Source organism: Candidatus Binataceae bacterium (genome assembly GCA_035508495.1).
Lineage (GTDB): Bacteria > Desulfobacterota > Binatia > Binatales > Binataceae > JASHPB01.
This window is the reverse complement of record DATJMX010000046.1, coordinates 1-53,159: the sequence shown is the minus strand read 5'-3', so window position 1 is coordinate 53,159 and position 53,159 is coordinate 1. Positions and strand designations below refer to the sequence as shown.

General features: G+C 61.6%; 49 protein-coding genes. 17 read left to right on the top strand and 32 right to left on the bottom strand.

Going from position 1 to position 53,159, the window contains the following annotated elements; all coding sequences use genetic code 11:
* Nucleotides 1-921: 921 nt before the first annotated feature.
* The 5 genes from VMA09_15265 to VMA09_15245 all read right to left on the bottom strand — a co-directional run bounded on the left by VMA09_15265 (nucleotide 922) and on the right by VMA09_15245 (nucleotide 4,777).
* Entirely contained in the window at nucleotides 922-1,593 is a 672-nt protein-coding gene (locus VMA09_15265; protein HUA34967.1) for a DUF1329 domain-containing protein, read from the bottom strand.
* Nucleotides 1,594-1,709: 116 nt separating this feature from the next.
* Nucleotides 1,710-2,057, bottom strand: a complete 348-nt coding sequence (locus tag VMA09_15260) for a DUF1329 domain-containing protein (GenBank protein HUA34966.1) — start codon at nucleotides 2,055-2,057, stop codon at nucleotides 1,710-1,712.
* Between the two features lie 155 nt (nucleotides 2,058-2,212).
* A complete protein-coding gene (locus VMA09_15255) occupies nucleotides 2,213-3,523 on the bottom strand; it encodes a DUF1329 domain-containing protein (GenBank protein ID HUA34965.1) in 1,311 nt (436 codons plus the stop codon).
* A gap of 506 nt (nucleotides 3,524-4,029) precedes the next feature.
* Nucleotides 4,030-4,566, bottom strand: coding sequence for a TspO/MBR family protein (locus tag VMA09_15250; protein ID HUA34964.1), 537 nt, complete (start codon nucleotides 4,564-4,566; stop codon nucleotides 4,030-4,032).
* Nucleotides 4,511-4,777 carry a hypothetical protein gene (locus VMA09_15245; GenBank protein ID HUA34963.1) on the bottom strand — a complete coding sequence of 89 codons (267 nt, stop codon included), beginning with the start codon at nucleotides 4,775-4,777 and terminating at the stop codon, nucleotides 4,511-4,513. The genes VMA09_15250 and VMA09_15245 overlap by 56 nt, the downstream gene beginning before the upstream one ends.
* Before the next feature lie 12 nt (nucleotides 4,778-4,789).
* Between VMA09_15245 and VMA09_15240 the strand changes: the two genes are divergently transcribed.
* From VMA09_15240 to VMA09_15230, 3 genes are read left to right on the top strand one after another with little or no spacing between them, the layout of a single operon-like run.
* Nucleotides 4,790-5,491: a hypothetical protein gene (locus VMA09_15240; GenBank protein ID HUA34962.1), complete on the top strand. Its 702-nt coding sequence runs from the start codon at nucleotides 4,790-4,792 to the stop codon at nucleotides 5,489-5,491.
* A 58-nt stretch (nucleotides 5,492-5,549) separates the two neighbouring features.
* A complete protein-coding gene (locus tag VMA09_15235; protein HUA34961.1) occupies nucleotides 5,550-6,551 on the top strand; it encodes an ATP-binding cassette domain-containing protein in 1,002 nt (333 codons plus the stop codon).
* A gap of 4 nt (nucleotides 6,552-6,555) precedes the next feature.
* Entirely contained in the window at nucleotides 6,556-7,341 is a 786-nt protein-coding gene (locus VMA09_15230; protein ID HUA34960.1) for an ABC transporter permease, read from the top strand.
* 505 nt (nucleotides 7,342-7,846) lie between these two features.
* On the opposite strand, the gene VMA09_15225 is transcribed toward VMA09_15230, so the two are convergent.
* Complete coding sequence (locus tag VMA09_15225) at nucleotides 7,847-8,503, bottom strand: NUDIX hydrolase N-terminal domain-containing protein (GenBank protein HUA34959.1); 657 nt, start codon at nucleotides 8,501-8,503, stop codon at nucleotides 7,847-7,849.
* A gap of 63 nt (nucleotides 8,504-8,566) precedes the next feature.
* Between VMA09_15225 and VMA09_15220 the strand changes: the two genes are divergently transcribed.
* Nucleotides 8,567-9,421, top strand: a complete 855-nt coding sequence (locus VMA09_15220) for a hypothetical protein (GenBank protein HUA34958.1) — start codon at nucleotides 8,567-8,569, stop codon at nucleotides 9,419-9,421.
* Nucleotides 9,422-9,432: 11 nt separating this feature from the next.
* Here VMA09_15220 and VMA09_15215 read toward each other — a convergent pair whose 3' ends face one another.
* Entirely contained in the window at nucleotides 9,433-10,266 is an 834-nt protein-coding gene (locus VMA09_15215) for an enoyl-CoA hydratase-related protein (protein ID HUA34957.1), read from the bottom strand.
* A 235-nt stretch (nucleotides 10,267-10,501) separates the two neighbouring features.
* On the bottom strand, nucleotides 10,502-11,563 hold the full coding sequence (locus VMA09_15210; protein HUA34956.1) for a phosphotransferase family protein: 1,062 nt from the start codon (nucleotides 11,561-11,563) through the stop codon (nucleotides 10,502-10,504).
* Between the two features lie 108 nt (nucleotides 11,564-11,671).
* On the opposite strand from VMA09_15210, the gene VMA09_15205 reads away from it, so the two are divergent.
* Entirely contained in the window at nucleotides 11,672-12,574 is a 903-nt protein-coding gene (locus VMA09_15205; GenBank protein ID HUA34955.1) for a decaprenyl-phosphate phosphoribosyltransferase, read from the top strand.
* A gap of 15 nt (nucleotides 12,575-12,589) precedes the next feature.
* On the opposite strand, the gene lptD is transcribed toward VMA09_15205, so the two are convergent.
* The 13 genes from lptD to VMA09_15140 all read right to left on the bottom strand — a co-directional run bounded on the left by lptD (nucleotide 12,590) and on the right by VMA09_15140 (nucleotide 27,170).
* Nucleotides 12,590-15,061, bottom strand: coding sequence for an LPS assembly protein LptD (gene lptD, locus VMA09_15200; protein ID HUA34954.1), 2,472 nt, complete (start codon nucleotides 15,059-15,061; stop codon nucleotides 12,590-12,592).
* 22 nt (nucleotides 15,062-15,083) lie between these two features.
* Nucleotides 15,084-16,394 carry a folylpolyglutamate synthase/dihydrofolate synthase family protein gene (locus tag VMA09_15195; GenBank protein HUA34953.1) on the bottom strand — a complete coding sequence of 437 codons (1,311 nt, stop codon included), beginning with the start codon at nucleotides 16,392-16,394 and terminating at the stop codon, nucleotides 15,084-15,086.
* Nucleotides 16,395-16,565: 171 nt separating this feature from the next.
* On the bottom strand, nucleotides 16,566-17,429 hold the full coding sequence (accD, locus tag VMA09_15190; protein HUA34952.1) for an acetyl-CoA carboxylase, carboxyltransferase subunit beta: 864 nt from the start codon (nucleotides 17,427-17,429) through the stop codon (nucleotides 16,566-16,568).
* The gene (gene trpA, locus VMA09_15185) at nucleotides 17,422-18,270 is read right to left on the bottom strand and encodes a tryptophan synthase subunit alpha (GenBank protein ID HUA34951.1); all 849 of its coding nucleotides are present in this window, start codon (nucleotides 18,268-18,270) and stop codon (nucleotides 17,422-17,424) included. The genes accD and trpA overlap by 8 nt, the downstream gene beginning before the upstream one ends.
* Nucleotides 18,270-19,463: a tryptophan synthase subunit beta gene (gene trpB, locus VMA09_15180; GenBank protein ID HUA34950.1), complete on the bottom strand. Its 1,194-nt coding sequence runs from the start codon at nucleotides 19,461-19,463 to the stop codon at nucleotides 18,270-18,272. Before trpB ends, trpA begins: the two co-directional genes overlap by 1 nt.
* The gene (locus VMA09_15175; GenBank protein HUA34949.1) at nucleotides 19,444-20,049 is read right to left on the bottom strand and encodes a phosphoribosylanthranilate isomerase; all 606 of its coding nucleotides are present in this window, start codon (nucleotides 20,047-20,049) and stop codon (nucleotides 19,444-19,446) included. The genes trpB and VMA09_15175 overlap by 20 nt, the downstream gene beginning before the upstream one ends.
* 1 nt (nucleotide 20,050) lies before the next feature.
* Nucleotides 20,051-20,851 carry an indole-3-glycerol phosphate synthase TrpC gene (gene trpC / locus VMA09_15170; protein ID HUA34948.1) on the bottom strand — a complete coding sequence of 267 codons (801 nt, stop codon included), beginning with the start codon at nucleotides 20,849-20,851 and terminating at the stop codon, nucleotides 20,051-20,053.
* On the bottom strand, nucleotides 20,848-21,876 hold the full coding sequence (gene trpD / locus VMA09_15165; GenBank protein ID HUA34947.1) for an anthranilate phosphoribosyltransferase: 1,029 nt from the start codon (nucleotides 21,874-21,876) through the stop codon (nucleotides 20,848-20,850). The genes trpC and trpD overlap by 4 nt, the downstream gene beginning before the upstream one ends.
* Nucleotides 21,873-22,463 carry an aminodeoxychorismate/anthranilate synthase component II gene (locus tag VMA09_15160; protein HUA34946.1) on the bottom strand — a complete coding sequence of 197 codons (591 nt, stop codon included), beginning with the start codon at nucleotides 22,461-22,463 and terminating at the stop codon, nucleotides 21,873-21,875. The genes trpD and VMA09_15160 overlap by 4 nt, the downstream gene beginning before the upstream one ends.
* 4 nt (nucleotides 22,464-22,467) lie before the next feature.
* The gene (gene trpE, locus VMA09_15155) at nucleotides 22,468-23,973 is read right to left on the bottom strand and encodes an anthranilate synthase component I (protein ID HUA34945.1); all 1,506 of its coding nucleotides are present in this window, start codon (nucleotides 23,971-23,973) and stop codon (nucleotides 22,468-22,470) included.
* Nucleotides 23,974-24,227: 254 nt separating this feature from the next.
* Nucleotides 24,228-24,941, bottom strand: a complete 714-nt coding sequence (locus VMA09_15150; protein HUA34944.1) for an SPOR domain-containing protein — start codon at nucleotides 24,939-24,941, stop codon at nucleotides 24,228-24,230.
* Nucleotides 24,942-24,948: 7 nt separating this feature from the next.
* A complete protein-coding gene (gene argS, locus VMA09_15145) occupies nucleotides 24,949-26,625 on the bottom strand; it encodes an arginine--tRNA ligase (protein ID HUA34943.1) in 1,677 nt (558 codons plus the stop codon).
* A gap of 95 nt (nucleotides 26,626-26,720) precedes the next feature.
* Nucleotides 26,721-27,170 carry a VOC family protein gene (locus VMA09_15140; protein HUA34942.1) on the bottom strand — a complete coding sequence of 150 codons (450 nt, stop codon included), beginning with the start codon at nucleotides 27,168-27,170 and terminating at the stop codon, nucleotides 26,721-26,723.
* A 102-nt stretch (nucleotides 27,171-27,272) separates the two neighbouring features.
* Between VMA09_15140 and VMA09_15135 the strand changes: the two genes are divergently transcribed.
* Complete coding sequence (locus VMA09_15135; GenBank protein HUA34941.1) at nucleotides 27,273-27,773, top strand: hypothetical protein; 501 nt, start codon at nucleotides 27,273-27,275, stop codon at nucleotides 27,771-27,773.
* Between the two features lie 22 nt (nucleotides 27,774-27,795).
* Entirely contained in the window at nucleotides 27,796-28,872 is a 1,077-nt protein-coding gene (locus VMA09_15130; GenBank protein ID HUA34940.1) for a C45 family peptidase, read from the top strand.
* Nucleotides 28,873-28,893: 21 nt separating this feature from the next.
* Here VMA09_15130 and VMA09_15125 read toward each other — a convergent pair whose 3' ends face one another.
* Nucleotides 28,894-29,292, bottom strand: a complete 399-nt coding sequence (locus VMA09_15125; GenBank protein ID HUA34939.1) for a cupin domain-containing protein — start codon at nucleotides 29,290-29,292, stop codon at nucleotides 28,894-28,896.
* Nucleotides 29,293-29,444: 152 nt separating this feature from the next.
* Between VMA09_15125 and VMA09_15120 the strand changes: the two genes are divergently transcribed.
* A complete protein-coding gene (locus VMA09_15120) occupies nucleotides 29,445-30,089 on the top strand; it encodes a YIP1 family protein (protein ID HUA34938.1) in 645 nt (214 codons plus the stop codon).
* A gap of 8 nt (nucleotides 30,090-30,097) precedes the next feature.
* On the opposite strand, the gene VMA09_15115 is transcribed toward VMA09_15120, so the two are convergent.
* The 4 genes from VMA09_15115 to VMA09_15100 all read right to left on the bottom strand — a co-directional run bounded on the left by VMA09_15115 (nucleotide 30,098) and on the right by VMA09_15100 (nucleotide 36,843).
* On the bottom strand, nucleotides 30,098-32,269 hold the full coding sequence (locus VMA09_15115; GenBank protein ID HUA34937.1) for an ATP-dependent RecD-like DNA helicase: 2,172 nt from the start codon (nucleotides 32,267-32,269) through the stop codon (nucleotides 30,098-30,100).
* 79 nt (nucleotides 32,270-32,348) lie between these two features.
* A complete protein-coding gene (locus VMA09_15110) occupies nucleotides 32,349-33,740 on the bottom strand; it encodes an MATE family efflux transporter (GenBank protein HUA34936.1) in 1,392 nt (463 codons plus the stop codon).
* A gap of 78 nt (nucleotides 33,741-33,818) precedes the next feature.
* A complete protein-coding gene (locus tag VMA09_15105) occupies nucleotides 33,819-35,864 on the bottom strand; it encodes an APC family permease (GenBank protein HUA34935.1) in 2,046 nt (681 codons plus the stop codon).
* A gap of 76 nt (nucleotides 35,865-35,940) precedes the next feature.
* Entirely contained in the window at nucleotides 35,941-36,843 is a 903-nt protein-coding gene (locus VMA09_15100; GenBank protein ID HUA34934.1) for a bifunctional 5,10-methylenetetrahydrofolate dehydrogenase/5,10-methenyltetrahydrofolate cyclohydrolase, read from the bottom strand.
* Between the two features lie 133 nt (nucleotides 36,844-36,976).
* Between VMA09_15100 and gcvT the strand changes: the two genes are divergently transcribed.
* The 3 genes from gcvT to gcvPB are packed head-to-tail and all read left to right on the top strand — an operon-like array spanning nucleotide 36,977 to nucleotide 41,031.
* A complete protein-coding gene (gcvT, locus tag VMA09_15095) occupies nucleotides 36,977-38,101 on the top strand; it encodes a glycine cleavage system aminomethyltransferase GcvT (GenBank protein ID HUA34933.1) in 1,125 nt (374 codons plus the stop codon).
* A 51-nt stretch (nucleotides 38,102-38,152) separates the two neighbouring features.
* The gene (gcvPA, locus tag VMA09_15090; protein ID HUA34932.1) at nucleotides 38,153-39,502 is read left to right on the top strand and encodes an aminomethyl-transferring glycine dehydrogenase subunit GcvPA; all 1,350 of its coding nucleotides are present in this window, start codon (nucleotides 38,153-38,155) and stop codon (nucleotides 39,500-39,502) included.
* Nucleotides 39,502-41,031: an aminomethyl-transferring glycine dehydrogenase subunit GcvPB gene (gene gcvPB / locus VMA09_15085; GenBank protein ID HUA34931.1), complete on the top strand. Its 1,530-nt coding sequence runs from the start codon at nucleotides 39,502-39,504 to the stop codon at nucleotides 41,029-41,031. Before gcvPA ends, gcvPB begins: the two co-directional genes overlap by 1 nt.
* Before the next feature lie 25 nt (nucleotides 41,032-41,056).
* Here the strand turns inward: gcvPB and VMA09_15080 are convergent, their stop codons facing one another.
* Nucleotides 41,057-41,656, bottom strand: a complete 600-nt coding sequence (locus VMA09_15080) for a molybdenum cofactor guanylyltransferase (GenBank protein ID HUA34930.1) — start codon at nucleotides 41,654-41,656, stop codon at nucleotides 41,057-41,059.
* 9 nt (nucleotides 41,657-41,665) lie between these two features.
* Nucleotides 41,666-42,289 (bottom strand): alpha/beta fold hydrolase, encoded by a 624-nt coding sequence (locus VMA09_15075; GenBank protein HUA34929.1) that lies wholly within the window; start codon nucleotides 42,287-42,289, stop codon nucleotides 41,666-41,668.
* A 141-nt stretch (nucleotides 42,290-42,430) separates the two neighbouring features.
* On the opposite strand from VMA09_15075, the gene VMA09_15070 reads away from it, so the two are divergent.
* Nucleotides 42,431-43,303 (top strand): SDR family oxidoreductase, encoded by an 873-nt coding sequence (locus VMA09_15070; protein ID HUA34928.1) that lies wholly within the window; start codon nucleotides 42,431-42,433, stop codon nucleotides 43,301-43,303.
* Between the two features lie 421 nt (nucleotides 43,304-43,724).
* Here the strand turns inward: VMA09_15070 and VMA09_15065 are convergent, their stop codons facing one another.
* The gene (locus VMA09_15065; protein HUA34927.1) at nucleotides 43,725-44,897 is read right to left on the bottom strand and encodes a hypothetical protein; all 1,173 of its coding nucleotides are present in this window, start codon (nucleotides 44,895-44,897) and stop codon (nucleotides 43,725-43,727) included.
* 433 nt (nucleotides 44,898-45,330) lie between these two features.
* Between VMA09_15065 and VMA09_15060 the strand changes: the two genes are divergently transcribed.
* The gene (locus VMA09_15060; protein HUA34926.1) at nucleotides 45,331-45,744 is read left to right on the top strand and encodes a VOC family protein; all 414 of its coding nucleotides are present in this window, start codon (nucleotides 45,331-45,333) and stop codon (nucleotides 45,742-45,744) included.
* A 267-nt stretch (nucleotides 45,745-46,011) separates the two neighbouring features.
* Here the strand turns inward: VMA09_15060 and VMA09_15055 are convergent, their stop codons facing one another.
* The 3 genes from VMA09_15055 to VMA09_15045 all read right to left on the bottom strand — a co-directional run bounded on the left by VMA09_15055 (nucleotide 46,012) and on the right by VMA09_15045 (nucleotide 49,110).
* Entirely contained in the window at nucleotides 46,012-47,343 is a 1,332-nt protein-coding gene (locus VMA09_15055) for a radical SAM protein (GenBank protein HUA34925.1), read from the bottom strand.
* Nucleotides 47,340-48,440 (bottom strand): CDP-alcohol phosphatidyltransferase family protein, encoded by a 1,101-nt coding sequence (locus VMA09_15050; GenBank protein HUA34924.1) that lies wholly within the window; start codon nucleotides 48,438-48,440, stop codon nucleotides 47,340-47,342. Before VMA09_15050 ends, VMA09_15055 begins: the two co-directional genes overlap by 4 nt.
* 181 nt (nucleotides 48,441-48,621) lie before the next feature.
* Nucleotides 48,622-49,110 (bottom strand): ABC transporter substrate-binding protein, encoded by a 489-nt coding sequence (locus tag VMA09_15045; protein ID HUA34923.1) that lies wholly within the window; start codon nucleotides 49,108-49,110, stop codon nucleotides 48,622-48,624.
* A gap of 296 nt (nucleotides 49,111-49,406) precedes the next feature.
* On the opposite strand from VMA09_15045, the gene VMA09_15040 reads away from it, so the two are divergent.
* From VMA09_15040 to VMA09_15025, 4 genes are read left to right on the top strand one after another with little or no spacing between them, the layout of a single operon-like run.
* Entirely contained in the window at nucleotides 49,407-50,132 is a 726-nt protein-coding gene (locus VMA09_15040) for an HAD family hydrolase (GenBank protein HUA34922.1), read from the top strand.
* 7 nt (nucleotides 50,133-50,139) lie between these two features.
* On the top strand, nucleotides 50,140-50,856 hold the full coding sequence (locus tag VMA09_15035; GenBank protein ID HUA34921.1) for an NTP transferase domain-containing protein: 717 nt from the start codon (nucleotides 50,140-50,142) through the stop codon (nucleotides 50,854-50,856).
* Nucleotides 50,853-51,674, top strand: coding sequence for a hypothetical protein (locus VMA09_15030; protein ID HUA34920.1), 822 nt, complete (start codon nucleotides 50,853-50,855; stop codon nucleotides 51,672-51,674). The genes VMA09_15035 and VMA09_15030 overlap by 4 nt, the downstream gene beginning before the upstream one ends.
* A gap of 41 nt (nucleotides 51,675-51,715) precedes the next feature.
* The gene (locus VMA09_15025; protein ID HUA34919.1) at nucleotides 51,716-53,071 is read left to right on the top strand and encodes an aspartate aminotransferase family protein; all 1,356 of its coding nucleotides are present in this window, start codon (nucleotides 51,716-51,718) and stop codon (nucleotides 53,069-53,071) included.
* Nucleotides 53,072-53,159 lie beyond the last annotated feature (88 nt).

The following is a 53,159-nucleotide window of genomic DNA, read 5'->3' as shown; positions in this document are numbered from 1 at the left end:
AGAGGCGCCCGCGAGCTGCGTACCGCTCGTGGATTTTAGTCTGAATCGTCAGGCTATCTTGATGCCCGCTCGCAAAACAGTCGCCATATAGGCCTTACAAACTCTCTAGCGAACCACTCCAATCACATTGACAGTAGCCATGTAACAGAGAGTGGAGTCCACCCTTCGCGCTGAGGGTGCAGGCTTTGAGCGGAACCCGCTGCAAACCACCCAATTCCAGGAATGGACCAAGGTGCGAAACGTCTTGGCGCACCGCACCGCGCCGCCCAGGAACTATACTGTTTATGCGGGCATCGGGGGACCTCCCGGCACGAAACCCACAGAGACATCCTCTCGCCTTCCGGAGATCGGGACGATTGATGCCCTCACCACACGAACGAGATGGACTTGGCTTATCGAGGAATTGATTGTGTTGCTCGAAGCCGCGGAGAAATTCGCAACTCGGATGATTCCGTAGTGAATTCATCGCTCGCCACTGTGCCCGATTTTGTGCCCCCTCTCGATGTCAATCAGTAGCTGTCAGTAGCACAACGCCCTGCCTTTCGCGGCCATCAAACCCCTTCCGGCAGAGCGTTGAACGCATCTCGCCTGATACTAGTTGATATTGGTAATTTAGCCCTGTCTACAATTAGGAATCCTGTGCTCTATCCATCTGAGCTAAGGGGGCGGCCGGCTGGACTCTGATCGTCTAACGCAACTTGGCCGGCGCCGCAATCCGGCGCCGCTCACCGATCAGTTGCCAAGCATCCTCATCCGGTCGGGATCGAGGAGTACCTTGGTTACGACTCCCATGTTGATGTACCAGCACTCCTGGTCAGTGCCTTCGTGGCCCGGAGTGTACGCTACCGTTGAGTAACCGCTCTGCAGGTCTTCATCGACGAGCGCGGTCTGGAACGAGCGCTTAAAGGGGAAGATCGCAACTCACGCGTCCGGGATCGGATGACCGCGATACGTGCTGAAGGTGGCGATCGTCTTCCAGAGCGTCGTATCGCGATCGTATTGGTCTGAGCCGGTAATGAACCACCCTTCCGAATCCAAATATATGATGCGCTTGGGAATAGTTAGTCCGTCGTTTCCGATTTTCTGCGTCCACGATGCCGGTTTGGCTGTCGCTTCGATGACGTAGAGCTGACGCATCTCCCAGTTCTCGGGGCAGATCGTTCGACTGTTGTCGAACTGGCATGGTTTTGCAGGAATATTCTCGGCGTGCACCGATGCGAGCATCGGCTTGATGCCAAGCAGCCGAGAATTGAAGTCCTCGATTTTCGCGGCGAAACCAAACGTCGAGTCGGCATCGAGATTATTGATGAAGGGTGCAGGTGCAGAGCCCCCTTGACCCGAACCTGAAATTTTCGAAGTGGGAGGTAGAACGTAGGAGAGAACGTTCGCCGCCACGCGATGCACTCTTCGGAGACCCGGCAGATAATCCCATGTATCGTATTCCATCCTCGGGTCGATATAGCGATAGCGAATGAAGCCGAATCCTTCGATCTCGGGCCGGTTCCTCGAACGGATATGCGGCGAAGCGGTAGCGGATCCCGGGGCCAGTTCCCTCGGGATCGGTAGGAATTGGTTTCCTCTCTTCGATCCCAACGTTCCTCAGGCAGCGACGAAGGTGATGTGGAATTTCAGCTACCGACCGGAATACACCGACGACGCTGATCTGCGCGAAGTTGAGATCGCCAGCTTTTCAGCCGCCAGCAACGGGCCTATCGAGCACTTTCGAATCGGCCACGTGTCTTTCTATTTCGATATCGAACGTACCGAGGGCCTGCGACGTAGTTCTGCAATTCGCCATTCCCGGTGAGGCCGACCTGCGGCGAATACTTCTCGGTCGCCTGCTTGTATGGCGGCGGCCATTCGAGGCGTCCCGTCGGCACGATCTTCATCCGCATCCCTTGCTTGACGAGCACATAGTCGCCAGGACTGACGAGATCAGCCACTTGCGATGCGTTGTCAGGAGTGATCACGTCGCCTGGCTTGATGCCGCTCGCTTGTGCAAGGCCGGTAGAGGAGAGACACGAGAAGATTACCAGCAGACCCCACGAGAATCGCACGACGAACTCCCGCCAATTGCACCGATTGTATGTTGTTTATATACAAGCAACGCGATTCAAAGGCAGGCGCCTCTGGCAGTCTGTCGATGGTCTGAATGCGCGGCGGATCCGATAGCCCGATCGGATCCGCCGCAACACTATTTGAGGAATTTTCGTTACGGGGCCGCTCTCACCATCGAGTCGGTCGTGAAGAAGCTCTTATCGACCGCGCCCATGTTGATGTACCAGCATTCGCGCTCCGGCGTGCCGAGGCCCGGCAGATAGCACATTGTCGCGAAGCCCGATTCCACGTCGGTCGAAACCGCGGCGACTTCGAATTCGCGCTTGAATGGATATATAGCAACGCGCGCATCGGCGACCGGACGATCGCGGAATGCCATCCACCAGATGTGGTTGTACCAGAGTTGGCCGCGCTTGTCGTATTCGTCGATGTACGGCTCGTACCATGATTCCGAGTCCATATAGACCACGGTCTTCGATTGTAGTGCGCCGGATATCTTGTCGGGCCGGGGAGTCGCTTCAACGATGTACATGTGGCGCGGCTCCCACACTTCGGGACATGCGCTGGCACCGCCGTCGGTCGCGCATCTGACTTCCGGCGAATGTTCAGCATGGGCAACTCCGAGCATGTCCTTCTCGCCGATGAACTTGTAGTCATATTCCTCGGTCTTGGCGTTGAACCCTGAGTAGTGATCCGGATTCCACGCCGTCGGACCACTCGCAGTGCTGAGGATCGATTCGTTCAGGCGGCGCACGCGGCGCGTGCCCGGCGTCCACGACCAGTCATCGTCACCGCGATTCGGATCGGAGTAGCGAAAGCGGATGAACCCGTCGCCGCGATCGTTTTCCGGAGCGAGCACAGGATACAAACCGAATAGCCAGAGGCGGCCTGTCGTCTTGTAGTCAGGATCGGTCGGCATCGGCTCGACCTCGACGCGTCCTACCAGATCGTAACCGGCATAGTGCCCGATTTGGTAATACTGAATGGGACTGAATGACTTGTTGAGGCCGCCATAGACGCTGTCGCAATCATAGAACCTCAAATCGTAATCATCGGTAAGCAGCGGGCGGAACACGTTGTTCCACATGATCTTGGTCGCGACCTCGGGATCGTTGGGATCGACCAATGGAAACGGCTGCCCGGCCACGTAACCGACGAGACTGCGATTATCCTTGCTGAGGCGGACCTGCGACGAATACTTCTCGGTGGCGTCGCGGTATGGCGGCGGCCAGTCTATTTGTGAAGTCGGCACGATCTTCATCGACATGCCCTGGAGCACTTTGTAGTAAACTCCGGGTGAAACGAGATCACGCACCTTGGCCGCGTTGTCGGCCGTGATCACATCTCCCGGTTTGACCTGCGCACGCACCGTGGATGCAATCGCAAACACGAGCACCGCGGCGAGGAGCGTCGCCGATCGCCTGAAACCGCTGCGAATTTTCGGGACCGTTTCTCGCGATACCATAAGAATCCCTCCGGCGTGAAAAACGCTGCCGGAAAGCAACGCCGATGCCATTCGGCGCACGGCGAGATTCGCCAACGCACACTCAGCGTTTGCGTTCGGCAAGCCGATCGAAAGATTCGCAGGACGCGGACGCTCGCGCCGCGTGCGACTGCAATCGCATTAGCTCCCCTCGAACGCAGACGAAGAAATCGTACTAAATCAAAGGATGCTGCCGAATTTGGAGCATCGCAGAGCGGCGCAGTATTTGTGCTCGCAATTCGCTCATCAGTTGCATTTTGCAACTGAGCAATTGCTCTTAGTAGTAGAGGTCGGGGAATATCAGCGGAGTGCGAGATGCTCGCTGCAAAGCGAGGCGGTGTACCTCTCCCTTGCCCTCTTCTTGGACAAGGAGAAGGGTTCAGAAGATAAGGAATTGGGATCGGGTCTGAGGGACTTTCCTTACCGACGATCTTTGCTTACTCGTCGGTAATGGACGAAGCAATCGCCGGATTGATTTTGTCTGGAACTCAGCCGTTGAGGCGCCAAATCGCGATATTGAGGAAACCCGCGAACGTCGCCCACAACAGATACGGCGTCATCAGCAGGGCCGCGATTCGCGAGGCGCCGAAGAACACCACAGTCGTCGCGAGGATCGAAAGCCACAGGAGCCCGAGCTCGACTGCCGCCGCGCCCGGCATCCGCATCGTGAAGAACACCAGCGGCCACGCGACGTTGAGCCCAAGCTGTACCAGGAACAGGACCAGGGCCGCGCGGCGCGCCTTCGCCTGGCGCGCCACCCATACGCGCCACGCCGCGATCCCCATCATAAGGTAGAGCGCCATCCAGACCGGCCCGAAGATGGCGTTGGGCGGCGCCCACACGGGCTTGTTCAGCGAGGCGTACCATTGATGAAGCCCGGGCGCTGCGAACGAGCCGCCGATCGCGCCCGCGACGAGGCATAGCAGGATGAACCCCGCGAGCCCGAGCCAATAAATTTCAGGGGTGGATTTAGGCGGCCGCTTCGCCGCGGGCCGCTTCGATACCGATATCTGACGCCGGTCCATCGTAGTGCACGCTCACCAACTGATGCCTGACAACCGGGCTTTCGCCGCTTGAGATTCCGAGGCGGCCCGAGCCGCTAATTAATTGTACCCAGCCGCCAAGTTCTCGCCACGGATCGCGAGGCGCAATCGCGATTGCGCTCGTATCGCGGCCTCTTTTCTCGCGGCCGCATCCGTTGGACGATCGTGATATGCGGCCGAGCGCCAGCCGCATCAAGGGGGACTCGTGAACTATCGCATCGGGCGTAAGATCTTCGCCGCCGTCATTTTTATCGCGGCGGCCACTGGACCGATCGCGGCTCAGAACGACTGGCATATCGTCGAGCGTCATACGACGACGCGAAACGACTCCTCAACTACTCCATCTACCGCCATCGGTGCCGAGGGGCTGGTATGCGGCGAGCGCGCTCGCGCCGCGGGGGAGCCCTACGTCTCGATCGTCCAACAAATCAACGAGGCCAGCGGTTCCGGCTTTCCCGTGTACGAAACCATCGGCGAAGCTGGACCGCATGCGGCGACCGGAGGATGCATCTTCTACAATCGCGCCTATCTCGACATGCTGTTGGGGCGATGGATGAATCTCCAGGACGCCGACGCGATTCGCCCGATGCTTTATGCGATCTTCGCGCATGAGATCGGCCATCAGATGCATGGCGACACGACGCCGGGATCCAAGCCCGCGCGCGAGCGCGAGCTTGCAGCCGACCGTTTCTCGGGCTTTACCCTCGAGCGCCTCGGGATTCGACGGCTCGATCCGACCGAAGTGACGCAGTATTACCAGCTCACGGGCGACGACTTCACCGGTGGCGACGGCACGCATGGCAGCGGCGCCGATCGCGCTGCCGCGTTCCAGGACGGATGGCATCGCGCGGAGATGGGACTGCGCGAGCAGGACGCGGAACCTGCGGGCGGCCTCGGCGAGCCGTAAGCGGCGCGCGATTGCGAGGCTTCCGCGCAGGGACGATAATCAGCTCTAATTTCAGACGATGAGTAGTTCACCGATCACTAATATCGAGCGGATGGTGGAAACGCCGGCCGCCACTCGTCCCGCGATTTCGTGCGCTAGCCTGGGCTTTCGTTACGGCGAGCGCGAAGCGCTGCGCGACGTATCGTTCACGATCGCGCAAGGCGAAATCTTCGGCTTCCTCGGACCCAACGGCGGCGGCAAGACCACGCTCTTCAAGATTCTTTCGACGCTCGTGCCGGTGCAGTCGGGCAAGGCTGTGATGCTCGGGCGCGATCTCGCGGGTGAGACGCTCGCGGTGCGGCGATCGCTGGGCGTCGTTTTCCAGCATCCGAGCCTCGACGGCAAGCTGACCGTCGCCGAGAACCTGCGCCATCATGGTCATCTATACGGAATCTCCGGGCAGCGCCTGAAGGATCGCAGCGCGGCGATGCTCGAGCAGTTAGGTCTCACTGGCCGCGCCGGCGATCTGGTCGAGACGCTCTCCGGCGGTTTGCAGCGGCGCGTCGAACTCGCGAAGGCGCTCCTGCACGAGCCGCAGCTGCTGTTGCTCGACGAGCCGAGCACGGGACTCGATCCGGCCGCGCGCCGCGAATTTTCCAACTACTTGGCGCATCTGCGCGAAACGCACGGCGTCACGGTCGTGCTGACGACGCATTACATGGAAGAAGCCGAGCGATGCGATCGGATCGCGATCCTGCACCAGGGCAATCTGGTCGCGATCGACAAGCCGTCGGAGTTGAAGCACCAAGTGGGCGGCGACGTGGTCGTGATTCACGCCGACGCGCCCGATGCGCTCGAGCGCAAGATCGAGCAACGCTTCAAGGTGAAGGGGCAAATCGTCGATGGGACGATTCGCGTCGAGCGGCCGCGCGGACACGAGTTCGTGCGCGATGTCGTCGACAGTTTCAGCAGCGAAATCGAATCGGTGTCGTTCGGCAAGCCGACGCTCGAGGACGTATTCGTTCATCTGACAGGGCATCAGTTTTTCGCAAGTGCCGCGCCCGAAGCGGCGAAGGAGTAACGCGATGCCCGCGATTGCGATGCAGGCCGGCACGCTCTGGATGCGCGAGATCACGCGCTTCGTGCGCCAGCGCAGCCGCCTCTTCGGCGCGCTGCTGCAGCCTTTGGTGTTCTGGGCGCTGCTCGGTGCGGGACTGAACGCATCGTTTCGCCCGAGCGGGATGCCGTCGGGCATGAACTACGCCGAATATTTTTATCCCGGCGTGATCGTCCTCGTGCTGCTGTTCACCGCGATCTTCGCGACAATTTCAACCGTCGAGGATCGCCGCGAAGGATTTCTGCAAGGCGTGCTGGTGGCGCCGATCTCGCGATCGACAGTCGTGCTTGGTCAGGCGCTGGGCGGGACTACGCTGGCGCTGGTGCAAGGAATCATCTTCCTCATTCTCGCGCCGCTCGCGGGTATTCATCTGAGCGTCGGCGCCGTCGTCACGGCTTCATTGATGATGGCGGTGATCGCATTCGCGCTCACGAGCATCGGCCTTGTCATCGCATGGCGCATCGAATCGACGCAGGGCTTTCATGCGATCATGAACCTGATCCTGATTCCGATCTGGCTGCTCTCGGGCGCATTCTTCCCGGTGAGCGGCGCTCCGGGATGGCTCGCATGGACGATGCGCCTGAACCCACTCACCTACGCGATGACCGCGCTGCGCAGCGGCCTCTACATGGCAGATCCCGCCGCGCTCGGCACTGTAGCACCGATGGCAGGTCCGGTGACGATCGCGATCGCATTCGCGCTGTTCGCATTTCTATTGGCCACGCGCACCGCCAATCGCGCATCGACGATCTAGTGCCGAACTGGCAATGCCTGCCGACGATAATGAATTTGATGCCTGGTGCGTGGATCAGGCGGTAGCCTTGCGGGGGCGGCGTGCGCGCAACCCTCGATTGGGAAAACCTGGCAGAGGAACTGGAAGGGATAGCTCGCAAAGAGCGGCAGGAGCTAACGAGTCACCTGAGAAATCTCTTTGAGCACTGCCTGAAATGGCAGTACGCAGATCAGAATCGCGGGCATCGAGAACGAAGCTGGAAGGTCTCGATCGTCGCGTCACGACAAGAGGCTCGCAACCGTTTGGAAACCAGTCCGAGCCGCAGCAATCCCGACACCTTCAAGCAATACGTCGAAAAATCCTATCGCGACGCACGCGTTCGGGCAGGCGCTGCGCTTGCCTTGGCACTCGCGAATCAGAAACCGAGTTCCCCGCAGGCTGTCCCTGCCAGCGAACGGAATTCCTCGACGACGACAAGTTCCCGCTTGGAATAGATGACGCCTGCTGACTGCAACGGGCCGAACACTCATAGCGGATCGAAGTACGGTTTTGTTCTGCCGTTGAAGTGGAACTCGCGCGCGATTTCTACCCACTTTTGATTAGGCCAGTGGAGCGGCTCGGGCAAGTGATCAAGCGGGAAAAAGCCGATGTCGAGGACTTCGAGCGGGGCCGGTTTCAATTCGCCGCCGATGATTTGCGCGTAGAAGAGCAGCGAATAGATGTGGCGGCCGGGGGAGCCGTTCTTGTGGCTGTCGATCAGGGCCATCAGGCGGTCGGGGCGCACGATGAGGCCGGTTTCCTCGCGCGCTTCCTTCGCGACGTTTTCAGCCGGCGAAATTCCTACGTCGCAGAAGCCGGTCGGATACCACCATTTGCCGGTTGGCCGCTGGATCATGAGAATCTCGTCGCGCTCGTTGAAGGCGATGATGCCGACGCCGACCGCGGCTGTGACGTAGCCGTGATAACCATCGACTACCTCGCTGCGCCATCTGGCGCGCAGCATTTCGGCATCGTCGCGGGAGGCGCCTTCGAGCAGCGAATGCATGTGCGCCGCTTCGTGGAGCAACTGCTCATAGCGCTCGGCGTCGAAGCCCTCGGACTTGAACGCCAGGCCGGTGCGAGCGATCGCGGTTATGCGTTCAATGAAGCGCGCAAGCTCGAGCAACAACTCAGATGATTCCATCGCTGAATGCGCGCGCTTCCCGGAACGCGCGGGGTCCCTATACCATATCGCGTCGGCGCACCGATGAAACTGATCTTGAGCCGAAAGGGATTCGACGCGAAATGGGGCGGATGCGCGAGCCCAATTTTCGAGGACGGCTCGATGCTGGCGCTGCCAATTCCCGATCGCAAGTCGTCGATCGCCTATCGCGACGTCCGCGGCATCGATAGCGGCTCGATCGCACCACTTGTTACGCAGTTAACACGGGGCAGAATTCGCACGCGGCACGGCGCGCATCTCGATCCCGATCTGCGGCGCGATTCCCTTCCGCGCGCCTCGGGATGGCGTCCGCTCTTCGGCCAGGCCGGCGCCGCGCAGGCGCATCTCGCTCGTCATTGCGTCGATGCGGGAGATGTCTTTCTGTATTTCGGATGGTTTCGGCGGATTGAAGGAAGCGGGCGAGAGATACGTTTCGTTCCGCGGGCGCCGAATCTTCATGTCATTTTCGGCTGGATGCAGGTCGGCGAAGTTGTAGAAGTTTCGCCCGCGACCGCATCGCAGATGCCGTGGGCCGCGTATCATCCGCACCTCGGCCCGAAACAGAAATACGCGCGCAACACGCTTTACGTGGCGAGCGAGTGGCTCGGCGGCGAATCGGGAATTCCTGGTGCGGGAATCTTTCCGCGATTCGCGGCTGAGCTTTGCCTTACTGATTTGAATCCGTACGCGGGACGATCGTCGTGGCGATTGCCGCGATGGTTCGCGCCGCAAGATCGCACCGCACTGTCGCGGCACGGCGACGCGCGGCGCTGGCGCATCGACGAGGACTGCGCGCGCCTTCGCACTGTGCCGATCGGCCAGGAATTCGTGCTCGATCTCGATCACTATCCGCAAGCGCACGAGTGGCTGTGCTCGCTGTTCAGCCTCGCGCGGAGCTGATCGGCACGACGCTACTTCTTTTTCGCGGTGCGGTAGTCGTTGAACTTCGAGTCGCGTTCGTCGAGCGCCTTGGTCACGCCCTCGCGCATCTTCTTCATGTACTCGCGCGATGAGGGCTGGTGAAAACACAGCGCCTGGATTTCCGTCGCCGAGCGAATCGCGGCGCGCGCGCCCATCACTTCCATCGCGCGATGCACGACGCGCTTGTTGAGCGCCTGGAGGTCGCGCGGAATCTTCGATACGCGGCGCGCAACCGACAGCACTTCTTCCTCGAGGCGATCGGCCGGAAACGCGCGATTCGCAAAGCCAAACTCCGCGGCTTCGATCCCGGTGATTGAGTCGCCCGTCAGCATCATCTCCATCGCGCGCCGCATCCCCATCAGCCACGGATGATATGCGCAGTCGGGCGTGGACATCGCGCGCACGGGAGGATAGCCGATCTGCGCGTCCTCGGCGCAGTAAACCAGATCGCAAGCCGTCGCGAGCTCGGTGCCGCCCGCGAGGCAGTAACCGTGAACTTGCGCGATGACAGGAGTCGCCATGTCCCACATCTCGAACCATCCATCGACCAGATGACGCGGCCAGACGCCTTCACCCGGCGAGACATGGCGCGGCAGCGGCTCTCCGGGCGCCTGCGAGAGATCGTAGCCCGCGCTGAAGCATTTGCCGTTGCCCTTGAGGATGATCGCGCCGATTGCCGGGTCGATATCGGCCTTGCGGAGCGCATCGAAGAGCTCTGCGCGGAGGCCGTTGGAGAGCGCGTTACGCTTCTCCGGCCGGTTGAGCGCAATACGCCGAATGCCGGCTTCAGGATCTTCAACGACGATGAACTTGTAGTCGCTCATAGTAGATTTTCCTCCGGATTGATCGAGCATTCGACGCGCAACATTCCTCATAACCTGAAATCAAGCCGCCCAGCGCAACTTCTCTTCCCGATGCGGGAAGGGAAAGATGGTTAAGTCGTTTGTCTGAGTTTTTCGAGCTCCGAAATCCAGACACTGACCTAACCCCTAACCCCTTCCCGCACGGGACGGGGGATCAGAATTCGAAAACGCGTAGCTAACTCACTGTCGACCTGACCTAACGCTTGGCTGATTGGCAGACGGCCCAAGCTGCGTCGGCTAGCGCGGGAACGCGCTCGGTGAAGCCGGCGAAGAGAGGATCGTCGGCCTGTCCGCGCAGGTAGCGTGAGTAGCTGCCTTCGAGGATGATCGCGAGCTTGAAAATCGCGAACGCCTGGTAGAAGGCGAAGTCGCGCATCGCGCGCCCGGTCCGCTGCTCATAGCGCTCAATCAGCTCGCGCCGCGACATCCAGCCCTGTTCGTTGGCCATACTAGAAACGATGCCGCTCTGCGACGAGGCGTCTTCGGGATCGCTCCAGTACGTGAGCATCCAGCCGAGATCGGCGAGCGGGTCGCCGAGCGTCGACATCTCCCAATCGAACACGGCGATGATCTTCACCGTGGCCGGATCGAACATGACGTTGTCGAGCTTGTAATCGCCATGAACGATGGTCGGCGCGGGCGATTCGGGCAGCCGCGCGCGGAGCCATTCCTTGACCTTGTCCATGACAGGAAGTGGACGCGTGTACGGCAGAGTGCGTTCAAGCTGATCGGTCCAGCGGCGCAGCTGGCGCTCGAGGTAGCCGTCGGGACGGCCAAAGCCCTCGAGCCCCGCGGCTTTCCAATCGACCGCTTGCAGTTTGATCAGCACCTCGAGGATCTCTTCGCTCGCGCGGCGCCGCAGCTGCGGCGTTTTCGCAAAGTGCTTGCCGTCGGCGCGGATAACCTCGCCCTTCACATACTCCATCAAATAGAAAGGCGCGCCGATGTACGCCGGATCTTCGCAGGCCGCATAAACACGCGGCACCGGCACGGGAGTGTTCTGCAACGCGTTAAGGACTTTGTACTCGCGCATCATGTCGTGCGCGGTCGGCAGCAGCGGCCCGCGCGGCGGACGCCGGAGCGCCCACGATTTGCCCTCGAAATGGACGAGATGGACCTCGTTGGAGTGGCCGAACGAGATGTTCTCGCTGCGAAGCTCGCGCGTGTCACCGAGCTTGCGCTCTTCGAAAAAGCGCTTCAGCCCGTTCAGATCGATTGTCGCGGAAGGTCCAGTTTTTTCGTGTGATTCGTTACTCATCGGATCGTACAATTTGCGGGTTTCAGCATGATGGTCAAGAGCGCCAAGCAGGGCATGCCCACGCCCCACCTTGCGGTCCGCCGTATCGCATCGGTACAACGTTGAGCCATGGCTTCGGCCGCGATAGTTGAGGCGCGCGACAACCGCTCCGCGATGCTGCGCCTGATGCGGCCGCATCAGTGGGTCAAGAACGCGCTGGTGCTGGCGGCACTGGTGTTTGCAAAGCGGATGTTCGTGCCGCACGACCTGGCGCTGGGCATCCTCGGCTTCATCGCGTTCTGTGCGCTCTCGAGCACGGCCTACGTGATCAATGACATCGTCGATCGCGAGGCTGATCGGCTGAACCCCGAAAAGCGCGACCGCCCGATCGCGCGCGGCGACGTAAGCGTCGAGGCGGGCCGGCGGCTGGCGCTTGCGCTGGGCGCCTTCGCGGTAATTCTCAGCGCGTTCATCGGCCGCGACTTCGTTGGGATTGTGCTCCTCTATGCGATCCTGCAAGTGACGTATTCGCTATGGGCCAAGCGCGTGATGATCGTCGATATAATCGCGGTCGCGCTGGGCTTCGTGATTCGGGCATTCGCCGGCGGCGCGGCGATCGGCGCCGAAGTGTCGCCGTGGCTCGCATTCATCACCTTCGTGCTGGCGCTATTGCTGGTGCTGGGACGCCGGCGCCATGAGCTGATCGCGCTCGGCGATGCGGCAACCGCGCATCGCGGCGCGCTCGAATTCTACAGCGTGCGGCTGATCGATCAGATGATCTCGATTGTCGCCGGCGCGACCCTTGTCGGCTACATGATCTACACGGCATCGGTTGAGGTCGAAACCAAGCTCGGCACCAAACATCTGTACTTGACGGTGCCGTTCGTCGCGTTCGGAATCCTGCGCTACCTGTATCTCATCGACGAGCGCAACGAAGGCGGCGATCCCGCGCGGCTGCTACTTAGCGACGCGCCGCTAATGCTGTCGGTCATTCTCTGGATCCTGACCGACCTGGCCTTGCTCTATCTTTAGGAATCGCGCGCTGGGTCAGTACGACGGCAGTATACTGCTCCGTGCGCGGCTCTGGAACGGATTCTGGCCGAATGGGCTTCGGCCCAGCGAACCAAGTCCACCAAGAGTCAGCTGGAACTGGAATTGGACTTCGTTCGGATTGTACGACTGAATCAAGGCCATATCCGCCGCCCAGCAATCGCATGACGATTTGAGCCGCGCACCGTACTCAGCGTCGAGCAGCCGGCCGGCAGAGAAGTCGTAGCTCGGGCCGAAATACGCCCCCAGATATTTGAAGATATCGGTATAAGCGCGCGCGCTTCCGTACTGAGTGCCACTGCGGCTCGTGCTCTGGATGACCGTGTTTTGCGAATTGACGTAGTTGTACGAGAACTGCAGGAACGAGCCCTCGAGCGAGCGACCCATGTATACCTTCGGTCGATTTTCCGCGCTGGCGCTCCAAGGCGGCTGCAAATTCACGAACACGCTGCTGTAGGTGATTCCGGCATGGCCGCGCGGGTTGTAGTCGACCTCAGAACCCCCAGACGCGATCGAAGTCGGATAGACTGACATGATTCCCTGCAGGTCCGAGATATGCGACGAGTCGACGGAGATATCATGCGACGGATCGTACGCCTGCTGGATCGTCAACTCGCCCAGCTCGTCAACATGCTCGCCATCGCGGATGCTCTGGCCGGTCCCCTGCGGTATCAGATTGAAATCGTTGCCCTGCTGATTGTATGGGCCAACGATCGGCCCGTTCTCCGAAGGCATCAAGTCAGGTGCCTGGTCGGTGTCCTCGGTGCTCGGCTTGTTCTTGACCTTGGCGAACAGGCGAGTAGTGAAGCCGTAGGTCACAAGGCTCCGCGACTCCATACGATCGTTCTGATCCCACAAAGGCGTGTTGCTCTGGTTAATGCGCGGCACGTAGCTGTAGTCGACGAACGGTTCGATAGTGTTTTTGAGCTTCTCGACCGAGGTCCCGTTGATATTGAAGACGCGGTCCAGGACGGTCGAGATTCCCGTCGACATAAACGGGATGGCGCGCGCTTGCCATTGAGTCGTGAGCGGAGCGCCGAGTGATACGCCGTTGTTATAAACGAGCCCGTCGCTACCGACCGGTGTGATATTGAGCAGATTCCCGCGCGATTCCCATACGTTCGCGAGCACGCCCGCCGAACCATAGAGGGTCGCATAGTCGCCCAAACGCACGGGCAGCGTGTATTGCGGCGTCGCGTTGAAGCGCCAGCCGCTCTGTCCTTCGTTGCGATAGAAATTCGTGACGTCGGCGTCGTAGTCGAAAAAGCCGAAACCGGTCGGCATCTGCTCCCTGCCGATCAGCGTCGCGGCCGGCAGACGCTGAAGCGCAAACGTCTGCGGCTGGATCAAGTCCTGATTGAAGGTACCTTCGATGTTGGCGTAGCCGTCCTCGTACGAGTCGAGGACGCCGAAGTGCGACGTCGCGTCGCGCAACGAAGCGAAGTTGTTGCCGAAGCCGCGCGACAGTGTCCACGTGTTCATTTCGCGCAGTTCGAGCGCGTCGCTGACCGTGATCGCGTCTCCGTAAAGGGTCAGGTCGTCGGTAAGATGCTGCCGCGCCATCGCGATTCCGTCCCAGCGATTCTGCGGGATGGTGGGATTTGCGATCTGGTTATCGACAATGTCTTCCTGGCGATTGCCATTGGTGCGCATCGCCTCGTTGTAGTAAGCAGCATCGCCCCAGAAATAATCGTCGGCGCCGTTGGTGAGGCGATATTCACCGAGGCCGCCAACGCGCTGCGAAGTCTCGAGGTCGAACGCGACCGTCGCATCGGAGCTCTTGTTGATCGCCAAATAATAAGGCTGGAAATACTGGAAACCGCGCAATCCCGACTCGCCTTCGCGGCTCGATAGCAGACCACTGTGACGGGTCGTATCGGCCGGGAACGTTGCGTACGGCATCTTCATGATCGGCACGCCCAACACGTCGAAACCCGCCCCGTGCGCGGTGCCGCTGCCGCCGACACCAACGTCCATCTGGTCGGCCGTGATCGACCAATCGGGGGTGTCCTTGCGGCATCCGCAGGTCGTGAAGAATCCCTTGGTAATTGCGTAGTTCTGGCCTTCGAGTTTCTCAACCTTCTGCCCGGCCAGATGATAGGTATTCTGTTTGGCAAAGACCTTCGCGTCGTACAGCACCAGCGTCTCGCGATTGAGGTCGATACTCGCCTTGGTTGCCCACAGCTCGACCTCGGGATCGACAAGATGAACGTTGCCAGTGGCTACGGCCTGACGCTGGCGGCGATAGACCTGGATTTGATCGGCCTTCAGGATACTGCCGCCCTGCGTCATGACGGCGTCGCCCTTGACCGTGAATACGTCGTTTCTGGAATCGAAGATCGTTTCCTGGCCGGTGACGTTAACCGGTTCTTCATGTTCGGCGCTAACTGAACCAGGAAGGGCAGCGCCGCCCGTGTTGCTGCCGAGTTGGGCCGCGGCGAGCGATGGCCTCCACGCGAGAGTGGCCAAAATCGCGACTAGCCAGAGTTTTTTATACGCCCGCCTCAGGAAACAACCCGCTTCGGCCCTCACGGGCCAGGAAGTACGGATAAACTTCGCCGATAAGATACACGGAACCTGTTACAAGCGCCACTTCGTCGGGCTCCAATTGAGAGAGCAGCGTCGCGACGGCCTCGAGCGGCTCGCGAATAACGCGCGTCGGCACCTGATGCGCGAAATGCGGCGCGAGATTTTCAGGATCGAGCGGCCGCTTGGGCTTCACTTTGGTCAGGGTTACATCGCGCACGCGCGGCGCGAGCATCGCGGCCATCCGCTGCCATTCCTTGTCCGCGAGGCAGCCGAAAATCAGCCGCGGCTTGATCGTCGGACCGAGCTCGACGGCCAGCGTCTCGAGCAGCGCCGCAATACTCATCTCATTGTGCGCGCAATCGAGAATCACCAACGGGCGGCGCGACACGACGTCGAAGCGCCCCGGCCAATACATCTCGCGCAGCCCCTGGCGGATATGCGGCTCGTCGATCTTCCAGCCGAGCGCGCGCAGGGCCTCGACGGCCGCGATCGCGATCGCCGCGTTCTCGTGCTGAAACGGCCCGGCAAGAGCGAGCTCGACCCCGTTGAGGTTCAGTCCGAGGCCCTGGTAGTCGATCCGATGCGCCGGGGCATGCGAGGTGAAGCTGAAGTCGCGATCGATGAGACGCACCGCCGAGCGCCGCTGACCGGCGATCGAAGTCAGCGTCGTGCGCGCTTCCGGATCGCGCGCGCCAATCACGACAGGCACATCATTCTTGATGATCCCGCCCTTCTCCGACGCGATCGCGGGAATCGTATGCCCCAGGTACTCCATGTGATCGAAGCCAATCGGCGTGATCACGCTCAGGATCGGCATTACGACGTTGGTCGAGTCGAGGCGTCCGCCGAGCCCCGTTTCGATCACAGCGATATCGACGTTCTCCTCGGCGAAATAAAGAAACATCAGCGCGACGGTGAACTCGAAAAACGTCAGCGCCATGTTGGCGCCATCGAAGATCGCGCGCAGGCGTTCGATGTAATCGAGCATCCGCGCGGCCGGAACCTCCGCGCCGTTGATCCGCGTGCGTTCGGAAAGATTCACCAGGTGCGGCTTGGTATAGAGCCCGACACGCAAACCCGCGGCGCGCAGCACGCTGTCGAGCATCGCAGCGACGGAGCCTTTGCCCTTGGTGCCCGCGATATGTACCGCGCGCAGCCGTTTGTGCGGATTCCCGATGAGAGCGAGAGCATTCTCCATCCGCTCGAGCTTGTAGATTTCGCCACGCGCCTCGAGCGAGTAGAGCCAATCAAGAGTCTTAGTTAGCCGTTCCATCCGGCCCGAATTTTACCGGCCCCATCGGACGCAAGGAAGGCAGCGGGGGGACGCCCAAACCGTTTTCCACTGGCCGCTTCAAATATCTCTGACTTAGTGCCGTTCGTGCCTTCGTGGTGAGTCTTCTTTCTGTCTCCGTATTTAGAGCGCCGGACGCCCCTTCACGCTCCCCTACTTCCTCTTCGCTTCCGATGCTTTCGCGACACTGCGTTTGCGGGTCAGCATCGAGAGCAGGCGGGCGAGCGTGAATCTCATCTGATGTCGCGGCACGATCGCGTCGAGCATCCCGTGCGCAAGCAGGAACTCGGCGCGCTGGAAGTCGTCGGGCAGTTGCTGATTCGTCGTCTGCTGGATAACGCGGCGGCCGGCGAATCCGATCAGCGCGCCCGGCTCGGAAATGTTGAGATCGCCGAGCATCGCATACGATGCGGCCACGCCGCCGGTCGTCGGATCGCATAGCACGGCGATATACGGCAGGCGCGCGTCGCGCAGCCGCGCGATCGCCGCGGATACCTTCGCCATCTGCATCAAGGAGAGTGCACCTTCTTGCATCCGCGCGCCGCCCGATGCGACGAAAACAATCACCGGCAATTTTTTCTGCGTCGCCACATCGAACAGGCGCGCGATTTTCTCGCCCACGACGACGCCCATGCTGCCGCCCATGAATTCGAAATCCATGATCGCGAGCGCGAGCGGAATCTGCTCGATTTTCGCGAGGCCCACGACCACCGCGTCGTTGCGGCCGCTCTCAGCGCGGGCCTGCGCGAGCCGCGCCGGATAAGGTTTGCTATCGACGAAGCCGAGTGGGTCGCCGATCGCGAGGTCGGCAAACATCTCGCGCCAGGAGCCGCGATCGGCCGTGATCGCGAGGCGCTGACTGACAGTTAACCGAAAATGATGCCCGCACTTGAGGCACACGTTCAGGTTGCGCTCGACTTCCTTGCGAAACGCCATCTCTCTGCAGCCGGGGCACTTCGACCAGATCTCGTCGCTCGCCGCCTGCTGCGCCTGGGTTGCCATTTGTCGCTCAGCCATCGGTTTGCTCCATCCGGGTTGCGTGCCCGCCGCGCGCCTGCCGCATCGCAGCCTTCATCGCGCCAACCATCTCGCCAACCGCGCTGACCATCTCGGGCGACTTGCCGTGTTTTTCGATCACCAGCGAAATCGCGCTGCCGACCGCGACCGCATCGGCGAAGGTCGCCACCTGCGCCGCCTGCTCAGGAGTCGAGATGCCGAAGCCGACGCCGAGCGGCAGATCGGTTACCGGGCGCAGCGCATCAATATGATCTTTCAGGTCGGTCGGAAGCTGCGCACGCGCGCCGGTCACACCAGCGACCGCCACATAATAAAGGAACCCGCTGGCATTGCGGACAACCTTGCGGCTGCGTTCGAGCGGCGTCGTCGGCGCGAGCAGATAAATGATATCGAGGCCGTTCGCATGCGCGGGGCGCGCGAGCTCCCCCGCTTCCTCCGGCGGCAGATCGACCACCAGCAGCGCATCGATTCCCGCCTTGGCGGCGTCGGCGCAAAGACGCTCAGGTCCATAGTGAAAAATCGGATTGTAGTAGCCGAACAGCACGATTGGGATCTGCGTTTCGTGCCGCAACTCGCTGACCATCGAGAGGATCGCCGCGAGCGAGGCGCCTGCGCCGAGGCCTCGCGCGATTGCGCGCTGATTGGCGGGACCGTCGGCCATCGGATCTGAAAACGGCACGCCCAGCTCGATAATATCGGCGCCGCGCGCTTCGAGCTCGAGCACCAGCCGCCGCGTCGCATCGAGATCGGGATCGCCCGCGACGATAAACGGCACCAGCGCCGCCTCGTTGCGTGCGCGAAGCTCCTTGAACCTGGCCGCGATTCTTTTCGTATGAGCCATCAGAGCGAAACTCCAAATGCGCTCGCGACGGTCTGCATGTCCTTGTCGCCGCGGCCCGAGAGATTGACGATCATGATTTGTTCCTTCGACAGCGTCGGCGCGAGCTTGAACGCATGCGCGAGGGCGTGCGCGCTTTCCAGTGCCGGAATAATGCCCTCGTTCTCCGACAGCGTTTTGAGCGCGTCGAGCGCCTCGGCATCGGTAACGGAGTGGTACTCGGCGCGCCCGCTATCCTTCAGATAAGAATGCTCGGGGCCAACGCCGGGGTAGTCGAGGCCCGCCGCGATCGAATGCGTCTCGCGCACCTGCCCAAGCTCGTCCTGCAGCAGATAGCTCTTGCTGCCGTGCAGCACTCCGACCTGGCCGAGCGCCATCGTCGCGGCATGCATCGGACCGCTGATACCGAGGCCCGCGGCCTCGACGCCGACGAGGCGCACATTCTTGTCCTTGATGAACGGATAGAAAATTCCGATCGCGTTGGAGCCGCCGTTGACGCACGCGACCAGCACGTCGGGCAGGCGCCCTTCCTTCTTGATCACCTGGCGGCGCGCTTCGTTGCCGATCACGCACTGAAGGTCGCGCACGATCATCGGGTACGGATGCGGTCCTGCGGCGCTGCCGATCAGGTAGTAAGTGTTGCTCACGGTTGCGATCCAGTCGCGAATCGCCTCGTTCATCGCGTCCTTGAGGCTGCGGCTGCCGGCATCGACACTGGTCACTTTCGCCCCGAGCAGCTTCATACGAAAGACGTTGAGCGCCTGGCGCTCGACGTCGACCGCGCCCATGAAGACTTCGCACTCGCGCTGGAAGAGCGCCGCCATCGTCGCAGTCGCGACGCCATGCTGTCCGGCGCCGGTTTCGGCCGTGATGCGTGTCTTCTTCATCCTGACAGCTAGCAGAGCTTGACCGAGAGTGTTGTTCACCTTGTGCGCGCCGGTGTGGCAGAGGTCCTCGCGCTTCAGGTAAATCTTCGCGCCGCCGAACTTCGCGGTGAGGTTCTCGCACAGGTAGAGCGGCGTGGGACGGCCGACGTACTCGCGCGAGCGCTCGGCCAGCTCCTTGCGAAAGGCCGGGTCGCGCCGCGCGTCCTTGTAGGCCTGCTCGAGCTCGAACAGCGCCGGCATCAGAATTTCGGCCACATATTTTCCGCCGAACTGGCCGAAGTGGCCGTGGCTATCGGGTAGATTTGGCATTCGCGATGAAACTCCTCATCTTGTCATGATCCTTGATGCCGGGCGCCGACTCGACCCCGCTCGCGCAATCGACGGCATGGGGATGCAGCGCGGCGGCCTCCGCAACGTTGTCGGGATTCAGGCCACCGGCAACGAACACGCGGCTCAAATCGAGACCGCGCAAACGCTCGAGCGCAACGCGATGGCCCGTACCGCCGAACAGTTTCGAATCAAACGCGTCGAGCAGGATGTAATCGGCTATGCCGCTTGCGAGATCGATCGCCTGCTCGGGCTTGATGCGCAGCGCGCGGATGACAGGAACGTCCCAGCCTTGCACCGCGTCGTCAGGCTCGTTGCCAGAGAACTGGAGCAGGTCGAGCGCAAACTCGCGGCGGCGTTGTTCGACGTAATCGCGAGGCGCATCGACGAAAACGCCGACGACGCGCGCGCGACCGCCGATCGCATCGCGCACTGCGCGCGCCTTGTCACCGATATAACGCGGAGTCTTTGCGTAAAAGTTGATCCCGATGAAGTCGGTACCGAATTCGATCGCGGCGAGCGCGTCTTCCACGCGCGTGATTCCACAGATTTTCACGCGCGTGGTCATCTTACTTATGCGCCTCGGTGCGCGAGCGCGAGTTGAGCAGCTCCGCGAGATGCGCGCGCGGATTACCGCCGCGCAGCAGGCTCTCGCCGATCAAAAAGGCGCGCGCTCCGGCGTTGTAGAGTCGCTCGATGTCAACGGCAGTGTTGATGCCGCTCTCCGCGACTACGAGCGCATCGCCGCGATAGCTCGCGAGCAGCCGCTCCGTCACTGCTATATCGGTGACGAAGGTATGCAGGTCGCGATTGTTGATGCCGATGAGCTTTGTGTCGATGCCCTGCGCGAATTTGAATTCCTCGTTGTTGTGAACTTCGACGAGCGTTGCAAGCCCAAGCTCCGACGCGAGCGCGGCGAGACTTCGCACCTCGTCATGCGAGAGCATCGCAGCAATCAGCAAAATACAATCTGCGTCCGCCGCGCGCGCTTCGTAGACCTGGTACGGATCGAACATGAAGTCCTTGCGCAGCAGCGGGATCGAAACCGCGCCCCGCACCGCGCGCAAATCGTCGAGCGTGCCCTTGAAGTGCCGGTCGGTGAGCACGGAAATCGCGGCTGCGCCGGTATCGGCGTAATCGCGAGCCACCGCGATCGGATCGAGGCCGGGCAGGATATCGCCCTTGCTCGGCGAGGCGCGCTTGATCTCGGCGATTATCGCGAGCGGCTTGTGCTTGAGCGCGCCAACGAAGTCGCGCGGCACCGGCATTTTCATCGCCATTTCTTTGATCTGTTCAAGCGGCACCGCTTGCTTGCGCTGGTCGAGCTCGACGCGCTTGGCCGCGTAGATACTATCGAGCATCGAGCTCATGACTGAGTCACCTGGCTCGCCTGCTTCATCTTTTCAATCACTCCCAAAGCACTTCCCGACGCAATTACCTCGAAAGCTCGCGCGACGCCGTCCGCGAGCGACTTCGCTTTGCCGAAGAGATAAATTGCCGCGCCGGCATTGAGCGCGAGTACATCCTGCGCAGGCCCTCTACCACCCGCAAGAGCGGTGCGCATCATGTGTACGGCGTCGTCGAGATCACGGACGACCAGTGCGCGAATATCGCCGCGCTCGATCCCGAACTGCTCCGGCGTGACTTCGTATTCCACGATCGATCTATCCTCGCGAACCTCGGCGATACGAGTCGGCCCGGCGAGCGAGATCTCATCGACGCCGCCCTGCCCATGTACGACCATCGCGCGCCGCGTTCCGAGCGCAACGAGAGTCTTCGCCATCCCCATGATGAGTCCCGGATCGGCGACGCCAAACAAATGATAATGCGGGCGCGCGGGGCTTCCGAGTGCGCCAATTAAATTGAAAATCGTGCGGATGCGAAGCTCGCGCCGCAGCGGCGCCAGGCGGCGAAGACCAGGATGATACGCGGGCGCGAAAATCAGACAGCAGCCGGCGGAATCGAGGCTGCGCAAAAGGCCGGCGGGATCGAGATCGATCTTGATCCCCATCGCTTCGAGCAGATCCGCGGTGCCGACCGTGCCGCTGATCGCGCGATTGCCATGCTTCGCAACCGGCACTCCCGCGGCCGCCGCGATGAGCGCCGCGCCGGTGGAAATATTGAAGGTGCTCGCTCCATCTCCCCCCGTGCCGCAGGTGTCAAGCACCTCGCCGTCACGCAGATTCAGCGGCACCGCACGCTTCAGCATCGCGCGCACCGCGCCGGTCATCTCACCCGCTTCGGCGCCTTTGACTTTGAGCGCGACGAGAAATCCTCCCACGACAGCGTCGGGAACCTCGCCGTCCATGATCTCGCCGAATACGCGTTCAGCTTCGGCGTCGGTGAGCGTGCGGCCTTCGATCGCCGCGACCAGCGCGTCGTGGGCAAAGCTCATTTCGCGTACCGATCGAGAAAGTTCCTTAAAAGATGCTTGCCTTCGAAGGTCAAGATCGATTCGGGATGAAACTGCACGCCCTCGATCGGAAACTCGCGATGCCTGAGCCCCATGATCTCGTCCTCAGCCGTGCGCGCGCTGACTTCGAGATGCGCGGGCAGCGTGGCGTTCTCGACGATCAGCGAATGATAGCGCATCGCATCGAACGGCTCGGGCAGTCCCTCGAAGATTGTCTTGTTGTCATGAATGACCGGGGAAGTCTTGCCGTGCATCAGGCGCGCCGCGCGCACGACCTTGCCGCCGAACGCCTCGCCGATGCATTGATGGCCGAGGCACACGCCGAGAATCGGAATCTCACCCGCCATCTCCTTCAAGAGCCGCACGGAGATGCCGGCCTCGGCGGGAGTGCACGGCCCCGGCGAGATAACGACCGCCTTGGGATGCAGCGCGCGCACGCCGCTCACATCGATCGCGTCGTTGCGCTTCACGACGACGTCGGCGCCGAGCTCGCCCAGATACTGCACGAGGTTGTAGGTGAACGAGTCGTAGTTATCGATCATCACGATTCGCGGTGCTTTCGATGACATCGCTTTACCTCCGCGCCTCGGCTTCGAGGTCGCGCGCCGCTTGCAGCGCACGGACCATCGCGCGCGCCTTGTTGACGGACTCCTCGAACTCGGCGCCGGGATCGGAATCGGCCACGACGCCGCCGCCCGCCTGCATGTAAACGCGATTGTTCTTGATCAGCAGCGTGCGCAGCGCGATCGCGGTGTCGGTATTGCCGGTGAAGCTGAAGTAACCGACCGCGCCCGCATAGACGCCGCGGCGCATCGTTTCAAGCTCGTCGATAATCTGCATGGCGCGAATCTTCGGCGCACCAGACACCGTGCCCTGCGGGAACGTAGCTGCGAACGCATCGAACGCATCGAGGCCCTCGCGCAGCTTGCCCACGACGTTCGACACGATATGCATCACGCTATAGTAGCGCTCGACGACCATCAGCTCCGTGACTTTGACCGAGCCGATATCGGACACGCGGCCGACGTCGTTGCGCCCGAGATCGACGAGCATCACGTGCTCGGCGCGCTCCTTGGGATCGGCGAGCAGCTCTTCTTCCATCGCCTTATCTTCGGCCTCCGTCACCCCGCGGCGGCGCGTGCCCGCGATCGGCCGCAGCGTTACGTCGCGGCCTTCGACTCGAACCATCACCTCGGGCGACGCTCCAACGATCGTGTGATCGCCGAGCCGCAGATAAAACATGTAGGGCGACGGATTGATGGTGCGCAGGCTGCGATAGATGTTGAATGGATGCGCCGTCAGGGGAGCCTCGAAGCGCTGCGACGGCACCACCTGGATGATATCGCCCGCCGCGATGTATTCCTTGGCCGCCGCGACCATCGCCATGTAACCTTCGCGGGTTTGATTCGACGTGATCGTCGCATCGCTGGCTATCGGGGCAGTCGCGGCCTCGGGATGCGGCAGCACAGCAGGACCTTTCAGCCGCTCGATGATGTTATCGATTTTGACGCGCCCGCTTTCATAGGCAAGATGCGTCGTCGCGAACTCCTCGATAGGAACGTTGGCGATGATCTTCAGCGTCTGCCGCACGTTGTCGAAGCACAGCATCGTGTCGGTGAACATCAGGTATAGATCGGGAACACCGAGATCGTCGTGCGCGGTTTCAGGAATCTTCTCGAAGCACCGCACGATGTCATAGGCGAGAAATCCCACGGCTCCGCCTGAGAAGCGCGGCAGAGTCGGCAACTCGGGCGAACGGAGGCGCTTGACCTCGGCGCGCAACTCCTCGAAAGCGTTGGTGATCGATCGCACCTCGACGCCGCGGCCGGGCCTGATGATGTCCATCCGGTTCTTGCGCGCGCGAATGACTATCGAGGGTTCCGAGCCGAGAAAGGTGTAGCGCCCCCACTTCTCGCCGCCGCGCACGCTCTCGAGCAGGAAGGCATAGTCCTCGCGCGCGACCTTGAGGAATGCCGAAACGGGCGTCTCGAGATCGGCGGCGACCTCGCGAAAGACCGGGATCAGATTGAATCCCTGTTTCGCGAGATCTTCGAATTCGCGCTCGCTCGGTGTCAGCATCGTACTTCTCCCACTTCAAATCCTTTCGTCGTCCGCGCCGCTTGCAAAAACAAAAGGGCCGCGGGTTTTTGCGCCCGCGGCCCTTCCAGAATTCGGTCTTTTGGTTGAAACGGTTACCAGACCGGCGCGCAAGCGGGGGCATCGACGTGCCGACGCCACCAAGCCTTACGCGATTGTCCAGCAGTTCCTTTCATTGTTGCCCAGAAAGTATCACCGTCACACGGAGCGTTGTCAATCCCAACTTTTCAACAGCTTCAGTGCGACGTTGTGTACGCTTGCCGATACTGATCGCGGAGCTTGTCCTGCGCGGCTTTCGCTTCTTCCTCGCTATAGTAGGGGCCGACGCGAACGCGATACCAAGTCTGACCGCCCAGGGTCGTCTGATACGATTGCGCGTTGTAGCCGAGACTCTTGAGCCGCGCCACCATCGCATCGGCGCCGCTCTTATCCATCACCGCTTCAACCTGGATGTTGAATCCCTTTTTGTTGGCCGGAGGAGCTGCGACAGGCGGAGGTGCTACAGCGGGCGCAGGCTCGCTGACTGAGGCGCTATCTTCATCCTCGTCCTCGTCCTGAGTCGCAACCGCGCGCGGCTTGAGCATCGTGCGAGGCCGCGCCGCAGTCGCAACTGTCGCTTCGCCGCCGATCGGCGTCGCGCGTACACGAGGCTTTCCATGCCACGCCGCCGATGGAATCGTGACCGGCGCGGGAGGTGGAGCGGCTTCGGCAACCGAAGGCGCCGGGGCTGGATTGGAGGGAACTGCGGCGATCGACGCAGACGCAGCACTGCTCGCCGAAGCTGGCGAATTGGGCAGTGGATAAGCTGTGGATATTTGGTTGATGTCGGGCTGGTTCTGCTTGGCCATTTCGTAGCCCGCTACCAGTCCGAGCCCGAACACGGCGCACGAGAGTCCCAGCACACCCGCGACGATTAAGAACGCCCCGCCTGCTTTGATTTCGAATCGCATCCCCGCCTCACATCCGCTCCGGTGCACTTACACCGAGTAGTCCCAGCCCACCTGCGAACGCGGCTCGTAAAATATCCGCCAGGAACATCCGCGCCAGACTCAAATCCCGGTCCGGCGAAATTATACGATTCGAGGGCTTGTTGTAGTAGCGATGGAACTCGCCGGCCAGCTCGAGCAGATAGAAAGGAATGCGATGTGGCTCGAGCGCTTCGGCTGCCGCCGTCATCACGTCGGGCAATGCGACGGCGCGCTTTGCGAGTTCCAGCTCTTCGGCTGATAACAGTGCGAGATCAGTTGCCGACGTATCGGTAGGCAGCGCGAGCTCGACCTTGGCGGCCTCGCGAAACACGCTCGCGAGGCGCGCGTGCGCGTATTGCACGTAGAACACCGGATTCTCCGGTGCCTGCTTGCGCGCGAGGTCGAGATCGAAATCGAGATGGCTGTCGGATTTGCGGAACAGGAAGAAAAATCGCACCACGTCCGGACCGACTTCGTCGATCAATTCGTCGAGCGTGACGTAGGTCGCCTTGCGCGTGGACATCTTCACTTTCTCGCCGCCGCGCGTCAGCGTCACGAACTGGTAGATGATCGCCTTGATCGACGTGGTGTCGTGGCCGAGCGCCTTGACCGCGGCGACGACCTGCTGATGCTCCGCGATATGGTCGGCGCCGAACACGTCAACGATCAGATCGAAGCCGCGCTCGAGCTTCTCGATATGATACGCGATGTCGGGCGTGCGATAGGTCGGCTGCCGATCCGGCCCCGATCGCACCAGGACCGCATTCTTCGCAAGACCCAGCGGCTCGGCGCGCAGCCAGATCGCGCCGTCCTCCTCGACCGTCAGGTCGCGCTTCTTGAGCTCCTCGAGGACGGAATCGACCCTGCCGTCGTTCATCAGGTCGAGCTCATTCGTAAAACGATCGAAGTGAATCTTCAGACGATCGCAGGTGCGATTGATATCGGCAAATATCGATTTGACCGCAGCCTGGCGGAACACGTCGAGGTCCGTTACTTCGAGCAGCTTCTCGCCCTGAACCTTCACCAGCTCGCGCGCGATGTCCGCGATATATTCGCCCTGGTAGCCATCCTCGGGCAGCGTCGCGTCGCGGCCAAGCGCTTGCAGGTATCGCACCCGCACCGACTCGCCAAGCAGCTTCATCTGGCGGCCGCCGTCATTGAAGTAGTACTCGCGGGTCACGGCGAATCCTGCCGCTTCGTAAAGACGCGACACCGCATCGCCCAGCACAGCATTGCGGCCGTGGCCGACAGTCAGCGGCCCGGTGGGATTCGCGGAAAGAAATTCGACTTGAATCTTGTCGCCGGCGCCGGGGCGAATCTGGAATTTGCGCGGCTTCCAGAAATTCGCGGCGACGCGAGCGGCGCGGCGCATCTCGCTATGCCAGTACGCCGGCGCCATCCGAAAATTGATGAAGCCGGGACCGGCGATACTGACCTCGCTTACCTCGGCGGGCAATTCGATGTGCGACTTGATCGCTTCGGCGATTGCGCGCGGCGCTTTGCCTTCCGCACGCGCGAGCGCGAGTGCGATATTGCTCGCCGCATCGCCGTGTGCGGGATCCTTTGGAGCCTCAATAGTGATCGGCGGACTTTGCGAGGCGAGCTTTCCCGACGCATGCGCACGTTCAATCGCGGCGCCGAGGATCGAAACGATAAGCTCCTTCATTCGCTCTAGATCATTATCGTGGCAGATACCGCTCGACGTGTTAAGGCGAAGCTTCCACGGCAATCGACAGAGCGGCCTGCACGAGTCTTACAACTTCATTTCGTCTTCTCCGCCCACGCGGGATCGTACGACAGCGTCGGGTATCCGTTGCCGAGTTGAATCAGCACGCCGTGCGCCGAGCGCGGCGAGATGAAGGCCTCGTAGGAAGTGGGAGACCATTCGGTCTCATCGACGATTCGCACGCCCTGCGTTTTCAGCTCCGCCGCTTTGCCCTTGGAATCGGGAACGTTGAAGGTCAGGTGATGCATCCCCTCGCCCTTCTTTTCCAGGAACTTGTGCAGGAACGAATTTTCGCCGAGCGGCTCGAGCAACTCGATACAGAGGCCGTTCAACTCGAACTCGGCGAGGGTATATCCGGCGGCGGCGTTGGCGTGCTCGAACATGAACTTCGCGCCAAGGATTCCCTCGAAAAATTTGCGCGCCTCGGCGACGCTGCGCACGGCGATTCCAATATGGTCGAGCTTGCCGATCGGTTCGTTTGCCATCGTGACCTTCTCCAGGTGATGCGGTGATTCGGCGAGAGTAGCCGCAGCGCGGGCTCATCTTCAAACTTGCACTCGGGCGCGGAAACGGCGATACAAATCGCGATGCCTTCCTCATCATCGGAATGGAAGATGCCGCCGCTCGCGAAGATTTACGAGGCGCTCGGCGCGGTCGGTGACGGCCGCGTGCGCATCGTCAATGAATCGAGCGCCATCGTGACCTCCTCAACGGGAAAGAAAAGCTACAACGTGGAGACCTCGCCCGGCGGCCGCGAGATTTCGTCCAACGACAACGCCTCGTACTGGCAGAACTATCTGGGCTATCCCGGGATCGCGGTGCTGATCGCGAGGGGCTTCTATCGCGCGCCCGCCAACGTGACCGACGCGCTGGCCGGCATTCCGTGGAAGGACCTCAACACGCGCTTTCGCAACAATTACGAAAAGACACTCGCCGAAGTTGACAAGCTGGTCGAGGAAAACGGTCACGATCCCGACGCCGTCCGGTCCGAAGCCGAGGCGCTGCTCGAATATCTGAAAGAGCTGAAGCCAAAGCGCGGCAGCCGGCGCCGTCCCGCCGCTGAGAAGTCGGCATCTGGCAAATCCTGACGCGGCTGCATCATTATTAGGTATGCAGTCGTTTCCGGTGCTTCACCTGACAGGTTCGCCGCGCGAGCAGGGACGCGCGCAAGGCGCAGAGCTGCGCAAGGCGATCGCGGACGTGCGTGAGCAGTGGCGCGAGAGCCTCGCGACGCGCTTCGGCGTGCATCCTGATCTGTTCATCCGCGACCTGCTCGCCGAAACGAAATTCCTCGACGCGATCAAGCGATGGTCGCCCTCGCTCGTAGATGAGATCGAAGGAATCGCCGAAGGCAGTGGGCGTCCGCTCGACGAAACGATCGCGTTTCAATGCATGGACGAAGAATGGTGGTTCGGCACGATGCGCTATCGCAAGCCCGCGCCTCCGCCTGACAGATGCAGCATCATCGCGGTTCGCGGCGCGGCGGATCGCGCGCCGATCCTCGCGCAGAACATGGATCTGCGCGCGTACTACGACGGCGGCCAGGTCATGATCAACATCACGACCGATCGCGGTCCGCGCGCAAGCGTCATGACGATCTGCGGCATGATTGGTCTCTGCGGCGCAAACGATCACGGCCTCGGCGTGACCGTTAACACATTGTGGCAACTGCCATCGGCCGCAGACGGCCTCCCGGTCGCATGCGTGATGCGCGAGATCCTCGCCCGGCGCGACGTCGCGGAAGCGTCGAGATGGATCCGCGAACCGCGCCAGGCATCGGGCCAGCACTACCTGATCGGCGATCCGAATCACTTCGCGAGCTTCGAAGCGTCGGCGATATCAGTAAACGAAGTCGCATGGCCGGATTCGACGCCCTCCTACGCCCACACCAACCATCCACTGAGCGGAAGCAAAACACGCGTCCTCGCCGCCGAAGAAAACTCCCGCGCCCGCTACGACACGCTCTGTCAACGCATCTCGGATCGCACGCTGACAATCCACGAAGTCAAATCAGCGCTGACCGATCGCAACGGCCCGCATCCAATTTCCGTTAAACCCGAAGTATCCGACCCAATAAGCCCAATGACCTTCGCCTCGATCGTGATGGAGCTGAGCAAGCCGCCAAGAATCGAAATGACCGGCGGCCCACCCTGCTCGAATCAGTTTCGCGCGGTCGCAGCACGATAGGCGAGCTGCCTCTTCTCGATATTAATCTTCGTAGCTCGGGAACAGTTGGCCATTGGAGGTCATGCGGGCGGAACCATGAAAGAAGCCGACGTATTTCGCACCATTCGGCATCCTCACGGAGTGTCTGCTCCCCGCTGGGCGATAAACAAAGTTACCCGCCGTGACGACGCCTTCGTCATCTTCCATTGTGCCTTCGAGTACCAGCGCCCACTCGACACCGCCATGGACATGTTCAGGTATAGACGAGCCGGGCGCAGCCTCAACCAGCATCATCGCTTCCCTGGTTTCAGCGTCCTTGTAGAGGAGCTTCATTCGTAGCCCTGGAACCGTCTCGATCCAGGGCAACGCGGCCACATCGATGTAACTCGATCCCGATAGTGCGAGACGGACTGCTGCGGATTTCGGAATAACGTCGCTCATGACATTGACCACCGCCAGCTTGATGCAACTGAATTTGGATATCGCCCTGCCACGACTAAGGCAACAAAGGACTCACTAAATGCCGCAGGGCGAGTCACGCTGTCGTATCAACGTCGGAGATGCTAGCTTCTCGCGGCTGAGCGGATTTCTGTATGGCGCAGAGCTTTGGCGAACGGATTACTCCCTATCTCACCATTTGGACTGAGCCGCACGCGACGATTCGGCGAATTGTCGAAACCGATCCCGAGCGCAATGTGAAAGCGCTGGCGGCCCTGTCGCCCGCGCTCGCTGTGCTCGAGCGCGAGTGGATGACTGCGCTCGAGGGTCCGATGAGCGCCATCTGGCCCATCCGCGTGCTGTTCGAGGTTGTGATCGTTGCACTTTTCGGAATCGCTTTTCTCTACATCGACGCGCTGTTCATCACTTGGATTGCGCGAGCGTTGGGCGGAACCGGCGGGCCGCGCGAGACGCGCACTGCGCTGGCGTGGGGCAAGATCCCCGCGATCACCGCCTCAGCCGCGAGCATCCTCGCGCTGCTCTCGGGTGCGATGGCGCCACCCGAGATCGGAATCAACGGCCTGCCCAAGATGACGCCGCCTACCTTCGAGTTCGGTGGTATGCATACGGTGCTCGGGCTGTGGGGCTTCATTGTCGTACTGAAAGGGATTGGCGAGGTCCATCAGATTTCAGCGTGGCGCGCGCTTCTCGCCGAGCTGATCGTGCTCATCGCCTTCGCACTCGTGATTACCGGGATGCTCTTGGCGCTCTACGCGCTGATGCACGGCGCCCATCGCTGAGCCGCGCGTCAATCGACGTGCAGCCTTTCCGCGAGGCGCGAGAAGCGCTTGCGCTCGTCCTGGTTGCGGACCGCCTGCTGCAACGCGTTCTTGGTGCCGACCAAGACGCAGACCTTTTCCGCGCGTGTGATCGCCGTGTACAACAAGTTGCGCCGCAGCATCAGGTAGTGGCTCGAATGTATCGGCATCACCACCGCGCGGTACTGGCTGCCCTGGCTCTTGTGCACCGAGATCGCATAAGCGAGGCCGATCTCATCGAGCTCTGACACATCGTAGTCGGCGTGCGTTTCCTCGAACGCGATCGTAAGCCGCGCCTTTTCTGAATCTACCCGCACGATGCGCCCGATCGAGCCGTTGAACACGCCCTTGTCGTAATCGTTGCGAAGTTGGATGACGCGGTCGCCCTCGCGCAGGATGCGATCGCCCGCGCGCAACTCGTGGCCCGCCGGATTAAGCAGGTTCTGCAGCTCGCGATTCAGTATCTGCGTGCCGAGCGGGCCGCGATTCATCGGAGTCAGCACCTGGATATCGCGCGGATCGTTGACACCGAATCGCCCGATCAGGCGCTGGTGCACGAGCTGTTTGATCGTCGCGAGCACGTCGTCGGGCGCGTTGCGCTCGAAGAAAAAGAAATCGCCCTCGGGATCATTCGACAGCAGCGGAAATTCGCCGCGGTTCAGGCGATGCGCATTCGCGACGATCATGCTCTGGCGCGCCTGGCGATAGACCTCGCGCAGCGCGACAACAGGCAGCAGCTCCGATGCGATGATGTCCTTCAGCACGCTGCCCGGTCCGACCGACGGCAGCTGATCGCGATCGCCAACCAGCAGCAGGGAGCAATTCGGCATCAGCGCCGCGAGCAGGCTCGAAGCAAGCTCGATGTCCATCATCGAGGCTTCATCGACGATGACGAAGTTGGCTTTCAGCGGAAATTCCTTGCCGCGCACGAATCCCCCCGTCTCGGGCGCGTATTCGAGCAGGCGATGGATCGTCTTGGCGTCTCGCCCCGTGGCCTCCTGGAGCCGCCGCGCTGCACGTCCTGTGGGAGCAGCGAGAGTGGGCTTAAAGCCAACGTCGTCGAGCGCGGCGATAATCGACTTGAGCAGCGTGGTCTTGCCGGTGCCGGGACCGCCGGTGATCACGGTGACGCGGCTCTGCAGCGCCGTGCGCAGCGCCTGCACCTGCTCGCGCGAAAGATCGAGCTCGGTTGCCTTGAGCGCGGCTTCGACCGCACGATCGATGACGGGCTTCGCGATCGGCCGCGCCGCATCGAGTTCCTTGATTCGCGTCGCGACGCTGACTTCGGCTTCGTGGAGGCGCTTCAAATAAACGGCGGTGTGCTCTGACGCCTGCTCGACGAAGATTTCCCCCGCCTGCGCGAGTTCATCGACGGCGGCGCGCGCCAGTTCGGAATCCATTTCGAGCGCGCTCTCGAACTGCCCCGCCAGGTATTCGAGCGGCGCGTAAACATGGCCTTCGTCGGCCGAGCGCTCGAGCACGTAGAGAATCGCGGCGCGCGCGCGCTGAACGGAATTGCGCGGCACGCCGAGCTTCTCGCCGATCGCGTCAGCGGTGCGAAATCCAATCCCGTAAATCGTTCGCGCGAGCACGTAGGGATCGCGCCTTACGGTTTCAAGCGCGTCCTTGCCGTAGGTCTGATGGATGCGGCGCGCGTGCGCCGCGGCGATTCCATGACCGCGCAGGAAAACCGTGAGCTCGCGCAGCCCCGATGAATCACGCCACGCCGCCACGATTCGCGCTGCGACCACCGGGCCGATTCCCGGCACTTCGCGCATCCGCTCCGGCGCGGTGTCGAGCACCTCGCCGAGGCTTTCGCCAAAGAACTCCGCGATACGCCGCGCGAGGCTGGGGCCAACGCCATGAATTTCCGACGCGAGATAGCGCTCGAGCGCGACCGCGCCTGCGGGCCGAATCGTCTCGAAATCTACAACCTTGAACTGATCGCCGAAGCGCGGATGCCGTTCGACTCGGCCGCGCGCGCGAATCGTCGAGCCGACTTCGAGCATGCCGAAGTTGCCGACGATCGTGATCCGCCGCAACTCGATGCCCTGCCCCATCGACACGGCCGCAACGGAGTATCCGGTCTGCTCGTTGACGTAGAGCAGATGGTCGAGCGTGCCTTCGATCGTTTCTTCGGCGGTATGTATCGAGTCGTTCAAGTGGAGCGTCCGCGACTATCAAGAATTGCGAACGCGGCAGAAGGCGTAAAGAGCGCGCGCCGGATCCTTCAACAGCTGGTCAGACCTTGACCGTCTCCCACTTGCCGCCGTAGAAACGCAGCGTCTTCACGGTCGAGCGCACGGTATAGTCGGCGATTATCGACCACCAAATCCAGACGATATCGAAGTGGTTGTACCAGATGATGATCGTGAGAAAGAGCCGCATCCCGTAAAAGCCCGCGAGCGAGCCCCACAGCGGAAAGCGCGAATCGCCCGCACCACGCAACGCGCCGGTGATCGTCCAGTCTATCGCCATCAGAGGTTGGGCCGCGCCGAGCGCATACATGAACGCGACGGTGTAGAGGATGACCTGGTGATCGTCGATGAAGAGCGCGGCAATCTGGCGCGCGAACACGATAAACACCAAGCCCATCGCCGTCATCAGCACGACCGCCATCCCGGTCGATTCCCATCCCGCCTTGCGGGCGAAATGCGGATTCTCCGCGCCGAGACCTTGCCCGACGAGTGTAGCTGATGCCGAGGAGAATCCGAATCCCGGCAGGAACGAGAGTGCGAGAATCCTGACGCCGATGAAATACGCAGCGACTTCCTTGGCGCCGTAGCGCGCGACGAACGCGACGTAGGCGACGAAGCCGAACTGGATCACGAGCTGCTCGATCGCGGCCGGATTTCCGACGCGCAGGATGCGCCAGCCGAGATCGAGATCAGGCCACAGTGCACGCCACCGGAAGTTCAGCACCATGCTGTCGAACGACAGCGCCCAGAAGAAAAGCAGCCCGCCGATCGCGATCGCGATCAGCGTTGCAAAGGCGGAGCCATCGACGCCCAGCGCCGGCATCCCGAACTTGCCGAAAATCAACACGTAGTTAAGGAAGATTGCGAGCACGTCGATGAAGCCACCGATCCAGAGCGGCGTGCGGGTATCGCCCGCGCCGCGCAGCCCCGACGCGCACATCAGGAAGATGCCCTGGAACGGTTCGGAGAGCATCACCACTTGCAGATAACGCGCGCCCATCCGCGCCATCTCGCCTTTGACCTGGAAGAGGCCCATCAGCGGCGTCGCGAAAACGATCACGGGGATTGCGATGATCGTCGAGACCAGCACGCCGAAGATCACCGACTGCTTCAGCACCTCTTCGGCGTTATCGCGATCGTTGGCGCCCATGTAGCGCGCGACCAGCGCGATCGTGCCGGTTCCTACCGCGGCGATTCCCGCACGCACCGCGCCGAGAATTTGCGTCGCGAGTCCCACCGCGCCAACCGCCTCGGCGCCGAGCCGCCCCACCATCAGCATCGCGGCCAGGCCGAGTATCGAGTCGAGCGCGAATGACAGGATGACGGGCCAGGCCAGCGCCCACACTTCCGCGCGGATTCCCGACTCCGGCGGCAGCGCGACCGAGGTCGCGCGTTCGCCGCCTAAGTCCGGAACGGACTCGAGCATCTCGGACATGATTGTGAGCAGTTACTACAGTCCGAGGCGTGTCAGTCAAGACGCCTCGGCGCGGCGCGGCTTCGCGAGGCTACGCGCTCACGCAGCGTCGGCCCGTTCAGGCAATATCGCGGTACCCACAGCGACGCGCACCGGAAGAATCACAAGGCTCAGGCCGTAGAGCTGAAGCCAGTTCTGCAAGTCGAGGGCCGTGTGATTGTGCAGGAAGCGGCCGATGAAGCCCTCGACCTCGTCGGAAAAAATCAACTTGCCGGCAAAGAACACGACGTGCGGAAACTCGTGCGCGACTTCGAGGCAGAGGCGGCGCAGCTCCAGCACGACGTCGGGTGAAAGTCCCGCGCGCAGCTCCGGATGCAACCCCATGTCGGCGGAGAAGACGCAATACTCCTGCAGATCGTCGGCGAGCCGCTGCTCGAGTTCGCGAATCTCGGCGGGTCCTTTCAGCAGCGCCGAATCCACTTCGCCCACGCCGATGAACACGACGTTGCGGAACTCGCCGCGAAACAGTTGCGTCACCGTCATGAGCGTGGCGAGGCCGAGGCCGTTGAAGCCGCTGACAAGGATCGCGGCCGTCGGCGCGTCGGGATTGAACGGGCCAGCGGGAACTTTCTCGGCGCTGTAGAGCTTCGGCAAAATCGCCGCCTCGAGATGCTCGACGGCATTCGCGACGGCCTGGTAATGGCTCCGCACGGCGTAGCAGACAATGATAAGACCGCCAGTGATCAGGATCGTCACCCAGCCGCCTTCCTGGAACTTTAGCGTCGTCGTCAGCACGAGGATCGTCGCCGTAAAGACGCATCCGAGGCCGTTGACGAACAGCTTGCGCCGCCAGCGCTTGTCAGACTTGCGCTCCATAAACCAGTGCACGCTCATACCAAGCTGCGACAGCGTGAAGGTGATGAAAACGTTGATCGCGTAGAGCACGACCAGCAGATCGACCTTCGCATGCGTTCCGACCAGGATCAGAAACGAGGCAACCCCCATCGCGACGACGCCATCCTGCGTGACCAGGCGCGCGCTGAGATTGGAGAAGCGGCGCGGCAGCCAGCGATCGGTCGCCATCGTCGCGAGCACGCGCGGTCCGTCGATAAATCCGGTCTGCGCGGCGACGAACAGCAACGCGCCCTCGGTGATAAGCGTGAACACGACGAGGCCCCTTCCGATCGAGAGGCCGCCGATCTTCCACTGCCCCGCGATATGCGTGAAAAGGACCGCGTTCATCGTCTGGCCGGGTAGCGGATGCACCGCTTCGAGCAGATACGCGACCAGGATTCCGCCGGCGAGGAACGCCAGCGACACGGCCATGTAGATCATCGTGCGCTTGCCGGTGACGGTTCGAGGCTCGCGCAGGATCGGCAGACCGTTGCTGACGGCTTCGATACCGGTGTAGGTGCCGCCGCCCATGCTGTAGGCGCGGAAGAAAATCGCGGCCACGGCGATAAATCCCAGCGAGCCGATACTCGAATGCACCTCGCCGACCGCGTCGCGCATGATCGTGGGAAACTCAAACGCGCGGCTCAGCAGCGCGTATCCGACCAGCCACGCATGCATCACCACGAACATGATGAAGATTGGAAGCAGCGACAGCACCGATTCCTTGGCGCCGCGTAAATTCATCGCGACCATCAAGATGACGATCACCAGCGCGAAGACGAATTTGGCCGAATGCCATTCGAGCGGCAGGAAGCTGAATATCGCGTCCGCGCCACTCGCGATCGACATCGAGACTGTCAGCACGTAGTCCACGATCAACGCACTGCCCGAGACGAGACCGAAGTATGGGCCCAGCAAGCGCGTCGCAACCAGATAACCGCCGCCACCCGTCGGAAAAAGATCGATCGTCTGCGAGTACGACGCCGAGATGATGAAGACGGTAAGCGCCGTCATCATCGCAAGGAAGACTGCGAGATACTGGTGCTCGCCTAAGGCGCGGAAAGCCTCGTCAGGACCGTAGCAGGAAGAGCTCAGACCATCGGAGCCAAGGCCGACCCAAGCCAGGAACGCGACTAGTGAAATATGATGAAAGATTCCAGGGTCGCGCACGTCGCGCGGGGGTCCGATGAGTATCTGCGTTATGGTGCGCCGGCGGGGGCGCTGGGCGTCTGTGCGATTCTTTACTTGCATCAATCCAGCTCGCTCACAAGCGAGCTAGAATCTATGCATAATGCAATCCGGTCGCAAAGGAATCGTGCAAAATGCGTTAGACTGAATAGCTGGCGCGCTCCATGCCAAGCTGATAGCGCGCCGCGTCGATAACATTCTGCATCAACGCCAGCACGGTCATCGGCCCGGTGCCGCCCGGGTTCAGCGTGATCCACCCGGCGACATCCTTGACCGCCTCGAAGTCAACGTCGCCGACGAATTTTCCGGGACCGATGCGCCGAAAGCCCACATCGATCACGCACGCGCCCGGCTTGACCATGTCGGCGGTGATCAGAAACGGCTGGCCGGTATTGGCGCCGACACAGGGCACGAGGATATCGGCCTCGCGGCAGATGGCGGCGAGATCGCGCGTATGGCGATGGCACCAGGTCACGGTCGCGTTGCGCAGGCGTCCGCCGAGGATCATCGCCGTTGGCTTGCCGGCGATATCGCTGCGGCCGATCACGACCGCGCGCATCCCATCGACCGGCACCTTGTAATAATCGAGGAGAGTCAGCACTCCGCGCGGAGTGCATGGGATGAATGTCCCCCATTGCCCGCGATAGAACCCGCTGACGCTCGACGCCGCGACCGCATCGACGTCTTTGAAGGCGGCGATCGCGTCGAAGAGCCGAAACCGATCGACGTGTTCCGGAATCGGGAGCTGTAGCAGGATCCCGGTTGTCGCCTGGTCATGATTGAGCTGGCCTACCAGATCGAGCATCGAGGCCGTCGTTACTTCGCTCGCGGTGAGCTTGATCGTGCGGCTGTCGCATCCGAGATCGGCGGCGAAGCGCTGCTTGTTCTTGACGTATTGCCGCGAGGCGGGATCGTCGCCGACGAGCACCGCAACGAGAGAGGGCGTGTACTGATAGGTCTGCTTGAGCTCTTCGACGTGACGGCGCAGCTCGGGCATCAGAAGCGCACTGAGATGGCGCCCGTCCATTATAATTGCAGACATCGCCGACTCTCGATCGAGTATAGCACTCGACAGGATGGGGCAAGGCGCTGTGGAAAAAGCCACGCCCCTGTTGGCAGATCGTCAGCGAGTCGTCTCGTGACTGCAACTTTGGTTTGATATTTTTGTGGAGCCGATGAATGCGCCCAAGCGCACCGTCCTTTACGATCTTCACCTGAAACTCGGCGCGCGGATGACGGTTTTTGGTGGCTTCGAGATGCCCGTGCAGTACGTGGGCATCATCGATGAGCACGTTGCCGTGCGCACCAGTGCGGGAATCTTCGATCTGAGTCACATGGGCGAGTTCGAGGTGAGCGGACCGCACGCGCTGGAACTGCTCGAGCGAGCGTTCACCAACTCCGCCGCACGGCTGCGCGAAGGTCAGGCGCAGTACACGATCATGTGCGCGGAGGACGGCGGCACGCTCGACGATCTGATCGTGTACCGCCTCGGCCCTGAGCGCTACATGCTGTGCGTGAATGCGTCGAATATCGATAACGATCGCGAATGGCTGCTGGAGCTGAACGGCGGCCGCGCGCGGTTCGAAGATCAGAGCGACGCGACATCATTGATCGCGATCCAGGGACCGCAGGCCGTTGCGATTCTGGCAAAGCTCGCCGACTTTGCCATCGCGAACGTGCCGCGCTTCGGCTTCGCGTTCGCCAACGTTGCTGGCGCCCAGTGCCTCGCGGCGCGCACGGGGTACACAGGTGAGGACGGCTTCGAACTGTTCCTTAAAAATGACGGCACGCGCAAAGTGTTCGAGGCGCTGCTCGATTCCGGATCCGTCAAGCCGGTCGGACTCGGCGCGCGCGACACACTCAGACTTGAAGCATCACTTTCACTTTACGGGCACGAGCTGGACCGCTCGACGTCGCCGCTCGAAGCGGGCTTGCAGCCATTCGTGAAGCTGGGCCGAGCTTTCATCGGATCGAAAGCGCTCGAGGATCAGCATCAAAACGGAACTAAGAAACGTCTGGTAGGCATCAACACCGAGGACGGAAAAACCGTCGCACGCCAAGGCTACAAGCTGATTCGCGACGGCAACGAAATTGGAGTCGTAAGCAGCGGCACCTTCGCGCCGTGGATCGGACGCCCGATCGCGATGGCTTACGCATCGACGGGCAGCGGTTCGCCGAAGTATGCGCCCGGTGATCGCGTCGAGGTCGAGGTTCGCGCCCGGCGGGTGCCCGCCACGGTTGTGAAGATGCCTTTCTATCGCCGCGGCGACGCGCGCCTCGGCGCGCGCGGCGGGGTATGATCATTAGCGATTTTGCGATGGAGCTGATGCGGGCGGAGACGAGGATATTCAATGAGATTCATGCCACACACCGAGTCTGACGTCGCGGCGATGCTCAAGGTCGTCGGCGCCGGCAGCCTCGAGGATTTGATCGCGCACGTGCCTGCGGAGTTGCGCGCGACGGCGGCGATTGCGCTCGAGCGGGGGCGCACTGAAGCTGAAGTATCGCGTGAGATTTCCGCGCTGGCCGCGATGAACGCGGGCGCGCGCGATTTCACGAGCTTTCTCGGTGGTGGCTATTATCGCCACTACGTCCCGGCCGCCGTTCGCGCCGTTATCGCCCGCGCCGAGTTCGCCACCAGCTACACTCCCTACCAGGCCGAGGCGAGTCAGGGCACGACGCAGGCGATTTTTGAATTTCAGACGCTCATCGCGCAGCTCACCGCGATGGAAGTCGCGAACGCGAGTATGTACGACGGTGCCTCTGCCGCTGCCGAGGCTGTGCTGATGGCGCATCGCCTGCAACCGAAGCGGCGCATCGTCGCGATGTCGCGGGGGTTGTGGCCGGACTATCGCGCCACGATTCGCACGTATCTCAGCGCGCTCGGCGAAGTGGAAATCGTCGAGCTTCCTTTCGATCCCGCAAGCGGCACGACGAGCACGACCGCGCTCGAGGCGATCGCCAACGATCACCTGCTCTGCACCGTGATCGGATATCCAAACGCGTTCGGTATCGTCGAGCCGCTCGGCGCGCTGACAGCGATCGCGCATCGCGCAGGCGCGATAGCGATTTCGGCTACCGCGGAAGGTCTCGCGCTCGGGCTGCTGAAGCCTCCCGGAGATCTCGACATCGATATCGCAGTCGGCGAAGGACAAAGTTTTGGACTGCCGCTTCAGTTTGGCGGACCGGGGTTCGGCTTTCTCGCGGCGCATATGGTGAACGTTCGTCAGATGCCAGGACGGCTCGTCGGTCAGACTCACGATCGCGATGGACGCCGCGCATTCACGCTCACGCTCGCGACCCGCGAGCAGCACATCCGCCGCGAACGCGCCACGTCGAACATCTGCACTAACCATTCGCTGTGCGCTCTGGCCGCGACGGTTTATCTCTCGCTGATGGGTCGCACGGGGCTGCGCGATTTGGCGGAGCGCAACGTCGAGCTCGCGCATCAGGCGGCCGATACTCTGACCGCATCCGGACTCAAGCCGCTTTTCAACGCGCCGTTCTTCAACGAGTTCGTGATCAACGTTGACGGCGCCGCAGCCGCGCTGCGTGCCGCCGAGCAACACGGGATTCTCGCCGGCCTCGCGCTGGGACACGACTATCCCGAACTGGCAGGAAGCATCCTCGTCTCGGTGACCGAAATGAACGATGGGGACGACTTCAGCCGCCTCGCCGGCGCGCTTGCGGAGGTGCGCTGATGGCTACCGCAGGACGAATCGCGCGCATCGAGCCGGTCGCAGAGCCGCCGCATGAGCATCGGAGCGAGCCCGTCGCTGGCGTGCCGCTAATTTTCGAGCGCTCCTCCAGTGGCCGCCGCGGCGCCGACCTTCCGCAGCGTGCGGAAGGCACGGTGCGCGGCGCCGAAATTCTCGGGCGCGAGCTGTGCCGCGAGGACCTCGAAGGATTTCCCGAGCTGAGCGAGCCGCAGGTGCTGCGCCACTTTCTGCAACTGTCGCAGCTCAACTTTGGCCAGGCGCTCCAGTTCTATCCGCTCGGCTCGTGCACGATGAAGTACAATCCGGTGCTCAACGACGAGATGGCCTCGCTCGCCGGGTTCGCCGCGCTTCATCCCGCGACGCCGCCGCACCTGGCGCAGGGCGCGCTCGAATTGATGGAGCGGATGGAACGCGCGCTCGCCGAGATCACCGGAATGGACGCCGTCTCTCTCCATCCCGCCGCCGGTGCGCAAGGCGAGCTTTCCGGCCTCTTGATGGTGCGCGCGTATCACAAAAAGCGCGGAGCGCATCGACATAAAGTCATCATCCCCGATACGGCGCACGGCACCAACCCCGCGAGCTGCACGCTGGCGGGCTTCAAGGTGATAGTCGCCAAGTCGAACAAGCGCGGCTTCCTTGCGGCCGATGAAGTCCGCCGCCTCGTTGACGACGATGTCGCCGCGATGATGGTGACCAATCCCAACACGCTCGGGATCTTCGAGCCCGAGATTGGCGAGATCGCAAGCGTCCTGCACGAGCGCGGCGCCCTGCTCTATCTCGACGGCGCCAACATGAACGCTCTCCTCGGCGTGGCGAAGCCGGGGCACATGGGCGCCGATATCGTGCAGCTCAACCTGCACAAGACTTTCTCGACGCCGCATGGCGGCGGCGGTCCCGGCGCGGGTCCGATCGCCGTGAGGGCTCATCTCGAGCAGTTCCTGCCGATGCCACGGCTTAAGCGCACCCCGGCCGGCCTGGAATTCGACAGTGATCGCCCCGACGCGATTGGCAGGATGCGCTCGTATCACAACAACTTCGGCATGATCGTGCGCGCCTATGCGTTCATCCTGGCGCTCGGCGGCGACGGCCTCGCGCTGGCGAGCCGCCTTGCGATTCTCGGCGCCAATTACATCCGCAAGCGCCTCGAAGATCATTACCCCAGCGCGACGCGCGAACCTTCGATGCACGAGTGCGTGCTCACCCACGATCTCGAAAAGCGCGCCGACGTGAGCACGCTCGAAATCGCCAAGCGCCTGCTCGATTTCAAGATGCATCCGCCGACGATCTATTTTCCGCTGGTGGTGCCGGGGGCGCTGATGATCGAGCCGACCGAAACCGAGAGCCGCGAAATCCTCGACAGTTTTATCGATACGATGGAGCGGATTTACGAAGAGGCGCTGAGCGAGCCCGATCTGATCAAAACCGCGCCGCGCACCCTGGTCGTCTCGCGCGTCGATGAAGCCGAAGCCGCGCGCAAGCCGATCCTCAGATGGTGGCCTGAGAGCACGTAGGCGCCCTCGATTGTTGCCAACGCGGCTAGATCTGCGACGCGCGGAAGATCGCGAGCGCGCGCGCGTAATCCTCTGGCGTATTGACGTTGATGAAACTGCGCAACTGCGGGTCGATATTTCTGAGCTCCGCTGCGTCGACGCCGCGAACATTCAACTCGTCCAGTAGCGCAAGCATCCGCTTCTCGCCGCGTGCGATCAGTCCGGCAATCTTGCCAGCGGCGTCGCGGCGGTAGGCGGCGCACAATACCTGTTCGCGGCCGTCGACGAGCGGAATCGCCGCGTCATGATCGCCGATCAATTCGCAAAGCCTGGTTGCCAGCTCCGCTTTCATCAAGGGCAGATCGCATGAACACGCAAACGCGATCGCATTGGACGATGCGAGCAGTCCGCGGCGCAGTGCCTCGAGCGGACCGGCGAACTGCTCTTCGTCGTGAATCAGTTTTACGCCCGCCCGCTCGATGCCCGCGCCATCCGGTGCAACAACCACGATTATCTCGGCGAAACGCCGCGCGAGCTCGTGGGCGACGCGGCGCAGGATCGGGACGCCGCCGAAGTCGAGCTGAGCCTTGTCGGCGCCCATCCGCGAGCTGCGTCCACCAGCCAGCACGATCGCGCTCGCATTCATGAGGTGCAGCTAGGCCGCGCGCGCGTTCGCCGGCACGCGGTTGGCGCGCAGCTCGGTGCCAACGAGGCGCAGGACCTCGGGGTGATAAAGGAGCGCGAGATGCCCGGTGTGCTCGAGAATCTCGATTCGCCCGAACGCGAGCGGGCTCGTGAGCAACTTCATCGGCGCGGGCACGATCGGATCCTGATCGCCGAAGATCGCAAACTCGCGCGGACTGTATTGTATCGCCAGATAGGGCGCGCCCAGCGAGATAAAGCTGCGCACGCGGCTCCGCGGCGCGCCCGCGACGTAGGTCCGCGCGATCGTGCCGCCAAGGCTGTGTCCCACCAGATGCACGCCGCTGCCGTCGTCGCGTTCCTCGACGATTCGCGCGAGGCGCTCGGCCGAGTTCACAATCGGCTGCCGTCGCGGATACTCGAAGTACGCGATGTTGTCGAAGCCGGCCATCCGCAGGTAGATCGCAAGCCCGAGCAGATTGGCGCGGCTGCCGCCGAGGCCGTGAGCCAGGACGACAGGCTCGCTCGTCGGCATGAAGCCGAGCCGTTCGGCACGCTGCGCAAGCCAGTCGAGCGGATACGAGGCGAGGATGCCGCCCAGAGCGGCGAGTTCGGCCGCGATCGTTCGTGAGTTCATCGCACGTCGTCCTGGCTTGAAGCTAACCGCCACCAGCACGAGCGGCAAGGTCCGAGCGATTGCACATTGCGATGGACGGGGCGCAAAATCGCGGGCGCACGGGCCGCATGGGCGGCGCAATCCCCCTGGAGGTCGATAGCGATGAGCGAAGCCAAGGACGCGCGCAACCCCAGCCGCGGTTACTTCCGCGACAAGTCCGTCGTCGTCACCGGCGCCTCCAGCGGTATCGGCTATGACGTGGCGCTGGCGTTCGGCAGCCAGGGCGCCAACGTGGCCGTGCTCGCACGACGGCGGCTCCAACTCGAAGAACTCGCGCAGAAGATCAACGCGGCGGGCGGCAAAGCGCTCGCGCTCGATTGCGACGTGACCGATCGCGCGCGCGTGTTCTGGTCGATCGACCAGGCGCGGGAGGCGTTCGGCAAGGTCGATATCCTCATCAACTCCGCGGGACTGCTCATCACCGGCGCCGTCGAAGAAATGCCGCTCGCCGATCTCCAGCGCATGATGGACGTGAACGTTTACGGCGCACTCAACGCGATGCACGCCGTGCTGCCGCTGATGCGCAAGCAGAAGACGGGCAATATTGTGAATATCTCGTCGCTTGCGGGGCGGCGCGGCGTCAGCCCGATCGGCGGTTACAGCGCGACCAAGTTCGCGCTGGTCGGGATGACCGAGGCGCTGCGCGTCGAGCTCTTCGGCACCGGAGTACGCGTCTCGCTCGTGATGCCGGGAGTGATCGACACGCCGATGGGGCGCGGCGCGCTGCGTCACGAATCGATCAAGGGATTGCCGGCGATGATGGCGATGCCGGCGCGATGGGTAACTTGGGCGGTTCTCGCCGCGGCGGCATTTGGATTGACCGAGGTGGACGTTCCTCCGGGCGCCGCGGTCGCCGAAAAGCTCGCCTCGCTGTTCCCCGGCGTCACCGATGCGTTCATCAGCGTCGGAACTAAGATCCTGCGTACGGCATCCTCGATCATGGGCGGCGCGGACGACGAAGAACCGAAGAAATGACCGATAGTTAGCGACGAGCGACAATCCGAATTAGGTCGCGCGAGCCTGCGGCTCGCGCATGCCGACCGTGTATTCGGCGACCAACAGTTTTGCGGGATCGAGATCATGGAGCGGGATGCCCGCATCGGCAAACCAAACCGCGTTGCCGTGCAGCGGCGGCGGACCGCCGCTACTGCCGCCGCATGATGCCGCGCGGTCCCCTCATGTTCGCTCTCTTCGACCAGGTTTTCTAAATAGCAGCAAAAGTTAACCAGCGGATACTATTGATACGGCCCGGGGAGCGCAAGACGCGGCGGTGACTTTTAGTTAGCGTGGACGAGAAGATGGTTGCGGGTAACCCAGGCGATAGTGGCGCGCGGGGAAAAGAAACGCGGCGCCCTTGCGGGCGCCGCGTTGGTCAGACTCGAGCCAAGCGAATCTATCAGTGCGCGGGGCCTACGATCAGGCCGGTGGGCGCAGCCAGCGTTGTATTAGCGCCGCTCACGAACGAATTCGGTACGAGTTGTCCGCCCGCGCCAATCGCGCTCAGGTTGTACCTGGACAAGCTCGGCGATTCAGCATCACCGCCGTCGTTGGCGACGATAAGGAAGTTCAGCTTGGTATCGACCGAGACGCCGTTCGGGTCATCCAGGCTCGCGGTGCCACCAACTGCGTGCGGAACGATCGCCGCAACTGGCGTCGGAGCCGCTCCGGTCGTGGCCGCTGCAATCTGGGCCGCCGAGAACTCAACCACCGTTCCCTGACCAATCGTCGGCGTCGCCGCCGGAGCAGCCTGCGCTTGCAAAGCATCCGACGTTGGTTCGGCAGATGGCGCGAAATCCGGCTGTTCATTGGTCACAAACAGGTCGCCATTGCCGTCAAAGGACAATCCCCATGGCGCATTGAGACTGTCAGTTCCCTGTCCGGTCGTTACTGATGCGAAGTTGGCATCAGAGGTAATCGGGCCGGTCGACGCAGCCAGCGTTGCGGCGTCGAACTCCAGCAGACCAAAACCATTACCCGGCGTTGAGCCGTTGTTCGCGACCCACAAGTCACCGCTGGAGTCGAAGGCCATGCCCAACGGCATATCGAATTCGTCGTCATCGGTCAGCGTCAGGGTCGGCGTAACATTGCCAGGAGGTCCGGCCAACTGCGCTGCCGAGAATTCAAAAATCTCGTTGGCGCCGGTATCGCTCACCCAGAGATTTCCCTCCGAGTCGAAGACTGCGAATTGGGGAAAAACGAAATCATCCGTGGTGATGAACTGGGTTGGTGTGAGATTGAGAGTACCGCCGGGAGACGATAATTGCTTCGACGTGAATTCGAACACCAGAGCGGTACCGTCGTCCATTTGGTCACCGCCATCGATGACCCATAGATTCTTGTTTGAATCGAATAGCGTATCCTGGGGCGCGGTGAAGGTCGGCGCGACGGTACCCGTCGTGTTGGTTATGATTTTGCGCGGCGGGGTGTTCTTTGTGCCGACACCGAGTTGCCCCGATGTAAACTCGTCGACTTGCGCAGCAACTTGATCCGCGACCCATACGCCATCGCCCAGAAAGAAAAACGAATTGCTGCTGCCGCCGCATGACGCTGCGCCGAATGTCATCGCCACGCCGGCCGCCAGCAGAGCGCCACCCCACCATCGCGAGATCGCGCCCCTGCTCAGATCACTCCTCGACCACCTGGAATTGCCAGTCATTGTCCCCTCCTAAAAACTAAACCGTTGATGAAGAAAACGAACAGTCGGCATAATATTCATCATGAACGTTAATCGCAACGAAAAGCGCGCAGAAAAGTGACTGACGGTTAATCCCAAATGAACAACCAAAAGCCGCAACCTGAAAGGCGGGGCGTGCGATCCGACGGATATGCCGATTCCCGATTCAATTGTTTGTGTGAATCAATCATACTTTAGAGATTCGCCGATTAAACCGCATTTCTTCGGATGAGGATGCGATAGAGGGTCAAAAGTTAACCTACGAGGACCTTTGGCGAGAGCGATTCCTTAACAAATTGTAATCATTTCAAGGACAAGGAGACATCGCGTGGAAATCAATGGCATGGCGCACGTAATTCTTACCGTCAGCGATTTCGAGAAATGCTACGCATTCTACGAGAAACTGCTCGTTTTTCTCGGACTCAAACCGGTGATTCAAAGCGAAGAGATGCTCTATTGCGTCGGCGGAAGGACCGCAGTTGGAATTATGCGTTGCGACGAGCGGTATCGCGGTGAGAAATTTGTCCAGCGCCGCGTCGGGCTGCATCATGCATGCTTTCGCGCCCGCGAGCGCGCCGATGTCGACGAGGCGTATCGCTTCGTCCAGTCGCTCGGCGCGAAGATCGTGCATCCACCCGAGGAGGGTGCCTGGGCGCCGGGCTACTATTCAGTGCTGTTCGAGGACCCCGACGGTATCCGGCTCGAGATCAATCACGTCCCAGGCAAAGGCCTGCTCGCGTAACTGATTGTTAGCGACGTCCGAGCCCTCTGAAATCCTGCGCCCGTTATTTCACGGGAGGGGGTCGCCGGCGCGCCAAAGGCGCCGCGGTCAGGTGAGGGTTCTGGAAAGTTGAGTTACAGCGAAGAGCTAATTGAGGATCCTGAATTCGAGTGTGACTGACAGCTCGATGATCCTGCACCCTCACCTGGCTGGCGCGCGATTTCGCGCGTCAGCCACCCTCTCCCGTGACTTAACGGGAGAGGGTGCCTGAGGGATTCAGAGTCAGCATCAATAATAGTCGACCGGATCGATCTGGCGCTTGGCGCCGTACCAGAAGAGCATGTTCTCGGTGAGGCCCTGCCAGGTGAATTTGCCCGGCGGCAGGAGCAACCGCTTGAACATCGACTTCATCGAATAGAATTCCTTCGTGCAGCGCCACACACCTTCTTCGACTTCCTGCGGCGAGAGCCGCTTCGGCACGAACATGCAGCGGAAGTTGTTGGTGTAAAGGTCGGCGTCGGGAATGATGACGCGGCCCTCGGCTTCGAGCTGGGTGCGCATCGGCGTGCCCTTGCGCGGCGTCACGGTGTTGAAGAACGCCTCGGGCGCCCTCACCTCGTGCAGGAACTTGAGCGTGTCGTCGAAAATCTTCGGATGATCTTCCTCGAGGCCGAACAGGAAGTTCAGCGAATAGTAGATGCCGTATTTCTCCAGGCGCCCGAGCAGTTTCTTGTACTGGCCCGAGTGGTTCTGGATCTTGTTCATCGACAGTAGCGATTCCTGGCTGATCGATTCCACGCCGATATTGACGTGGAACACTCCCGCCTTGGCCGCGAGATCGAGCAGGTCTTCGTCGTGATTCGAGTTGACCGTCCACAGGCACGAGAAGCGAATGTTCAGCGGCTCGAGCGCCTTGAACAGCTCCTTGGCGAACTTGTGCTTGCCGGTGATCTGATCGTCGATGAACTGGAAGCGGCGAAAGCCCGTGATCTTTATTGTCTGCTTGATCTCTTCGACGATGTCGCCGATTGGGCGCGTGCGATACGAGCCTTCGTAGAAAACCGGGATCTCGCAGAACGAGCAGCGATAGGGGCATCCACGGCTGGCCTGGATCGGCACCGCCTTGAACATGTAGCGATTCAGCTTGAGCAGCTCGTGTCGCGGACGAGGCAGGTTCTTGAGATCGTGAACTTTGTCGGCCTTGTAAACCTGCTTGAGCTTGCCGTCGCGCCAATCCTGCAGAAGCTCGGGCCACACCAGGTCGGCCTCGCCCTGCACGACGGCGTCGCAGTGTCTGAGTGCTTCCTCAGTTTGAAGGGTCGCATGGAAACCGCCGAAAACCACGGGGATACCACGGCGGCGGAACTCGTCACCAAGCTTGTACGCACGCAGCGACGCGCCGATGGTCGTGGTCATGCCGACGAGATCCCATCCGCCATCCCAGTTGATGTCTTCGAGGCGCTCATCGCACAGCGTGACGTCGTATTCGTCGGGCGTGAGTCCTGCCATCAGAGGGATCATGAGACCCATAATGAGCCGCCATCGCGACTTGTGCGGAGTGCCGTCGAGGTGGACGGTGGTAGGTTGCACCAGCAGGATTTTGGGCTTTTTGCCTGTCATTCTTGTGATCCCTTCCCATCAAGCCCGGCCGGGCTGACCCGTCGGGCAGTAAGCCACATCAGGGCGAACGCGAATACGTAAGTACCGAAAGCGGTCCCCCAAGCGAACCACTCTAACCGATCGATTAGTGCCAATACCACAAGGATATAGGCGAAGTCGCGGCCGCTCCATCGGTCGACGGCGTCGAGCCACTTGGCGGCTTGGTCGCCACGAATCCGAAACGCGCGCCAGGTTGCGAACGCGCACATCGCGAAGCCGCCGAGCACCAACGGAATCAGGTAAAGGTACGCGCGGCTCATGCTCGCGCGATAGCATCCGAGGAAGAGGCCGATAAACAGCGCGACGTGTACGACGTTGTCGGTGAAAATATCGAGCTGGCCGCCAAACTTCGACTCCGACATCTGAAGGCGCGCAAGCTCGCCGTCGACGCCGTCGAGCGTGACGGAAAAGAGAAACAGAATTGATGCCAGGAGCCGGGTCCAGTAGCCCGGAATCGAAAAGAGCCAGGCCGTGCCGACGCCGAGGATCGTGTTGGCGATCGTCACCTGGTTGGGCGTGATCTTGGTCTGCGCGAGGCGATAGCTGATTTGCCACGAGAGCTTGCGATCGATGAGGCGTGCGAGAATCGCGTCTTTGGCGGCGGTTTCATTGCGCAGCTCACGCGCAAGGCGCAGCTCGGCCTCATCGCGATCCTCGAGGCGACCGTTCAGCGCAAACGGTAAAAGCGTCGATGAATCGCGGCGAATATCGTTGCCAAGGCCGCTGCCCTTCAGGATCTCGCCAATCGGGCCGACGGCGATTTCGCCGCCGCGATCGTAGTCCGTGGTTGAAGTGCGTACGACTGACGAAGGATTCGCGTCGGAGTCCGCAATAATCCGGGCCAGATGAGACTTGGCGAGGACGAGGTTTCCTGAAAGCGCGAGCGCGCGCGTCTCAGGCCCAAGGCCATCCTGTTTCAGCGCGTCGTCGGCCGAATCGACGAGGGTGATGTTTGCCCCATTCTTGAAGCGGCCGAGCGAACTCTGGATTTCATCGCGCTGCCCGGGAGCGACTTCGATAACGAAGCGCTTCACTCCGGCGCGCTCGCAATTGAGCATCAGGCGTTCGAGCAGCGGGCGGCCGAAAATGCTGTTATTTGCGCGGGAAGGGGCCGATATTAGCGCGGTTTCAATCAAATTTTGTCTTCACCTGACCGCCTGAGCGATCGGTCAATGGGGCACAAGGTAACATGCTCTTAAAGCGATAGCGAGTAGGTTTGCTTCTTCAAACGGCATCTTTTCATGAGCCGTTCTGCTGTAGCTGCCGTTGCATCTGCGCCACGAGCCCTTTGTACGAGCTGCTTTTCATCACAGCCTGAATCTGCGTCGTGACCGTGGCGGCAAGACTCTCGCCGTCGAGCATGATATCGGCCACACGCCATCGCCCGCCCTGCCGCTCGAGCACATAGTTGATGGAAACTGCCGATCCGTCGTCTCTTTTGACAGTGCTCGGCACAATTTCGTCCGTGCCCTTTGATGTCTCAGCGCCCAGTTTGATTTCGATTCCGCTGAAGAATTGTGCCGCGCGCGGGTATGCGACTTTTTCGAGCAATTGCGCTAGCAGCGCAACGAAGTGGCTGCGCTCCGCAGTATCGAGCTTGCTCCATTGCGCGCCGAGCGCCTGCTTGGCGAGCGTCCGAAGCGCGAGAGAGTCGTTGATCGACGCGATTATACTGGCGCGCGTTGATTGGTCAGTCGTGGTACGCAGCTTGCGTATGCCGTCGAGCATTTGCTCGACCGTCGCCCGCGCTGATGGCGGTGCTGCCGCATTCGATGCTGTTCGCGTTCCGATCAAAGCGACGATCACGAGCAGGGCTGTGAGCGGGCGGACAAGAATCGCGAGCGCTGAGCGCAAATGGGATCTCCGAAATGTTACGCGGGTGCGAAACGAGCGTTTTTTCTTAGATGCCTACGAAGCAGGAGTCAATGCAGCCGAGTTTTGCGGGACTGCGTCACCAATCCGTAATCCCATCCGTTATAGAGGCGGTGGGTCGCGGCTGGTACACTTTGAGGCGGCTGCTTGTAATGGTCAAAGGCCTGCTGTTCGACTTCGGCGGAACTCTGGACGGACCGACGCACTGGCTCGATCGATTCCTCGCACAGTATCGCGCGGCGGGAATAGAAATCGAACGCGCAGAGCTCGATCCGGCCTTCGATCACGCGACTAAAACCGGCTACGGCGCGACCAAGATCGTATCGCGCTTTGGCCTGACGGACCTGATTCGTTTTCTCGTCGGACATCAGATGGAGTTTCTGCGCGCGAACGGTCCCGAGCGGATTCGAACGATGATCGAGGGCGCTGACGGCAAAGGCCGGCATCGGATGGTCGAGCAGGTGACTTCATCGTTCGTGACCGAAACGAAAGCCGGAATGGCTGACAGCAGGCGCGCACTCGACAGCCTCGGGAACAAATTTGCGATGGGCGTTGTTTCAAATTTCTACGGTAACCTCGAAACGATCCTCGAGGATGGGGCAATCAGGAACTATTTTTCAGCGATCGCGGATTCGAGCCGCGTAAAGATCTTCAAGCCTGAGCCGGGAATTTTTCAGGCGGCTCTGAAGTCTCTCAGGTTATCGCCCGCTGATGCGGCGATGATCGGCGATTCGCTCGACAAGGATTGCAAACCGGCGCACCAGCTTGGGATGCGAACGGTGTGGTATCAGCCGCATCCCAATGGAATTGCCGATCGCGACGCTATCGCGGATTTCACGATCGCATCGCTCGAGGGTTTGAATCGGATCGCATGGTGAAGTGGTGATGAAGTTGCAGGGAGCGATCATAGCCGCAGGACGTGGCGAACGACTTCGCGCGTCGGGCGCCGATTTACCCAAGCCGCTGGTCGAGCTTGGCGGGGACACGATGCTCGCGCGGCAGGCGCGCGCGCTGCTCGACGCCGGCGCCTCGTCGGTGCTGGCGATCGTCAATTCGGAAACAGCGCGAATCGCCGATGAGCTGAAACTGCCGGTGCCGCCAAGCGTCAAAGTCGTCGTGCGCGATACCGCCAATTCGATGGAGACGATGCTCACGCTCGGCGAATTTATCGAGCCGGGATGGTTCATCGCAGCGACCGTCGATGCGATCGTGCCGCAAGCGGAAATGTCGCGCTTCGTGCGCGAGGCGCAACGGAAAATTGCGTCGTGCGGCGACCAACGTATCGCAGGCGCGCTCGCTGTCACGCAATGGCGTGGCGATCGCAAACCCCTGTTCGCAAATGTCAATCAAGGAGGCTTGATCACCCACCTCGGCAGCGAGCAAAATCTTTTCGTTACGGCGGGGCTGTACTTCCTGCACACTCGGATATTCGATTTGGCGGGCGACGCGCGGCGCGCCGGCCTCGATGCACTCCGTCGATTTCTGGCTTTGCTGATCGACAATCAGATGAATCTCCACGCGATCGAAATTGAGGGCGCGATCGACGTGGACGAGCTGAACGATCTCGACGCCGCACGCCGCGCAATACGGAGCATTCAATGAGCTACCGTGCTTTGGGAGTTTATAGAGAGCCCGAATTTTCCCCGGGCAAGGTCGAAGCCGACGCCGCCATTCTCGACGGCGCGCTGGCCGAGCTTGCCCGTGAAGGATTCGAAACGTCCGCCATCGACGCGCAGAGCTTCGGCGACGGCGTGCCGGTTGAAGCCGATCTGATCCTCGCGATGTGCCAGGGCGAGCGTCCGCTGAAGCGCCTCGCCGAGGTCGAGCAGGCCGGAGCCGTCACGATGAATTCAGCGCTTGCGATCCGCAACTGCTATCGCGATCTGCTCGCGCCGGGTCTGCAACACGCTGGAGTTCCAGCGCCCGCGGGTGCGCTCGTGTCGACCGGAGAGCCGCTCGACCTGCGCCGCCTGCTCGGGATGGATCTGAGCGGCGGGATGTTCGTCAAGCGCGGCGATCTGCATGCACTCGGCAACGAGGACGTGCAGCGCGTGGTCGGCCGCAATCAGCTCGAATCGGTGTTGAATGGTTTCGCCGAGCGCGGCGTGCGCTTCGCCTATCTCCAGCAGGAAGCGCTCGGCAACGTCGTGAAGTTCTACGGCGTCAGCGGCGGAACATTTTTCTCGGCGCTGCCCGAGCAAGATGAGATCCCCGAAGCCGCTGTGCGCGAACTGTCTGATGCCGCTTCACGCGCGGCCTTGGCGCTGGGCCTCGAGGCCTGGGGCGGCGACGCGGTCTTGAGTGGCGATCGCTTTGCGATTATCGATTTTAACGACTGGCCAAGTTTCAGCCGGGTCCGCGCGCAAGCTGCGCGCGCGATCGCACGGCGCGCGATGGCGCTCATGAACCGCACGCGATAATCGCCAGTCTAAACGAGGAAGGAACATCCACTCCGCACCTGATGTCTAAAGGTAAGCTGCCGACTATCACGACTCCGGTTCCAGGACCCAAGTCACAGGAAATCTTCGCTGACGAACAGGCCCATATCGCGCCCGGCCGCCAGCGTATCTCGCTGCTCGCCGGCGTCGCCTTCGATCACGGCGAAGGCGCGACGCTGACCGACGCCGACGGCAACACCTACGTCGATTTTTTCGCCGGTGTCGCAGTCGCCAGCCTCGGCCATGCCCATCCGGGATACGCCAAGGCGATCGGCGATCAGGTCGCGCGCCTCAATGTAGGAACATTCGCCACCAAGGAGCGTGCTGAAGCGTTCAAGCTGCTCGGCGAAGTTGCGCCGAGCAACCTGAAGCGCGCGCATCTTTACAGCGGCGGTGCGGAGGCGGTCGAAGCGGCTCTGCGCCTTGCGCGATCCGCCACCAAGAAGCATGAGGTCGTGAGCTTCTGGGGCGGCTTCCACGGCAAGACTTACGGCGTGATGGGACTGATCGGCGACGAATCGAAGCAGGGCTACGGTCCGCTGCCCGGCGGACGTTACCAGGTACCGTACGCCGATTGTTATCGATGCCCCTTCAAGTTGAAGCATCCGTCGTGCGGACTGGCGTGCGTCGATTTCGCGCGCGAGCAGGTGAAGAACAGCTCGGCCGGCGAAGTCGCGGCCGTCCTCGTGGAGCCGATGCAGGGAACGGCCGGCAACGTGATTCCGCCCGAGGATTGGCTGCCTGCGATCAAGTCGATGGCAAAAGACCTCGGCGCGATGCTAATCGCCGACGAAATGATCACCGGCTTCGGCCGCACCGGAAAGATGTGGGGCGTCGAGCACAGCGGCGTCGATCCCGATATCGTCACCGTCGGCAAGGGCATGGGCTCGGGCTTCCCGGTATCGGGCGTGCTGCTGAGCGACGAGCTCGGCAAGGCCGAGCCGTTCGGCAAGCCGAGCGCGTCGTCGTCGAGCTACGGTGGAAACCCGCTCGCGGCAGTTGCCGTGTCGGAAACGATCAAGACGATTCGCAAGGAGAAGCTGGTCGACAATTCGCGCACGGTCGGCGACAAGATGCTCAGGCGGCTGCGCGAGTTCGTTGAGAAATACGAATTCGTCGGCGACGTGCGCGGCAAGGGGTTGATGATCGGCCTCGATCTCGTGCGCGATCGCGACAGCAAGCAGCTCCTCAACAAGAAGGTGACGGAGCACATCTTCCTGGAGTGCCTGAAGCGCGGCCTCGTCTCGATGAGCTACTTCCCGCGCATCCGGATCAATCCGCCGCTGGTGATCACAGAAGAACAAGCCGACGCCGGCGTGGATATCCTCGACGAGGTGTTCTCCGAGGTAGCCGACCACATAGACTGGCGCGCCGCATGAAATCCCTCGCCCGTTATTTCACGGGAGGGGGATTTCGGAAGCGAAAGAGTTACTGAGCCACAATGAATGAAAACGGAAACGCGGCGTT

What these genes read in the sequence shown, in the direction of transcription:
- VMA09_15175 (HUA34949.1), bottom strand. Translation starts at nt 20,049, where the DNA reads ATGACCACGCGCGTGAAAATCTGTGGAATCACGCGCGTGGAAGACGCG.
- VMA09_15040 (HUA34922.1), top strand. Translation starts at nt 49,407, where the DNA reads ATGGTCAAAGGCCTGCTGTTCGACTTCGGCGGAACTCTGGACGGACCG.
- VMA09_15150 (HUA34944.1), bottom strand. Translation starts at nt 24,941, where the DNA reads ATGCGATTCGAAATCAAAGCAGGCGGGGCGTTCTTAATCGTCGCGGGT.
- VMA09_15075 (HUA34929.1), bottom strand. Translation starts at nt 42,289, where the DNA reads ATGAACTCACGAACGATCGCGGCCGAACTCGCCGCTCTGGGCGGCATC.
- gcvPA (HUA34932.1), top strand. Translation starts at nt 38,153, where the DNA reads ATGAGATTCATGCCACACACCGAGTCTGACGTCGCGGCGATGCTCAAG.
- accD (HUA34952.1), bottom strand. Translation starts at nt 17,429, where the DNA reads ATGGCTGAGCGACAAATGGCAACCCAGGCGCAGCAGGCGGCGAGCGAC.
- VMA09_15035 (HUA34921.1), top strand. Translation starts at nt 50,140, where the DNA reads ATGAAGTTGCAGGGAGCGATCATAGCCGCAGGACGTGGCGAACGACTT.
- VMA09_15030 (HUA34920.1), top strand. Translation starts at nt 50,853, where the DNA reads ATGAGCTACCGTGCTTTGGGAGTTTATAGAGAGCCCGAATTTTCCCCG.
- VMA09_15230 (HUA34960.1), top strand. Translation starts at nt 6,556, where the DNA reads ATGCCCGCGATTGCGATGCAGGCCGGCACGCTCTGGATGCGCGAGATC.
- VMA09_15070 (HUA34928.1), top strand. Translation starts at nt 42,431, where the DNA reads ATGAGCGAAGCCAAGGACGCGCGCAACCCCAGCCGCGGTTACTTCCGC.
- VMA09_15130 (HUA34940.1), top strand. Translation starts at nt 27,796, where the DNA reads ATGCAGTCGTTTCCGGTGCTTCACCTGACAGGTTCGCCGCGCGAGCAG.
- VMA09_15080 (HUA34930.1), bottom strand. Translation starts at nt 41,656, where the DNA reads ATGAATGCGAGCGCGATCGTGCTGGCTGGTGGACGCAGCTCGCGGATG.
- VMA09_15195 (HUA34953.1), bottom strand. Translation starts at nt 16,394, where the DNA reads ATGGAACGGCTAACTAAGACTCTTGATTGGCTCTACTCGCTCGAGGCG.
- VMA09_15205 (HUA34955.1), top strand. Translation starts at nt 11,672, where the DNA reads ATGGCTTCGGCCGCGATAGTTGAGGCGCGCGACAACCGCTCCGCGATG.
- VMA09_15220 (HUA34958.1), top strand. Translation starts at nt 8,567, where the DNA reads ATGAAACTGATCTTGAGCCGAAAGGGATTCGACGCGAAATGGGGCGGA.
- VMA09_15100 (HUA34934.1), bottom strand. Translation starts at nt 36,843, where the DNA reads ATGTCTGCAATTATAATGGACGGGCGCCATCTCAGTGCGCTTCTGATG.
- VMA09_15110 (HUA34936.1), bottom strand. Translation starts at nt 33,740, where the DNA reads ATGTCCGAGATGCTCGAGTCCGTTCCGGACTTAGGCGGCGAACGCGCG.
- gcvPB (HUA34931.1), top strand. Translation starts at nt 39,502, where the DNA reads ATGGCTACCGCAGGACGAATCGCGCGCATCGAGCCGGTCGCAGAGCCG.
- VMA09_15210 (HUA34956.1), bottom strand. Translation starts at nt 11,563, where the DNA reads ATGAGTAACGAATCACACGAAAAAACTGGACCTTCCGCGACAATCGAT.
- VMA09_15215 (HUA34957.1), bottom strand. Translation starts at nt 10,266, where the DNA reads ATGAGCGACTACAAGTTCATCGTCGTTGAAGATCCTGAAGCCGGCATT.
- VMA09_15055 (HUA34925.1), bottom strand. Translation starts at nt 47,343, where the DNA reads ATGACAGGCAAAAAGCCCAAAATCCTGCTGGTGCAACCTACCACCGTC.
- VMA09_15135 (HUA34941.1), top strand. Translation starts at nt 27,273, where the DNA reads ATGCCTTCCTCATCATCGGAATGGAAGATGCCGCCGCTCGCGAAGATT.
- VMA09_15105 (HUA34935.1), bottom strand. Translation starts at nt 35,864, where the DNA reads ATGCAAGTAAAGAATCGCACAGACGCCCAGCGCCCCCGCCGGCGCACC.
- gcvT (HUA34933.1), top strand. Translation starts at nt 36,977, where the DNA reads ATGAATGCGCCCAAGCGCACCGTCCTTTACGATCTTCACCTGAAACTC.
- trpA (HUA34951.1), bottom strand. Translation starts at nt 18,270, where the DNA reads ATGGCTCATACGAAAAGAATCGCGGCCAGGTTCAAGGAGCTTCGCGCA.
- VMA09_15255 (HUA34965.1), bottom strand. Translation starts at nt 3,523, where the DNA reads ATGGTATCGCGAGAAACGGTCCCGAAAATTCGCAGCGGTTTCAGGCGA.
- VMA09_15160 (HUA34946.1), bottom strand. Translation starts at nt 22,463, where the DNA reads ATGTCATCGAAAGCACCGCGAATCGTGATGATCGATAACTACGACTCG.
- VMA09_15245 (HUA34963.1), bottom strand. Translation starts at nt 4,777, where the DNA reads ATGCGGCTGGCGCTCGGCCGCATATCACGATCGTCCAACGGATGCGGC.
- trpE (HUA34945.1), bottom strand. Translation starts at nt 23,973, where the DNA reads ATGCTGACACCGAGCGAGCGCGAATTCGAAGATCTCGCGAAACAGGGA.
- VMA09_15235 (HUA34961.1), top strand. Translation starts at nt 5,550, where the DNA reads ATGAGTAGTTCACCGATCACTAATATCGAGCGGATGGTGGAAACGCCG.
- VMA09_15225 (HUA34959.1), bottom strand. Translation starts at nt 8,503, where the DNA reads ATGGAATCATCTGAGTTGTTGCTCGAGCTTGCGCGCTTCATTGAACGC.
- VMA09_15050 (HUA34924.1), bottom strand. Translation starts at nt 48,440, where the DNA reads ATGCTCAATTGCGAGCGCGCCGGAGTGAAGCGCTTCGTTATCGAAGTC.
- trpD (HUA34947.1), bottom strand. Translation starts at nt 21,876, where the DNA reads ATGAGCTTTGCCCACGACGCGCTGGTCGCGGCGATCGAAGGCCGCACG.
- VMA09_15250 (HUA34964.1), bottom strand. Translation starts at nt 4,566, where the DNA reads ATGGACCGGCGTCAGATATCGGTATCGAAGCGGCCCGCGGCGAAGCGG.
- argS (HUA34943.1), bottom strand. Translation starts at nt 26,625, where the DNA reads ATGAAGGAGCTTATCGTTTCGATCCTCGGCGCCGCGATTGAACGTGCG.
- trpB (HUA34950.1), bottom strand. Translation starts at nt 19,463, where the DNA reads ATGCCAAATCTACCCGATAGCCACGGCCACTTCGGCCAGTTCGGCGGA.
- VMA09_15125 (HUA34939.1), bottom strand. Translation starts at nt 29,292, where the DNA reads ATGAGCGACGTTATTCCGAAATCCGCAGCAGTCCGTCTCGCACTATCG.
- trpC (HUA34948.1), bottom strand. Translation starts at nt 20,851, where the DNA reads ATGAGCTCGATGCTCGATAGTATCTACGCGGCCAAGCGCGTCGAGCTC.
- VMA09_15025 (HUA34919.1), top strand. Translation starts at nt 51,716, where the DNA reads ATGTCTAAAGGTAAGCTGCCGACTATCACGACTCCGGTTCCAGGACCC.
- VMA09_15120 (HUA34938.1), top strand. Translation starts at nt 29,445, where the DNA reads ATGGCGCAGAGCTTTGGCGAACGGATTACTCCCTATCTCACCATTTGG.
- VMA09_15045 (HUA34923.1), bottom strand. Translation starts at nt 49,110, where the DNA reads ATGCTCGACGGCATACGCAAGCTGCGTACCACGACTGACCAATCAACG.
- VMA09_15140 (HUA34942.1), bottom strand. Translation starts at nt 27,170, where the DNA reads ATGGCAAACGAACCGATCGGCAAGCTCGACCATATTGGAATCGCCGTG.